The sequence below is a fragment of the Variovorax sp. CCNWLW186 genome (assembly GCF_037203865.1).
Lineage (GTDB): Bacteria > Pseudomonadota > Gammaproteobacteria > Burkholderiales > Burkholderiaceae_C > Variovorax.
The window spans coordinates 54,554-104,137 of sequence record NZ_JBBCBO010000020.1 but is presented as its reverse complement, the minus strand read 5'-3'; the positions used below and the strand labels follow the sequence as shown (position 1 = coordinate 104,137).

The window sequence follows — 49,584 nt, the reverse complement described above, 5'->3', positions numbered from 1 at the left end:
CGGGTGCTCCCCGCAGCGAAATAAAGGAGGAGGCGAAGCCGGGGGACATTCGCGGAGGGGAGTACCCGGTGGCCTTTACACGCGCCCCGAACAGCAGCGCAAAACCCGCAAGCAGAGGGGAAACCGATGCGCATAGGCACCCTCAAGCAAAGCTACACAGCCGACGCGGCGCTGTTCGACTCGCGCACCCAGAAGGCATGGCTGGCAATCGGCGCAGCCCTGCTGGTGCTGTTCCCGTTCATGGCCAGCGACTACTGGCTCTATCTCGCCTGCCTTGTCGCAATCAACGTGGCCAGCGCCACGGGCCTCAACATCCTCACCGGCTACACCGGGCTGGTGAGCCTGGGCCAGGCGGCGTTCATGGGCCTGGGCGCCTACACCGTCGCCATCATGCAGACCCGGCTGGGCACGCCCTTCGTGCTGAACATCGTCGCAGGCGGCATCGTCGCCATGCTCGGCGGGCTGGTCGTGGGCCTTCCCTCGCTGCGGGTGAAGGGCCTGTACCTGGCCATCGCAACCATTGCCGCGTCATTCATTGCGCACTTTTTGTTCGCCAACCTCAAGCTCACGGGCCGAACCTCGGGCCTCTCGCTGCCGCCGGCGCAGTTCTTCGGGCTGCCGCTGGACACGTCGTTCCGCCTCTACTGGGTGATCGTGCCCGTGATGGTGCTCATGGTGCTGGGCGCAGCCAATCTGTTTCGCACGCGCGTGGGCCGCGCCTTCATCGCCATCCGCGACCGCGACATCTCGGCCGAGGTGCTCGGCATTCCACTGCTGCGCTACAAGCTGCTGTCGTTCGGGCTCTCGTCGTTCTATGCCGGCGTGGCGGGCGGGCTGTGGGCCTACTTCTTCCGCGTGGTCACGCCCGAGAGCTTTCCGCTCCTGATGTCGATCTTCTTCCTGGCCGCCATCATCGTCGGCGGCATGGGCACGATCCTTGGCGGGATCTTCGGCGCGGTGTTCATGACCATGGTGCCCGAGCTGCTCAAGCTGGTGGTCGACCTGCTGCCGGGCGGTGTCGAGATGACCGTGTTTCTCTCACCCGTGCGCACCGTCGTGTTCGGGTTGCTCATCGTCGGATTTCTGGTGTTCGAGCCGCATGGGCTCGCAGAAGTGTGGCGGCGCATCCGCCGCTTCTTTCATCTATGGCCCTTCCGTAACTAGACCACAGGAGACACGCATGCCCAAGACACCGAAGCTTTTCCAGCACCGCCGCGCATTGCTGATTGCCGCCGGCCTCGCAGCCGCCGTTCCATTTGCTGCCAGCGCGCAGGGTAACGAAGACATCGTCATCGGCGGCTCGATTCCGATGACCGGCGTGTTCGCCTTCGCGGGCGTCGGCATCAATGCCGGCATTGCCGACTACGTGAAGATAGTCAACGACGCGGGTGGCATCAAGGGCCGCAAGCTGCGCTACGTGCCCGAAGACACGGGCTACAAGGTCGACGTATCGGTGGCGGCCTTCAAGAAGATCACCAGCCAGAACAAGGTCAACCTGTATTACGGCGACTCGACCGGCTTCTCCAAGACCATCAACCCCGAGCTCGACCGCAACGGCCAGATCCTGATGGCCGGCGCATCGTTTGCAACCGAGTTGAACGACTCCGCCAAGTACCCCAACCAGTTCCTGGTCGGGCCCGACTACACCGAACAGTTCGGCATCCTGCTGCGCCACATCGCCAAGGAGAAGCCGGGTGCCAAGGTGGCCTTCGTGTACTCCGACTCCGAGTTTGGCCGCGACCCGATCGAGGCGAGCGAGGCGGCCGCCAAGAAGCTGGGCCTCACCGTGCCGGTCAAGCTCATGACACCGCCGGGCAGCGTCGACGTGTCGACCGAAGTCATCAAGCTGCGCCGGGCTGCGCCTGACTACACCATCTTCCACGGCTACATCCTCGCGCCGATTCCCGAGTTCATCCAGCAGGGCAAGCAGATGGGCATGACCAGCAAATGGATGGGCACTTTCTGGACGATGGACAGCTCGACGGTCATGAAGATGGGCGAAGGCGCCGACGGCTTCATGGGCGTGATGCCCTACCGCTACTACTACGACACCTCGGCCAAGGCGCCGATGCTCGACAAGATCCGTGCGCTGCGCCCCGAGTACCAGAGCACGGCCTACACGCAGGGCTTTCTCACGGCCATGCTGTTCACCGAGGCGGCCAAGCGCACCCTGGATGCGGGCAAGCCGCTGGACGGCAAGAACCTGAAGGCCTCGCTCAACACCATCAAGGACTTCGACACCGGAGGGATCATCGGCACGCCAATCACCATCAAGGGCAACTCGATTCCGGTGGGCCGCGTCTACAAGGCCGACATGAAGGCGCAGAAGATGGTGGCGGCCTCGGACTGGATCTCGCTGAACTGAACCATGAACCTGTCCGCGGCTGCGCCCGCCTTCGAAAGGGCTGACCTTGTCTTGGAGGTCAACAACATCGAGGTGGTCTATAACAAGGTCGTGCAGGTGCTGCGCGGACTGTCGCTCGCCGTGCCGCGCGGACAGATCGTGGCACTGCTGGGCAGCAACGGCGCAGGAAAATCGACCACGCTGAAAGCGGTGTCTGGGCTGCTGGCGCTGGAGGACGGCGAGGTGGAAGCGGGCCGCATCGTGTTCGACGGTGCACCCACCGCACAGCTGGCGCCGCAGCAACTCGTGCGGCGGGGGCTCAGCCATGTGATGGAAGGCCGCCGCGTCTTCGAGGACCTCACCATCGAGGAAAACCTCGTGGCCGCCACCTATGCACTGACGGGCCGCACAGGCACCGCAACCCCACGCAACTTCGACGACGTGTACGCCTATTTCCCTCGCTTGCACGAACGCCGCAAGGGCCTGGCAGGCTACCTTTCCGGCGGCGAGCAGCAGATGCTGGCCATCGGCCGCGCGCTCGTCGCGCAACCGAAGCTCATGCTGCTCGACGAACCCTCGCTCGGCCTTTCGCCCAAGCTGGTGGAGGACATCTTCACGATCATCGCGCGCATCAATGCGGAGCGCGGCACCTCGATGCTGCTGGTCGAGCAGAACGCGAGCGTGGCGCTGGCCATTGCGCACACGGGCTACATCATGGAAAGCGGCAAGGTGGTGATCGACGGCAGCGCCGAGCGTCTGGCTGCCGACCCCGATGTGCGCGAGTTCTACCTGGGCGTGGGCGGCAGCGGCGAGTCGCGCAGCTTCCGCGCGCTCAAGCACTACAAGCGCCGCAAGCGCTGGCTCTCATGACCGATGCTGCGCTTCCCTCGCTCACCTTGCCGCAGATGCTGCGCGAGCAGGCGCGCTTGCGGCCCCACCGCATCGCAATCCGGCAGAAGGACTTCGGCATCTGGCATCCGCTGGACTGGCGCGGCTACCTGCGGCGCGCCACGCACTTCGGCCTTGGGCTGCATGCGATGGGCCTTGCGCCGGGCGGCCACCTTGGCGTGATCTCGGAGAACCGGGTCGAATGGCTCATCGCGCAGATGGGCGCGGGGCTGACCGGTGCCGTCACCGTCGGCGTGTACCCGACCAGCCCGAGCAACGAGGTGGCCTACGTGGTCGCGCATGCGGACATCGAAGTGATCGTCTGCGAGGACCAGGAGCAGACCGACAAGGTGCTGCACGCCATCGACCAGTTGCCGCGCCTGCGCAGGATCGTGGTGATCGAGACCAAGGGCCTGGCGAGCTACCCGCCCGAGGTGCGCGCGCTTGTCTCGACCTTCGCGGAAGTCGAGCAGGCCGGCGCCGAGGCCGAGGCGCGCGACGGCACCGCACTCGTCGACGCCGCGCTCGAGCGCCAGACGCTGGCCGACATCGGCTTGATGATCTACACCTCGGGCTCCACCGGCAAGCCCAAGGGCGCGATGATCTCGTACCGCAACATCCGGGGCGTGGTGCCCGGCATCGTCGAGCGGCTGGCGCTGGACGGCGACACCACGCACCTGTCGTACCTGCCGCTGTGCCACGTGGCCGAGCAGATGCTCACGGCCTTTGTGCCGCTGTACCTGGGCTCGCAGGTGAACTTCGGCGAATCGATCCGCACCGTGCAGGAAGACCTGCGCGAAGTCGCTCCCACCATGTTCCTGGGCGTGCCGCGCATCTGGGAAAAGCTGCACGCCGGCATCAGCATCAAGATGCAGGAGGCCGGCCGGATGCAGCGTGCGCTGTTCAACCGTGCGATTGCCGCTTGCGCGCCGCTGGCCGAAAAGCCGCGCAACACATGGACCGTGGCCGAGCGCGGCCGCTTCGCACTGCACTACTGGACGGTGCTGCGCGCGCTGCAGAACTTCATGGGCCTGCGGCGCGCGCGCATTGCGCTCACCGGCGCGGCGCCGATTCCGCCCGACGTGGTGCGCTTCTTTCGCACGCTGGGCGTGCCGCTGGTGGAGGTGTACGGGCTCACCGAATCGACCGGCATGATCGCCGGCCATCGCCGCGATGCCGTGAAAGTCGGCACCGTCGGCGTGCCCACGCTGGGCACCGAACACCGCATCGGCGAAGCGGGTGAGCTGCTGGTGCGCGGCGACATGGTGTTCGAGGGCTACTACAAGAACCCTGAGGCCACCGCCGCTTCCATACGCGACGGCTGGCTGTACACGGGCGACGTGGTGCGGCAAGAAGACGGCCAACTGCGCATCGTCGACCGGCTCAAGGACATCATGATCACGGCCGGCGGCAAGAACCTCACGCCCTCGGAAATCGAGAACACCATGAAGGGCAGCCCTTTCATCAAGGAATGCATCGTGGTGGCGGACGGACGCAAGTTCGTCGGCGCGCTGCTGCAGATCGACTACGAAACGGTGGGCAAGTGGGCCGAGGCGGAGCGCATTCCGTTCACGCATTTCCGCTCGCTGGTGGAAGAGCCGCGCGTGCGCGCGCTCATCGAATCGGAAGTTTCACGCGGCAACGACAAGCTCGCGCAGGTGTCGCAGATCCGGCGTTTTCACCTGCTCACAAAAGAGTTGGACCACGACGACGGCGAAGTCACCGCAACCATGAAGGTGCGGCGCTCCAGCATCTACAAGGCTTACGCGGAAGAAATCGAGGCGCTGTACCGCGCCTGATCGGTGCCGGGGCGGCTTACTCGCCGCGAGCAGGCCGGGCCCGCACGTCGGTCACGTCGCCGGCCGGACGCAGCGACAGCGGGCTGCGCACCGATTCGCCGCGCGCGCGCGCATTGGCCACGTCCGCGGCGTTGGGTTCGGCCGGCTTTGCCGCATTGCGAAAACGCTCAAAGCCCGAGCGCGGGTCGAAGCGCCCGCCCATCGAGGCCATCCAGGGCGTCACGGGCTTGCCCGTGATCCGGCCCCAGGCGTAGCGCACGCCCCACACAGCGGCCAACAGCGCGACCGCCACCGCCAGGCTGGCCGCGAAAACCAACCCCAGGAGCAGAAGAATGACGCGAAAAATGAAGTTCATCATCCGACTTTAGGCCGCAACGGCCTCCGATGGTTCCCCGGCCTTCGTAAACGAAAAATGGCCAGGGTTCCGGATCGGGTCGGTGTTGACTTCGATCGTGTCCTTCGGCCCGAAGCTGCCGTCGAGCAGCAGCTTCGAGAGCGGGTTCTCGATGCGCTGCTGGATGGCGCGCTTCAGCGGCCGGGCGCCGAACACCGGGTCGAAGCCGACCTTGGCAATTTCGGCCAGCGCCGCGGGCGACACCTCGAGCGCCAGGTCCATCTTGGCGAGCCGCGCCTGCAGCACCTTGAGCTGGATCGCGGCAATCGATTCGATGTTCTTCGCGTCGAGCGCGTGGAACACGACCGTCTCGTCGATGCGGTTCAGGAACTCGGGGCGGAAGTGGTTCCGCAGCTCGTCCCACACCGCTTCCTTGATGTCTTCGGCCGGCTGCCCCACCATCGACTGGATGATGGGCGAGCCGATGTTGCTCGTCATCACGATCACGGTGTTCTTGAAGTCCACCGTGCGGCCCTGGCCGTCGGTCAGGCGGCCGTCGTCGAGCACCTGCAGCAGCACGTTGAACACATCGGGGTGCGCCTTCTCGACCTCGTCGAGCAGCACCACGCTGTAGGGCTTGCGGCGCACGGCCTCGGTGAGGTAGCCGCCCTCTTCATAGCCCACGTAGCCCGGCGGCGCGCCGATGAGGCGGGCCACCGAATGCTTCTCCATGAACTCGCTCATGTCGATGCGAATCAGGTGGTCTTCGCTGTCGAACAGGAAGCCCGCGAGCGCCTTGCACAGCTCGGTCTTGCCCACGCCCGTGGGGCCGAGGAACAGGAACGAGCCGGTCGGGCGGTTCGGATCCGAAAGGCCCGAGCGCGAGCGGCGGATGGCGTTGGCGACCGCACCGATGGCCTCGTCCTGCCCCACCACGCGTTCGTGCAGCTTGTCTTCCATCACGAGCAGCTTGTCGCGTTCGCCCTGCATCAGCTTGGCAACCGGAATGCCGGTGGCGCGCGCCACGACCTCGGCGATTTCTTCGGAGCCCACGTGCGTGCGCAGCAGCGTGGGCGCGCTCGACTTGCCCTTGTTCGCTTCGCTTTCCTCGGCTTCGCGCAGGCGCTTTTCGAGCGCGGGCAGCTGGCCGTATTGCAGCTCGGCAAGCTTGTTGAAGTCGCCCTTGCGCTTCCACTCTTCGATTTCGAACTTGATCTTGTCGATGTCTTCGCGGATCTTCGCGCTGCCTTGCGCCTGCGCCTTCTCGGCCTGCCAGATCTCGTCGTAGTCGGCGATCTCCTTCTGCAGGCGCGCAATCTCGTCCTCGATCAGGCCGAAGCGCTTCTGCGAGGCCTCGTCCTTTTCACGGCGCACGGCTTCACGCTCGATCTGCAGCTGGATGAGGCGACGGTCGAGCCGGTCCATCACCTCTGGCTTGGAGTCCATCTCGATCTTGATCTTGGCCGCGGCCTCGTCGATCAGGTCGATGGCCTTGTCGGGCAGGAAGCGGTCGGTGATGTAGCGGTCGCTCAGCTCCGCAGCGGCCACGATGGCCGGGTCGGTGATCTGCACGCCGTGGTGCACTTCGTACTTTTCCTGCAGGCCGCGCAGGATGGCGATGGTGGCCTCGACGCTCGGCTCGCCCACGATGATCTTCTGGAAGCGGCGCTCCAGCGCGGCGTCCTTCTCGATGTACTTGCGGTACTCATCGAGCGTGGTGGCACCCACGCAGTGCAGCTCGCCGCGCGCGAGGGCGGGCTTGAGCATGTTGCCCGCGTCCATCGCACCTTCGGCCTTGCCGGCACCCACCATGGTGTGCAGTTCGTCGATGAAGACGATGGTCTGGCCTTCGTCCTTCGCGAGTTCGTTCAGCACGGTCTTCAGCCGCTCTTCGAACTCGCCGCGGAACTTGGCGCCGGCCAGCAGCGCGGCCATGTCGAGCGACAACACGCGCTTGCCCTTCAACGACTCGGGCACCTCGCCCGCGACGATGCGCTGCGCGAGGCCTTCGACGATGGCCGTCTTGCCTACGCCCGGCTCACCGATGAGCACGGGGTTGTTCTTGGTGCGGCGCTGCAGCACCTGGATCGCACGGCGGATTTCCTCGTCGCGGCCGATCACCGGGTCGAGCTTGCCCAGCCGAGCCCGCTCGGTCAGGTCGAGGCAGTATTTCTTGAGGGCTTCGCGCTGGCCTTCGGCATCGGCGCTGTTCACGCCCTGCCCGCCGCGCACGGCGTCGATGGCCGATTCGAGCGACTTGCGGCTCAGGCCGTTTTCCTTCGCGATCCGGCCGATGTCCGATTTGCTGTCGGCCACGGCCAGCAGGAAAAGCTCGCCCGCAATGAACTGGTCATTGCGCTTGATGGCTTCTTTCTCGGTGGCCTGCAGCAGCTTGCCGAGCTCGGGGCCGACCTGCACGATGTCATGGCCCTGCACCTGCGGCAGCTTCTTGATGGCGGCCTCGGCCGCACCCGCTAGGCCCTGCACATTGACGCCGGCGCGCTCCAGCAGGGCGCGCGGGCCGTCTTCCTGGCGCAGCATGGCGACCAGCAGGTGGGCTGGTTCGATATAGGCGTTGTCGTTGCCGAGCGCGAGCGTCTGGGCGTCGCTCAGCGCTTCCTGGAACTTGGTGGTGAGTTTGTCTTGTCGCATGGTGGTATTCCTGCACTCAAAATAGGACTGTTCGGGCGCGATTCAAGATGTCCGGCGCATCGGGCACGGCTATTGCACTGTGCCTCGTCATTTTTGGAATGGAGTCGATCATGGTTTTTTCAATGCTGCGCCCTCATCCGGTTCGCCGGGCGCTCGGCGTCGGTCTGTTTGTAGCGGCCCTGGGCCTCGCAAGCGTTGCGCAGGCGCAAGGCACGCCCGTCCGCATCCTGGTCGGCTTTCCGGCCGGCGCGGGCACGGACGCCATTGCACGCACGCTGGGCGAAAAACTCAAGGACGTATTGGGCGTACCGGTGGTGGTCGAAAACCGCGCTGGTGCAGGCGGCCAGATCGCGGCCCAAGCGCTCAAGGCGGCCCCGGCCGACGGCCATACGCTGTTCCTTTCGCACGACCACTCGATTTCCATCCTGCCGCAGGTGGTGAAGAACCCGGGCTTCAACCCGTCGACCGACTTCGTGCCCGTGGCCGGGTTCGCCACTTTCGCCAACGTGCTCGCAGTGTCGGGCGGCACGCCGGCCAAGAGCATCGACGAGTACGTGAAGTGGATTCGCACCCAGCGCGGCGGCAAGGAAACCATCGGCATCCCCGCGCCCGCCTCGATTCCCGAGTTCCTGGTAAAAATGATCTCGGAAAAATACAAGATCGACGTGCAGCCCGCGCCCTACCGCGGCAGCGCGCCCATGACGGCGGACATGCTGGGCAACCAGATCACCGCGGGCATTGCCTCGGTGCCCGACTTCATCGAGAACCACAAGGCGGGCAAGGTGCGCATCGTCGCCTCCATCGGCGCCAAGCGCCAGGCCGTGCTTCCGAACGTGCCGACCTTCACCGAACTGGGTTTCTCGAACCTGGAAGACCTGCCCTACTACGGCATCTTCGCGCCCGTGGGCACGCCCCAGCCGGTCATCGACAAATACGGCGAAGCGCTGCAGAAGGTGCTGGCCATGCCCGATGTGAAGCAGAAGCTGACGACGATGGGGCTCACTGTGGCGTATGAGCCGCAAGGGCAGTTCGCGGGCCGCGTGCGCAGCTATACGCAGACCTGGGAGCGGATCATTCAATCGAGCGGGTTCAAGCCCCTCTGAGCTTTCCTGTCTCTCCCTCTCCCTGAGGAGAGGGTTGGGGTGAGAGCACTGAGCCGCCTATAAGCGCGGCGCTCAAAACAGGCGCCGCTGCTCTCACTCCGCCCTCCTCAAAGAGAAAGGGAAAAGAGAATCAAGCATTGCTGGCCGTAGTGCCCCAGCGCGCCAGCCTTGCCACGGCTCACGCGCGCCGGAGAGCTGCATTCTTTCACGGTTCGTTTGCCGCAGTCGGGGCAGCACTGCGGCTTTGATCAATCCGGCCAACCACAATGGGTGATGACCAACCTCAGCTCCCAACAGCAAACGACGCTGGCTCAGTTCGCAGCCCAGCCTCGCGTCACTCCCGCGCAAAAGGCGCAACTGCGCGCTGACGTCTCCAGCAACGCTCACTTGCTGGTCCAGCCGAACCAAGGCGCGTCCCGATGATTGCGCGCGAACTCATATTGCCAGTGATTGCCACACTGGCCCTGAGCGCCTGTGCTCATGACCCCGCGCCTGACTCCAAAAAGACCATGCCGATGAATGCATCTGCGAAAGCCTACCGTCCCCACACACTGGACGAGCACCCCGACCTCACGCCGAAAGAAATGGGCCGGCGAATGCTCAAGCTGATCGACAGCCTCACATCCTTCGACGAGTTGTCGTTGGAGCGGGTGCGGGAGGTGATGCGGTTGCCTCTGTACGAGATGCCATCACGGACATCGCACGCTTTCGGAATGCATTTGCCAGCGTCGGATTGGTACTACGTCTTCTCCTACTATGACCATCCTCAGTTGTCAGAGTCGAAGAACATTACTTATGAGTTCCTCGGCAAAAGCGAAACTGCCGACATGGGCCCAGTCTGCGCCATTGACTACGGCGCCTATGTGACGGCACTAAAGAGCATGGGCTTCCGGGAACGGGAGGACTTGGCGCGATACGACGCCTTACACCCCTATCCGCGCCGCAACGAGCAAACAGGGCAATTGGAGCCCTCTCCCCCTCAATTCCGGCGCTTGCCCGTCTATTTTTTTACGCGCAACAACGTTGTGGTGCAGATCACCCCCCGACGCGAAGCAGATGTTCCTGACGAAAAGCTGCGTCACGCGTGCGTGGAGTCCATCACCGCCATGCGCTTCGGAAAGAGGTAAGCCATGCCCATCCTCGATCCTCAACTGGATACAGCCCTCTCCCAATTCGCAGCCCAACCCGGTGTCACTCCCGCGCAGGAAGCTCAACTGCGTGCTGCTGTCGCCAGCGATGCCCGGCTGCTGGAAAGTCTGAATCAGAACGCCGCCGAAGGCCATCTCAAAGGATTTGCCCTGCCGCAGGTCGGCACCCAACCGAATCTGGCGGGTACCTATGAGATGGTTTCGGGGGTGGTCACCCTGCCGGCCAGCAGTTTTGCTCCTACCGGCGCAGTTGCCAGTGCAGACTTGATCGCAACGCTGCGTTTGCAGGACATGTCCTTGCGTTTTGCGCACAGCGACTACGACGACCCTGTCAATAAGCTCTGCCGTCCGATCACGCAGGAGATGGTGAACAACCTGCAATCGACCATCAATGGCTCACCAGCACTGGCGCAGGAGATCAAGAAGGCGGTTACGCCACCTGGGCCTGGGCAGAAGGCGCCCTTACAGCACTTTGTGCCCCTCAGCGGGACGGTGGCCGGCGGCACCTACGACGGGACCACAAAAACCATGAGCCTGCCGCCCACAAGTCTTTCGACCCCATTCAATTCGGTGGACATGACCTTTGTGCTGGGCCATGAAGTCCAACATGCCTTCAACCATGCCGCCATGACTGCGGCCAGTCAGTCCTTCAACACCGAGACTTGGCAGATCGCCCAGAGCAACAGCCTTGCGCATGACTACACCGGAGCCATCGGCAGGCTGACCCAGGCTTCGCGTGAAGATGAGGCTAGTGCGCAAATTGCGGGGTGGAATGCGTTGTTGAGCAGGCAGCAGCAGATCACGCCACACGCAGGGCTCGATAACATGCTGGGAACCCGAAATTTCAGAGTAAGAGATTTCGTCGAGCTCGACAGAAATTCCAACTCCGCTCAACCCCGCCCCGGGCTGGCCTTCAACCCCGACACCACCCTGTCGCAGACCCCCGCCAACATAGTCGCGGCGGGGCAGTATTACTTCGACAAGCCGCCCAAAGGGACGCCCGGCGTACCGGAGAATCAAACCACCGGTATCGGCTTTCACGGCGACTCCGACTACCGCAACTACTACGGCGCCCATGCGGTGGGGCGCGCCATCGATATGGAGCGCTCCTACGCCCAGCCCGTCAACGGCCTAGCGCCGAATATGCAATTCGACATGTCTCGCCTGGGGCTGCGCGAAGACTTGATGGAGCGGAACGGCATCACCATCGGAAAAAATCCCGGAACGCCGCAGCCCTATAACGACACCAGCCAGTTGCCGCCGGCACCGCGTCATTTCGATCACACCAACACGCCGGCCGGCGTTCCCAACAGCCATCAGCATGTGCCGGTGGTTCCCGGCGCGACGGGATCGCTTGGCGCAAACGCTGGCGATCCGCGCGATCCGGAGTCTGTTCAGCCGTCCGGCACACCCCAGGCGCAGCAGGAACTCTCGCCCACAGCCGATTTCTCCGCCTATCTGGACCGCATGCTCGCGGCCGCGCAGTCGGGCGACGACGCTTCCTTCCGCAAGATGACTCAGACCTTGGCCGACCTGCCACCCGGACGCGAGCTGCGCGCCGAAGCCGTTGCCGCCGTAGACCAACAAGAGCAATTGGCCGCACAGCATCAAATCCAATTGCAGCAGGCCGCGCAGGTCAGTGGCCCGGTCATGCGCATGTAACGCCCAGTAGATCGCCCTTGAACGGATCGGAAACGGGAGCGAAAAAAGGGAAGAAATGAACGAAGAAAAAAGCATGGTTTTGATCAGCAAGATTGCGGCACTTGTCGAGCAATTCGACCGTCGCTGCGAGCACGCCAGCGGACAGTTGCGCCACCTCGCGCAACAGATGCCGGGTGTGGTGCGGCAGTCGGCCGACGAGCACTTTCGCCGCATTCCCGACGAGGTGATGGGCGGCGTCCGATCAGGAATCGAGCGGCCAGTAGCCGCCTATGAACAGCGCTTGCGCGAGGCGGGCGAGCGGTTGCAGCAAGCGTCGAACGCACTCAACTCGCAACTGCTGCGCGCTGAAACGCTGCACAAGCATTTGATCTGGAAAGTTGCCGACATCACACTGGGCAGTCTCGCGCTTCTTCTGGCTGGCGGAGGCTGGCTGTCCTGGCACTACTACGAGGAGATTCGTACCAATCAAGTGTCCGCCGACCTGCTCAGGGCTTACAACCAGGCAGATGTCACACTGTGCGATGGCCGCCTGTGTGCAAAAGTGGGCAAGAAGGACCGGCAGCGCTTTGGCGACTATGTTCTAGTCGAGCCCCGGTGAGACCCGCCGCGATTCACGCATTGCCGGCATCAATGCCCCACCGCGCGAGCGCCGCATCGTCGCTGACACGCGCATCCACCCATCGTGCACCCTCAGGCGTCTGTTCCTTCTTCCAGAACGGCGCCTGCGTCTTCAGATAATCCATCAGAAACTCGCAAGCCTCGAAGCTCTGGCCGCGGTGCGCAGAGACCACCGCCACCATCATGATCTGGTCGAGTGGCTGCAACAGGCCTACGCGATGGATCACGCGTGCGCCCAAAATATCGAAGCGCTTGTGCGCCTCGTCGATCATGGCTTCGATGGCCTTCTCGGTCATGCCGGGGTAGTGCTCCAGCTCCATCGAGGCGATGGCGCTGCCGTCGTTGCGATCCCTGACCGTGCCGACAAAACTGCACACCGCGCCCACACGTTTGTCGCCGGCACGCAACGCGGCGACCTCCTGGCCCAAGTCGAAATCAGCTGTCTGGATCGAAACGCGTGCATCGCTCATGCGGGGATTGTGGCACCGCGCTAGACTTCGGCAATGCCTTGCCACGCCACGCTCTTCACAGTGCTTTCGCACTTGGGAAGCAGCCGCGCGCGCCAAAGCAGCAAAGCCAAAAAACCAAAGCTCGTCTGACCGGAGCCGCGGTTCCGTCGTCGGATGAGCGACGGAACCTGCAAAGGCCTTGGCCCCGATTTGGGTTGCGCGCGCATCGAACGACGGTTCTTTTCCATCGGTCGATTCCTCAAAGGAAGCTCGCGTGTCGCAATCATCAAACCCCTCCGCCAATCCTGATTTCTCGGGCCTCTGGATTCCTCTTGTCACGCCGTTTCGCGGCGGCGCCGTCGACCACGCTGCGCTCTCGGCCCTGACACGCCGGCTCGCCGATGACGGCGTGGCGGGCTTCGTGGTCTGCGCCTCGACGGGCGAAGCCGCCGCGCTCGATGAAGCGGAACAGCTGGCCGCGCTCGACACGGTGCAAGCCGCCGCCGGCGGGCTGCCGATCATCATGGGCCTCTCGGGATACCACCTGGGCAAGACGACGGCCTGGGTACGGCGGCTCGCCGAACGCCCCCTGGCGGGGCTGCAGGTGTCCGCGCCGCACTACATCCGGCCATCGCAGGCAGGCCTGCTCGAATGGTTCCGCGCCATTGCCGACGCCAGTGCCGCGCCGGTGCTGGTCTACGACATTCCCTACCGCACCGGCGCGACCATTGCGCGCGAAACGCTGCTGGCGCTGGCGGAGCACCCGCGCATCCGCGGCATCAAGGACTGCGGCGGCGACATGGCCAAGACTCGGGCCGTGATTGCGGACGGCAGGCTCCAGGTGCTGTCCGGCGAAGACCACCAGATCTTCAGTACGGTGGCCGAAGGCGGCGTGGGCGCCATCGCGGCGAGCGGGCATGTGCAGACGCGGCGCTTTGTGCAACTGCTGCGCCTCTTGGCCGACAACCGGCTTGCGGAAGCGCGCGCCGAGTGGCAGCTGCTGCAGCCGTTGATAGAGATGCTGTTTGCCGAACCGAACCCGGCGCCGCTCAAGGCGCTGCTGGCGCATGACGGATCGGTGAGCGATGAATTGCGCTCGCCGATGACTCGCGCATCCGATGCGTTGCGCGACCGGTTGGTAGAACTCGACGCCCGGCTCAGCCGCCCGTAACGGGCGGGAAGAAGGCGACCTCGGCGCCCTCGCGCAGCGCGGCCGCCTCGTCGCTCATGACCTGATCGAGCGCCATGCGAACGGCCTTGCCGCGTGCAAGGGCCGTGGCGTATGCCCCGCCGCGGGCAATGAGTTCATCGCGCAAGGCGGCCAGCGTGCCGGCGCCGGTTTCGACGGTTTCGCCGCTGGTGGCAAGCGCCTCGCGCACGGAGGCGAAATAACGGATTTGGACCTTCATGTCGGAAATGCGTTTCAGGCCAGCAGCGAGGCCAAGGGAATGAACTTCACCGTGTCGCCGGCCTTGAAGGACTGGCTGGGCGGGTTGTCGATGACGCCGTCGCCCCACACCATCGACGTCAGCACGCCCGAGCTCTGGTTGGCGAACAGATCGAGTCCGCCGGCTGCGTTGCGCCGCGCGCGCAGGAACTCGCGGCGCTTGTCGGCGCGCGGCCAGTCGAAGTCGGCGCGCATCGGCACGGGCTCGGGCGCCACGCGCGTGGCGCCTTGGAGCGTCAGCAGAAAGGGGCGCACGAGCAGCAGAAAAGTCAGGAAGCTGGAGACGGGATTGCCGGGCAGTCCGGTCACGTGGCAGCGGCCCTTCGCGTCGCCTCCCGCCCTGGGGATCGATCCGTAGGCGAAAGGCTTGCCAGGCTTCATCGAGAGCGACCACAGCTGCAATTCGCCAAGCGCCTGCACTGCGGCCTTGATGTGGTCTTCTTCTCCCACGGACACGCCGCCGGTGGTGATGATCAGGTCGCTGCCCTCGGCGGCACCGCGCAGCGCCTCGATGGTGGCTTCGCGCTTGTCGGGCACGATGCCCAAGTCGTTCACCTCGCAGCCCAGCCGATGCAGCAGGGCGCGCATGAAAAAGCGGTTGGAGTTGTAGATCGCGCCCGGCTTCATGGCCTCGGGTGCGACTTCGCCGGGCATCACCAGTTCGTCGCCGGTGGACAGCAGCGCCACGCGCGGGCGCCGCGCCACCTGGAGCCGGTCGAAGCCGATGCTCGCGGCGAGCCCCAGCGCGGCGGGCGTCAGGCGCTCGCCCTTGCGCAGCACGACGTCGCCGGAGGCCACGTCTTCCCCAGCGCGGCGAATCCATTGGCCGGCGGTGGGAGCCACCTGGATGCGCACCGCGCCAAGGCCGCCTTCCTGCGGCACGGCCTGCGTGTCTTCCTGCATGACGACCGCATCCGCGCCTTCGGGAATCTGCGCGCCGGTGAAGATGCGCGCCGCCGTGCCGGCCGCCAACGGCGTGCCCACGGTTCCGGCGGGAATGCGCTGCGCGACCTGGAGCAAGGCGCCAGGCGCGGCGCAGTCGGCCGTGCGCACGGCATAGCCGTCCATCGAACTGTTGTCCCGCGGCGGCACAGTGAGCGCGGAGACCAGGTCTTGTGCGAGCACCCGACCGTCCGCGTCGAAGGTGGCAACGCTTTCGGCGGGCAGCACCGGCTGCGCCTTGCCGAGCAGGGTTGCCAGCGCTTCGTCGAGCGCCATCAGCGGCGGGCGCGAATAAGGAGCGGTGTCAGCCATGATGTTCGGGGTTGTATTCGAAGCGGGTTCCGCTGTCGATCAGCCACTGCGCGATGCCCTCGATGTCGTCGAGGTCGAACATGGGCAGGTTGGTAGGCGCCGGCAGCCCTTCGGGCGCGTTGGTGGCAATGGCCGTCACGAAGGCATCGTCGATGTACTTCGAAGGCCGAGGCGCCTGGCCTGCTTCGGGCGCGCGCCACACTTCGATCTTCAGCAGGTCGCTGTGCTTGAAGCCCTCGACCAGCACCCAGTCGACGCCGTCGTGAAGCTCCGCAATGAGGTCGTGCACCGTGAGCTGCGCGGGCTGCTCGAATTCGCGGATCAGCGCCAGCCGCTTGTCCGATGCAACCACCACCTCGAACGCCCCCGCCTCGCGATGGCGGTAGGTGTCCTTGCCGGGATGGTCGATGTCGAACTTGTGGTGCGCATGCTTGACCACCGACACGCGTTGCCCATGGAGCCTGAGCACCGGAATCAGTCGCTCGACCAGCGTGGTCTTGCCCGAACCCGAGTACCCGGAAAAGCCGATCACCTTCATGACGAGTTCCTGTGGCTGCTAGCTGGTCGACAGCCGAATGCAAATGCGCGGATGCGGGAGAGCCATTGCGGCAAGTGGCGAAGATCAGTCGCAGTTCTGGGCGATGTAGGCCTTCACGGCCTCCACATCGGCCGGGAGCTTGACCACGCGCTTGGGCAGCGCCTCGATGCCTTCGAACCTGGCCGGCCGCGCGGGCTCATGGCCGAGCGCTTCCACCAGGGTGGCGGCAAACTTGATCGGCAGTGCGGTCTCGAGCACCACCATCGGCACGCCGGGCGTGAGGTGCTCGCGCGCAGCCTTCAGGCCATCGGCCGTGTGCGGATCGACCAGCGTGGCAAAACGCTTCTCGGTGTCGCGAATGGTCGCAAGGCGGTCGGCGTGCGTGCTGCGGCTGCTCTTGAAGCCGAAGCGTTCTGCCGCCTGCTTGAATGCAGGTTCGCCGCTCAGGTCGAAGCGGGCCTGGCTGCCCAGTTCGTCCACGAACAGCGAGCGCAGCTTGCCGGCATCGCGCCCCACCAGGTCGAACACGAAGCGCTCGAAATTGCTGGCCTTGCTGATGTCCATCGAAGGGCTTGAGGTTTCGTGCGTATCGGCCGCCGCGCGCACGCGGTAGATGCCGGTGCGGAAGAACTCGTCGAGCACGTCGTTCTCGTTGGTGGCCACCACCAGCGTATGGATGGGCAGGCCCATCATGCGCGCCACATGGCCCGCGCACACGTTACCGAAGTTGCCCGACGGCACCGTGAAGCTCACCGGCTTGTCGTTGCCCGCCGTGGCCTGGAAGTAGCCGGCAAAGTAGTAGACGACCTGCGCGAGCAGGCGCGCCCAGTTGATCGAGTTGACCGTGCCGATGCGGTACTTGCGCTTGAAGCCCAGGTCGTTCGACACCGCCTTGACGATGTCCTGGCAGTCGTCGAACACGCCGGTGATGGCAATGTTGTGGATGTTCTCGTCCTGCAGGCTGAACATCTGCGCCTGCTGGAACGGGCTCATGCGGCCGTCCGGCGAGGTCATGAAGACGCGCACGCCCTTCTTGCCGCGCATGGCGTACTCGGCGGCGCTGCCGGTGTCGCCGCTGGTGGCGCCAAGAATGTTGAGCTCGGCGCCGCGGCGGGCCAGTTCGTATTCGAACAGGTTGCCCAGGAGCTGCATCGCCATGTCCTTGAAGGCAAGCGTCGGGCCGTTGGACAGGGCTTCGAGGTACACGCCGTCTTCGAGCTCACGCAGCGGCACGATTTCTTCACTGCCGAACACTTCGTGCGTGTAGGTCTTGGCGCAGATGGCTTTCAGGTCGGCCGGCGGAATGTCGTCGATGTAAAGCGAGAGAATCTCGAACGCCAACTCCGCGTACGGCAGGTCGCGCCATTTCGCGAGCGTGGCGGTATCGACTTGCGGATAGTGCTCGGGCAGGTAGAGCCCGCCGTCCGGCGCTAGGCCCTCAAGCAGGATTTCGCAGAAACGCTTGCGGTCCGGGTGCCCGCGGGTGCTCAGGTAGTTCACGATGGTTCTCTTGCGCCGCCCTCAGGACAGCTCTTCCTTGCGGATACGCACGATCGGCTGCAGCACGGTGGGCAGGGCCTGCAGTTCGGCGAGCACGTCGTTCACGGTGCCTTCGCGCGCGTCGTGCGTGAGGATGATCAGGTCGGTCTGCGTGGAGCCTTCGCCGCCCACTTCGTCGGCTTCGCGCTGCAGCACCGCGTCGATGCTGATGCCGGCAGTGGCCAGCAGGCCCGTGACCTTGGCAAGCACGCCGGCCTGGTCGGCCACGCGCAGGCGCAGGTAGTAGCTCGTGACCACCTCGGTCATCGGCAGCACCTTCAGGTCGCTCATGGCGTCGGGGTGGAAGGCCAGGTGCGGCACGCGGTGCGCGGCGTCGGCCGTGTGCAGGCGCGTGATGTCGACCAGGTCGGCGATCACCGCGCTGGCGGTCGGCTCGCTGCCCGCGCCCTTGCCGTAATACAGCGTGGTGCCGACGGCGTCGCCGTGCACCACCACGGCGTTCATCGCGCCCTCCACGTTCGCAAGCAGCCGCTTCGACGGCACCAGCGAGGGGTGCACACGCAGCTCGACGCCCTGCGCCGTGCGCTTGGTGATGCCGAGCAGCTTGATGCGGTAGCCGAGCTGTTCGGCGTACTTGATGTCTTGCGCGGCAAGCTTGGTGATGCCTTCGATGTGCGCCTTGTCGAACTGCACCGGAATCCCGAAGGCAATGGCGCTCATCAGCGTGACCTTGTGGCCGGCATCGACACCCTCGATGTCGAAGGTGGGGTCGGCTTCGGCGTAGCCCAGGCGCTGTGCTTCCTTGAGCACGGTGGCGAAGTCCAGGCCCTTGTCGCGCATCTCCGAAAGGATGAAGTTGGTGGTGCCGTTGATGATGCCGGCCAGCCACTGGATGCTGTTGGCCGTGAGGCCTTCGCGCAGCGCCTTGATGATCGGAATGCCGCCGGCCACCGCGGCCTCGAAAGCCACCATCACGCCCTTGGCATGCGCGGCCGCGAAGATCTCGGTGCCATGCACGGCAAGCAGCGCCTTGTTGGCCGTGACCACGTGCTTGCCGGCCGCAATGGCCTCGAGCACCAGCTGCTTCGCAATGCCGTAGCCGCCGATCAGTTCGATGACGATGTCGATGTCCGGATTGGCAATGACCTCGCGCGCGTCGGCGACGACACGCACGCCCTCGCCCGCGACTTCGCGCGCACGCGCCTGGTCGAGGTCGGCCACCATCGTGATCTCGATGCCCCGGCCCGCACGTCGCTTGATTTCTTCCTGATTGCGCAGCAGCACCTTGAAGGTGCCGCTACCGACCGTGCCTGCACCGAGCAGGCCTACTTGAATGGGTTTCATTGGAGATTCGCGTTGAGGGTTCGTGTCAGTCGGTCTTGCTGCGCAGGCGGTACAGCTCCAGGAATCTGGCAATGCGGTGGATCGCTTCGCGCAGGTCGTCCTCGTGAGGCAGGAACACGATGCGGAAGTGGTCCGGCGTGGCCCAGTTGAAGCCCGTGCCCTGCACCAGCATGACCTTGGTTTCTCTCAGCAGCTCGAGAAAGAACTGCCGGTCGTCCTCGATGGGATAGATCTTCGGATCGAGCTTGGGAAACATGTAGAGCGCGGCGCTGGGCTTGACGCAGCTCACGCCCGGAATGGCCGTGATCAGTTCATAGGCCAGGTCGCGCTGGCGCCGCAGGCGGCCGCCGTCGCCCACCAGGTCGTTGATGCTCTGGTAGCCGCCAAGCGCAGTCTGAATGGCCCACTGGCCGGGCACGTTGGCGCACAGGCGCATGTTCGAGAGCATGTTCAGGCCCTCGATGTAATCCTGCGCGCGCTTCTTGTCGCCCGACACCACGAGCCATCCCGCGCGATAGCCGCATGAACGGTAGCTCTTGGAAAGCGAATTGAAGGTGAGCGTGAGCACATCGGTCGAAAGGCTGGCGATCGCGGTGTGCTTGACGTGGTCGTACAGCACCTTGTCGTAGACCTCGTCCGCGAAGATCACCAGGTCGTGTTCGCGCGCAATGGCCACGATGCTCTTGAGCAGCTCGTCGGAATAGAGCGCGCCGGTCGGGTTGTTCGGGTTGATGACCACGATGCCCTTGGTGCGTGGCGTGATCTTGGCGCGGATGTCGTCCAGGTCGGGCATCCAGCCGTTGGCCTCGTCGCACAGGTAGTGCACCGGCGTGCCGCCCGAAAGGCTCGATGCGGCCGTCCACAGGGGGTAGTCGGGCGCCGGCAGCAGCATTTCGTCGCCGTCATTCAGCAGCGCGTTGGTGGCCATGGCGATCAGTTCGCTGGCGCCGTTGCCCAGGTAGATGTCGTCGAGCGTGACGCCGGCAATGCCCTGCTTCTGCGTTTCGTGCATCACGGCCTTGCGGGCCGCGAAGATGCCCTTGCTGTCCGAATAGCCCGCCGAGGCCGGCAGGTTGCGGATCATGTCCTGCTGCACTTCCTCGGGCGCATCGAACCCGAACACGGCCAGGTTGCCGATGTTGAGCTTGATGATCTTCTGGCCCTCTTCCTCCATCTGCTTCGCGGCGTCCATGATGGGGCCGCGGATGTCGTAGAGCACATTGGCCAGCTTGGCCGATTTCTTGAACTGCTTCAAAGGGCCCTCCCGGGCGCGGGTTACTCGATGTCGAAAGGCCCTTGGAGGCCTCGTGTCACTGGGGAAAACCTATAATTTGACCACAGTTCCCAGTGCCCCGATGAAGCTCCAGCCCGACAAATCCGACGCCCAGTCCCTTACCGCTCACGGCCCCGGGTGGGTTGCGATCAACAACGAGAAGGTCGAGGGCAGCGTGGTGGTCGGCTCCCGGGGCGAGCGCTTCGAATGGAATTGCACCCGCTTCGACCAGCTGGGGCCCGAGCATTTCGCTCAGTTGGCCTCGCTTGGCGCGGAATTGATCATTTTTGGAAGCGGATCGCGCATCCGCTTTCCGCAGGCCGCCTGGCTGCAGCCGCTCATGGCCAAGCGCACCGGCGTGGAGACCATGGACACGCCCGCCGCCTGCCGCACCTACAACATCCTGGCCGGCGAAGGCCGCCATGTGATTGCCGCCCTGCTGGTCGAACCGCCCCAGGATGGCTGAGGGGGAGCTTTTCGGGGTAAAATACCGGGTTGCGAACAGGCCAGCTGCCCTCAGTTAGCAACGACCAATCCTCCATTCATCGAGTCTGCCCGAAAGAGCTCGATTCAATGGAAACCAACGGAGAAAACAAGTTTCATGGCGATCGTTGTCAACAAACCCATTCCTGAATTCGACGCCAACGCCACGGGCGGCTTGAAAGTCTCGAATACCTCGCATCTCGGCCACGTGCTGGTCATGTATTTTTACCCGAAAGATAACACTCCGGGTTGCACGACCGAAGCCATGCAGTTCCGCGACCGCTACAAGGACTTCGAAAAAGCCGGCGCCACCGTGTTCGGCGTGTCCCGCGACAACATGAAGTCGCACGACGAGTTCAAGGCCAAGCTCGAACTCCCGTTCGAACTCATCGCCGACACCGAAGAAAAAATGTGCCACATGTTCGGCGTGGTCAAGAACAAGATCATGTACGGCAAGAAGGTCAAGGGCATCGAGCGCAGCACCTTCCTTATCGGCGCCGACGGCATCCTGAAGGCCGAATGGCGCGGCCTCAAGGTCCCCGGCCATGTCGACGACGTGCTCAAGGCCGTCAAGGCCCTCAAGAAGGCTGCCTGACAGTTACAAGAAGCGCCTTCTGTGCGCTTTTGCTTCGCTTCGTGGGGAATGCCCAACGAACGGTGCAAAGAGCACGAGACGCGTCACGGCCGGTGTGCATAATGGCCTCATGCCGTTGAGCTCCACGACCGCATCCCCCGAACAAAGCCGCCTTGGTCTACAGGCGGCTTTTTCGTTTTCTGGTTTCCAACTCCTGCGAGCGACCTGACACATGCCATTGCCTCCCGCCCCCACGAAACGCGCCGCATTGCTCTCGCCGGATGCGCACGATGCACCCGCCCGCTCCTCGCACAAGGGATCGCGCCGCTCAGGCGAATCGCGCGCCGACTCGGCCTCGACGAGCGGCTCCCAGCCCCTGGAATTGTTCGACCGCAATGCCGCGGAAGCGGTCGGCGGCAGCGCGGAGGCCGCCCCTGCGACGCGTGGCCGGTCGAAACCTGCCTCGTCCCGCAACCAGGAGCGGAACCAGGAACGCAACGAGGACCGAAACCGGGAGCACCGGCCCGCTGCCCGCGGCGAGCCTGAAGCACCACCGGCAGCCTATGTGCCGGCGCCGGCGCAAGTGGCGGTGCCGCAGGCTCCGGCCCGCACCAAGCGCGCCAAGTCCAATGGACCGGCCAAGCTGTTCGTGCTCGATACGAATGTGCTTCTGCACGATCCGATGTGCCTGTTCCGCTTCGAGGAACACGACATCTTCCTGCCGATGATCGTGCTCGAGGAACTGGACGGCCACAAGAAGGGCACCACGGAAGTGGCCCGCAACGGCCGCCAGACCAGCCGCACGCTCGACGCCCTGGCGGCAGCGCAAGACGCCGACATTGCCAAGGGCCTGAAACTCGACACCACGGGCCACCGCGAGGCCGGCGGCAAGCTGTTCTTCCAGACCGCGCCGCTCGACTATTCGCTGCCGGTCAGCCTGCCCCAGGGCAAGGCGGACAACCAGATCCTCGGCGTGGTCCAGGCTTTGCGCGACCAGTACGCCAAGGACCAGCCCGGCCGTCCCAAGCAAGAGGTGGTGCTGGTGTCGAAGGACATCAACATGCGCGTCAAGGCGCGCGCCCTCGGCCTGGCCGCCGACGACTACCAGAACGACAAGACGCTGGAGGACGGCGACCTGCTCTACGCGGGCTCGCTCGCGCTGCCGGCCGACTTCTGGACGCGCCAAAGCAAGACGGTCGAGAGCTGGCAAAGCGGCAGCAGCACCTTCTACCGGATCAGCGGCCCGCTGGTGCCCAACCTGTACATCAACCAGTTTGTGTACTTCGAGGCGCCGGGCGAGCCGAGCATGTATGCGCGCGTCACCGAAATCCGCGACAAGACCGCGGTGTTCAAGACGCTGAAGGACTACAGCTCGGGCAAGAACGCGGTGTGGGGCGTGAACACGCGCAACCGCGAGCAGAACTTCGCGATGAACCTGCTGATGGATCCGGAGGTCGACTTCGTCACCCTCACTGGCACCGCAGGTACCGGCAAGACGCTGATGGCGCTGGCGTCCGGCCTGACGCAGGTGCTCGACGACCGCCGCTACACCGAGATCATCATGACCCGTGCCACGGTGAGCGTGGGCGAGGACATCGGCTTCCTGCCTGGCACCGAGGAAGAAAAAATGGGCCCCTGGATGGGCGCGCTCGACGACAACCTCGAGTTCCTGGCCAAGGGCGATGGCGGCGGCGCCGGCGAATGGGGCCGCGCGGCCACCAACGAGCTGATCCGCAGCCGCATCAAGGTCAAGAGCATGAACTTCATGCGCGGCCGCACCTTCCTGAACAAGTACGTGATCATCGACGAGGCGCAGAACCTCACGCCCAAGCAGATGAAGACGCTGATCACCCGCGCTGGCCCTGGCACCAAGATCATCTGCATGGGCAACCTCGCGCAGATCGACACGCCGTACCTCACGGAAGGCTCCTCGGGCCTGACCTTCGCGGTCGACAAGTTCAAGGGCTGGCCGCACGGCGGGCACATCACGCTGGCGCGCGGCGAGCGTTCGCGGCTGGCCGACTTCGCGAGCGACGTGCTCTAGGCCGCCTTCCCCGCGACTGCCGAGCAATCAAGGCCCGCGCATGCTCCCAGGAGCATGCGCGGGCTTTTTTTTCCTCCGTCGTGACAGCCTCCTGACACGACGTTGTCAGGAGCCTGTCCGCACCATCGAGGCTCCTTCAACGCACAAACGAAAGAGAGCACTTCATGCAAAACGCCATCAGCTGGTTCGAGATTCCGGTCGCCGACATCGACCGTGCGCAAGCCTTCTACGAAACCGTTCTTGGCCGCACGCTGCGCCGCCAAGAGTTCGGCGGTGAAACGCTCGCCGTCTTTCCCTACGACAATCCGGCCACGGGCGGTGCCCTGCAGGCCGGTGCCAACCCCAGCGCACACGGAGGCAGCGGCATCCGCATCTACCTCGATTGCATGCCGAGCATCGATGCCGTGCTTGCCCGCGTCGAGGCGGCCGGCGGCCAGATCGTGGCGCCCAAATCGGCGCTGCCCGAGGGTATGGGTTTCATTGCCCATCTGCGCGATACCGAGGGCAACGAAGTCGGGCTCCACGCCCTTGCCTGATCGACGAGCCGCAGCGCTTCGCAGCACGGCCCCAACAACATCAAGACATCATTCATGCAGGAGAAGAACCAGATGGAACCGGTCCGCCAGCACCATGGCGAATTTCAGGTCGCGGGCCTCACGGCCCGCACCAAGAACAGCGAAGAGAACGACGCTGCCACGGCCCGCATCGGCCCGTTGTGGAACCGCTTCTTCACCGAGGAGACCTACCGCTCGACGCCCCACCGCACGCAGGACGCCCGTATCTTCGGCGTGTACTCCGGCTATGAGTCCGACGCACATGGCACGTTCGATGTGACTGTGGGTGTGGCCGTTTCGGACGGAACGGGGGCGGTCGGCATCGAAGCCGGCGACTACCTCGTCTTTTCAGGACGGGGCGAAATGCCGCACATGGTGATCGATACCTGGCAGCGCATCTGGCAGTATTTCGAGGCAAACCCCACAATCACGCGCCGCTACCGCAGCGATTTCGAAGCGTACGACGGGCCTGACAAAGTGGCGATCCACATCGGAATTTCATGAGCACCAAGAAGAGCTGGCGCGACAGGCTCGCCGGCTACCCTCACCTGCCGAACGTCAAGGAGATTCCTCCACCCCTGCGCAAGCGGCACGGCGAGGGCACCATTGCAACGCCCTCACCCCGCGAGGTCGAAGAGGCGATGCGGGAAGTTCCGGAAGGCCGGCTCGCCACCGTCTTTGGCATTGGAGAGAACATTGCCGCGCGTCACCGTGCCACCATCGGCTGCACGGTGACGACGGCGATCTTTGCGCACATGGTCGCGCATGCGGCCACAGAAGCCGTGCAGGCGAAGGCCGCGACGCCTTACTGGCGCACGCTCAAGATCGACGGCGAGCTCAACGCCAAATATCCGGGTGGCATCGAGGCGCAAATGACAAGGCTCGAGGCTGAAGGCCACACAGTCGTGCAGCGCGGCAAGCGCTACTTCGTCGAAGACTTCGCGAAGAAACTGGCCCGGACACTCTGATGCGCCGCGCCGACCGCCTGTTCCAGCTCGTGCAGATCATCCGCGGCCGGCGGCTCACCACGGCCGCCTTCCTGGCGCAGCGCCTGGAAGTGTCGGAACGCACCGTGTACCGCGACGTCGCCGACCTTCAGCACCAGGGCGTGCCCATCGAAGGCGAAGCGGGCGTGGGCTACAGGCTTGGTGCGGGCTTCGAGCTGCCGCCGCTGATGTTCAGCCAGGAAGAGGCGTCAGCGCTCGTGGCCGCGGCCCGGCTCGCGCAGAGCTGGGTCGATCCGGCGCTGGCGCGCAACATCGAAACGGGGCTGGGCAAGATTCTTTCGGTGCTGCCGGCGGCGGCACGCGTATCGGCTGAGGCGCTGGCGCTCTATGCTCCCGCGCTGGGCTTGGACGACACCATCCGAGCCAGGCTGCAGATCTTGCGCGAGGCCGTCGAAGCGCACCAGAAGCTGCGCCTCAGCTATCGCGATGTATCGGGCGATGCCAGCGAGCGCACTGTGCGTCCGCTCGGCTGTTTCTACTGGGGCAAGGTCTGGACGCTTTCGACCTGGTGCGAGCTGCGCAGCGACTTTCGAGGTTTTCGCCTCGACCGCATGGATGCGGTCGATGTGCTGCCGGAGCGGTTTCGCGACGAAGCGGGCAAGACACTGGCCGACATGATGCGCCAGCTGAAGGCGCGGGCTGCGGCCGAATGCAACGTTGCGGAAACAGCAGCGGCCACGCCAAGTCCGCGGCGTCAATAGTCGTCGCTGCTGCCGTAGCTGGCCAGATTCTCGAACTTGGTGAGCGGCTTCAGGAAAGCCAGCTTCACGGTGCCCGTCGGCCCGTTCCGGTGCTTGCTGATGATCACCTCGGCCACGCCCGGCTCCTTGCTGTTCTTGTCGTAGTAGTCGTCGCGGTAGATGAACATGATGATGTCCGCGTCCTGCTCGATGGCGCCGGATTCGCGCAAGTCGCTCATCATGGGGCGCTTGTCGGTACGGCTTTCAACGCCGCGGCTCAACTGCGACAGCGCGATCACCGGGCACTTGAGCTCCTTGGCGAGCATCTTCAGGCCGCGGGAGATTTCGCCCACCGCGGTCGCGCGGTTCTCGTCGCCGCTCATGCTGGTCGACATGAGCTGCAGGTAGTCGACCACGATCAGGCCGAGGCGCCCGTACTGGCGCGCGAGCCGGCGTGCATTGGCCCGCAGCTCGCTGGTAGAGAGGCCCGGCGTTTCGTCGATGTGCAGCGACACGTTGCGCAGCTTCTCGATGGCCTCTGTCAGGCGCGGCCACTCTTCGTCGCTGAGCTTGCCGGTGCGCAGGTGCCCCTGGTCGATGCGCCCGATCGAGCCGACGATACGCACCGCCAACTGCGAGGCACCCATTTCCATCGAGAAGACCGCCACCGGCAGCCCTTCGTTCAGGGCCACGTGCTCGGCAATGTTGATGGCCAGCGAGGTCTTGCCCATGGAGGGACGCGCAGCCAGCACGATCATGTCGCCCGGCTGCAGGCCCGAGGTCATCTTGTCGAACTCGTAGAAACCCGTGCGCACGCCGGTGATGTCGTTCGGGTTCTCGGCCATTTCGGTCACGCGGTCGAGCAGCTCGACCACCAAGGCATCCATGCTCTGGAAGCCCTGCTTCATCCGCGTGCCTTCTTCGCCGATGTTGAAGATCTTCTGCTCGGCCTCGTCCAGGATCTTGTCGACCGACTTGCCCTGCGTGTTGAAGGCGTTGGTCGCGATCTCGTCGCTCGCGGACACCAGTTTTCGCAGGATGGAGCGCTCGCGCACGATCTCGGCATAGCGGCGAATGTTGCTCGCGCTTGGCACATATTGCGCGAGCGAGTTCAGGTAGACCAGCCCGCCAATTTCCTCGGCCTTGCCCAGGCCCTGCAGCTGCTCGTAGACCGTGATGACGTCGGCCGGCTTGCTGGCATTGATCAGCCCGCCGATGGCCGCGTAGATCAGCTTGTGTTCGTGACGGTAGAAGTCGCCGTCCACCAACAGGTCGCCCATGCGGTCCCATGCGCCGTTGTCGAGCAGCAGGCCGCCGAGCACGCTCGACTCGGCCTCGATCGAGTGAGGCGGAATGCGGAGTTTGGCAACTTGGCGATCGGCCGACGGGTCATTGTCGGCATAGGAGAAAACGGCGGACATGGACTTCCCTTGCAACCCTGCATGCTAAGCCGCGCACGGCGTTGCGCGTGTGGACAAGGTTGTGAATAAACGGTGATCTTCCGGTGCAACGGCGTGGAAAACTCAGAGGCACAAAAACAAAAGCCGCCCGGAGGCGGCTTTTGCGGCAGCGCACAAGGCGCCGCAATGACGATCAGGCGGTTTCGCCGTAGACCGTCACGGTGATGTCGACCACCACGTCGGTGTGCAGCGCAACGCTCACGGTGCTGTCGCCGACGACCTTGATCGGGCCGTTGGGCAGGCGCACTTGCGACTTGGCAACCTTGTAGCCTTGCTTGCCGAGCTCTTCGGCGATGTCGCCGTTGGTGACCGAGCCGAACAGACGGCCGTCAACGCCAGCCTTTTGGGTCAGCTTGATGGTCGTGCCGCCGAGCTTCTCGCCCTGAGCTTGCGATTCGGCCAGCTTGGCGGCCGCAGCCTTTTCGAGTTCGGCGCGCTTGGCTTCGAATTCGGCCTTGTTGGCAGCGGTGGCGCGGCGGGCGCGGCCCGACGGAATCAGGAAGTTGCGTGCGTAGCCGTCCTTGACCTTGACGATATCGCCCAGGCCACCGACGTTGACAACCTTGTCCAGAAGAATGATTTGCATGGTGCTTGCTCCTTAGACGCGGTGCTGGTCGCTGTACGGCACCATCGCGAGGAAGCGTGCGCGCTTGATCGCGGTGTTGAGCTGGCGCTGGTAGATCGCGCGCGTGCCGGTCAGGCGTGCGGGGATGATCTTGCCGTTTTCGCTGATGAAGTCACGCAGCGTGTCGATGTCCTTGTAGTCGATTTCCTCGACGCCAGCGACGGTGAAGCGGCAGAAGCGCTTGCGCTTGAACAGCAGCGACTGGGTGTTGCGCTTCGGGCGCTTGTCTTTGTTGAATTTCTTGAACGTGGCCATTTGGGGACCTCTTGTCGAAAATTAATTTTGCTGAAAATCCTGAATGTGCAGGACCGGATGCTTGCCGTTGCCCGGTGTCGCGAGAAATCCCTGAAAACACCAGAGACTACCCATCGACTGCGTTGCGAGCCGTTCGGCGATGGCGCCGAAGGCAACGGCCTTGAGGGCCGTTTTCACCTGCCTGGCTTTTCCTGCCTCCTGAAGCGTCGACTCATGTTCGAGCTTCAGGTCGATGGCGGGAAGGCCGGCGGGCGTGTATCGCAAGGTTCCGAGTTCGGCAACGGAGGCTGTCAGCAGGAGCTGATTGACCCCGGTTGCCGCAGCAGCGGCAGCGGTCACGCCGCTATCAGCTGTTGTTGGCGGCGTACTCGGCCTGCTGGGCCTTGCGGGCTTCTTCGCGCTCGACCGTCTTCATCATCGACGAAGGACCGGTTTCGGCCTTCTTCTTCTGGACGGTGAGGTGGCGCAGCACGGCGTCGTTGAACTTGAACGCGTGTTCGAGTTCGCCCATCACGGCTTGTTCGGCTTCAATGTTGACGCACAGGTAGTGCGCCTTGTTGAGCTTGTTGATCTGGTAGGCCAGCTGACGGCGGCCCCAGTCTTCAACGCGGTGGACTTTGCCGCCGCCGGCCGTGATCAGGCCCTTGTAGCGCTCCAGCATGGCCGGAACTTGTTCGCTCTGATCCGGGTGGATCAGCAAAATGATTTCGTAGTGACGCATGGCACTCCTTGTGGATTCTTCCGTGGAAGAGGAAAAGCCACCTGCAGCGTCGGGCGCAGTGTGGCAAGGCAAAGCCGGCTATTGTAGCACTATAGGCACGGCGTTGGTCCAGCGCTCAGTCGTTCAAGGCCTTGTCGAGGGCCGCCGCCTTCTCGGCACCCACCGCAGCGCGAATCTTGGGCGCCAGCGCCACCAGGTCTTCATAGCTGGTGGTGCCTTCGACCTGCAGGTTGAGCCGGAAGCCCATCAGCCCGAGGGCTCCGGTCAGCTGGGTGGCGATGGGATAGGCGTCCTTGTAGCGCTGCTGCCTGCTGCGGCCCGCAGCGGGCGCGGGTTCGGCCGGCTTCGGCTTTGCTGACTCGGGTGGCCTGCTTCCGCCGGAAGGCTGCGGCGCGGCGGTTGCCGCCGTCTTGCCTGCGGTGGCGGGTTCGGGTGCCTTGGGCGACGCAGCCGCTTTGCTTCCCGCCGCTGGCTGGAGCAGCCCCAGGTCGACCATCTGGTCGATCTCTTCGCGTGCAATGCCGTTTCCCGCAGCCAGCACCTCATCGACCGAGCGCTTGCCGTCGAACAGGATGAACGCCGTGCGCTGGCGCGGCGAAAGCGGCACCGAACGGTCCTTGAACACCTGCTGTCCGGCTTCTGTCTTGACAAGAATCATGATGTTTCTTCCGCGATGTACCGCCGGTTTGCGCGACTGGCAATTTCGCCATGCGCAACCCGCAAGCGACTGCCGCCCTTGTGAGCGTCACAAGTCTGGCATAAAGAACACATTTTGATTCATTTGTGCCCTGCGGAAGCGGGAATTTCCCCAATGGGGATTCCCACGACCGCCTTACCGGGCGGTTGCAACCGCCCTTTTTTCGTCAGCGCTTGGCGAGCTGCTGCCAGGTGTCGATGACGCTGTCGGGGTTCAGGGAAATCGATTCGATGCCCTCTTCCGCCAGCCAAAGCGCGAAATCCGGATGGTCGCTGGGGCCTTGGCCGCAGATACCCACGTACTTGCCTTCGGCCTTGCAGGCCTTGATGACCCGGCTCAGCAGCGCCTTGACGGCCAGGTCGCGCTCGTCGAAGTCGGCGGCCAGCAGTTCGAGGCCCGAATCGCGGTCCAGGCCGAGCGTGAGCTGGGTCAGGTCGTTCGAGCCGATCGAGAAGCCGTCGAAGAACTTCAGAAACTCCTCGGGCAGAACGGCGTTGCTCGGCACCTCGCACATCATGATCAGCTTGAGCTCGTTCTCGCCGCGCTTCAGGCCGTGCTCGCCAAGCAGCGTGGTCACGCGCTCGGCCTGGCCCAGGGTGCGCACGAAGGGAACCATGATCTGCACGTTGACGAGGCCCATGTCGTTGCGAACGCGCTTGAGCGCCTCGCATTCCATGGCAAAGGCTTCGCCGAAGTCCTTGCTCAGGTAGCGGGCGGCACCGCGGAAGCCGAGCATCGGGTTTTCTTCTTCGGGCTCGTAGCGGCTGCCGCCGATCAGCTTGCGGTACTCGTTCGACTTGAAGTCCGACAGGCGCACGATGACCTGCTTGGGCCAGAAGGCCGCGGCAATGGTCGCAATGCCTTCCGCCACCTTGTCGACGTAGAAGGCGCGCGGCGATGCGTGGCCCCGCGCCACCGACTCGACGGCCTTTTTCAGGTCGTTGTCGACGTTCGGATAGTCGAGGATGGCCTTCGGGTGAACGCCGATGTTGTTGTTGATGATGAACTCGAGCCGCGCCAGGCCCACGCCATGGTTGGGCAACTGCGCGAAGTCGAAGGCCAGCTGCGGGTTGCCGACGTTCATCATGATCTTGATGTCGATCTCGGGCATCACGCCGCGCTGCACTTCGGTCACTTCGGTCTCGAGCAGGCCGTCATAGATGAAGCCGGTGTCGCCCTCGGCGCAGCTCACGGTTACCAGCGTGCCTTCCTTCAGCAGGTCGGTGGCGTCGCCGCAGCCCACCACGGCCGGAATGCCGAGTTCGCGCGCAATGATGGCCGCGTGGCAGGTGCGCCCGCCGCGGTTGGTGACGATCGCGGCAGCGCGCTTCATCACCGGTTCCCAATTCGGGTCGGTCATGTCGGTGACGAGCACGTCGCCGGCCTGCACCTTGTCCATCTCGCTGATGTTGTGCACGAGCCGCACGGGACCGGTGCCGATCTTCTGGCCGATGGCGCGGCCTTCGGCCAGCACTGCGCCCTTGCCCAGCAGCTTGTAGCGCTGCTCGGCCTTGCCCTGCTGCTGGCTCTTCACGGTTTCAGGACGCGCCTGAAGGATGTAGAGCTGGCCGTCGGTGCCGTCCTTGCCCCACTCGATGTCCATCGGGCGGCCGTAGTGTTCTTCGATGACCAGCGCGTACTTGGCGAGCTGCTCCACGTCGGCGTCGCTCAGCGAATAGCGGTTGCGCTGCTCGGCCTTCACGTCGGTGGTCTTTACCAGCTTGCCGGTGGCCTTTTTCTCTTCGGGCGTCGCGAACTCCATCTGGATCAGCTTGGAGCCGAGATTGCGGCGGATCACGGCCTTCTTGCCGGCGCGCAGCGTGGGCTTGTGCACATAGAACTCGTCGGGGTTCACGGCGCCCTGCACCACCGTTTCGCCCAGGCCGTAGCTCGAGGTGATGAACACCACGTCTTCGAAGCCCGATTCGGTGTCGATGGTGAACATCACGCCGGCCGCGCCCAGGTCGGAGCGGACCATGCGCTGCACACCGGCCGAGAGCGCCACCACGTCGTGCGCAAAGCCCTTGTGAACGCGGTAGCTGATGGCGCGGTCGTTGTAGAGGGAGGCAAACACCTCCTTCATCTTGTGCAGCACGTCTTCGATGCCGACCACGTTGAGGAAGGTCTCCTGCTGGCCGGCAAAGGAAGCGTCGGGCAGGTCTTCGGCCGTGGCCGAGGAGCGCACGGCAAAGGAGGCGGCGGGATTGCCGGCGCTCAGCTTTGCGAACGCTTCGGTAATGGCTTTCTGCAGATCGGCCGGAAAAGGCTGGGCCTCGACCATGGCGCGAATTTCAGCACCGGCTGCGGCCAGCGCCCGCACGTCTTCGGTGTCCAGGGCTGCAAGCCGCTTGCTGATCTTGTCGGCCAGCCCGTCGTGGGCCAGAAACTGGCGAAACGCGTGCGCCGTGGTCGCAAAACCCGTGGGCACCCGCACACCCTGCGGCAGCTGCGAGATCATTTCGCCGAGGCTGGCGTTCTTGCCGCCGACCGACTCGACGTCGGTCATCCTCAGGTTTTCAAACGGTACGACCAGGGCGGTCGCGTCGAAAAGTGCAGACATGGGAAAGCTCCAGAAGTTGAAACCGGTGCTGCATGCAGGCGGCGCGGCACGATCGTTGTCGTTGCTTTGGGTGCTGGCGCGGCGTGCATGGAAAGAATTGGGTCAAGGGAAAGCGGATTCCCGATAATGGCCCGGATTGTAGGCGTGGCGAGATTGCACGCGCCGCAGGACAAGGCCGCAAGAGCTACACCATGCATACACGCACTGTTTTCTTCATTTCAGACGGCACCGGCATCACCGCTGAAACTTTCGGTAACGCCGTGCTCGCGCAGTTCGAGATGAAACCGCGCCATGTCCGGCTGCCTTTTACCGACACGGTCGACAAGGCGCACCAGGCGGTACGGCAGATCAACCACACGGCCGAGCTCGAGGGCGTGCGCCCCATCGTCTTCACCACGCTGGCCAACATGGAAGTGCTTGAAGTCATCGAGACCGGCTGCAAGGGCATGCTGCTCGACATGTTCGGCACCTTCGTGCGGCCACTCGAAATTGAACTGGCCGTGAAGTCGAACCACCGCATCGGCCGCTTCAGTGACGTCAGCAAGAGCAAGGAATACGACGCCCGCATCGCCGCCATCGACTTCAGCCTGGCGCACGACGACGGCCAGAGCAACCGCGACCTGGAAGGCGCGGACGTGATCCTGGTGGGCGTGAGCCGAAGCGGCAAGACGCCAACCTCGCTCTACCTGGCCATGCAGCATGGCCTGAAGGCCGCCAACTACCCGTTGATTCCTGAAGATTTCGAGCGCCGCCAGCTGCCGCCGGCCTTGATGCCCCATCGCAAGAAGATCTTCGGGCTGACCATCCAGCCCGAGCGGCTGAGCCAGATCCGCAATGAACGCCGGCCGGATTCGCGCTACGCCAGCCTCGAGAACTGCCGCAACGAGGTGAGCGAGGCCGAAGCCATGATGCGCCGGGCCGGCATCCGGTGGCTTTCGACGACCACCAAGTCGATCGAGGAAATTGCCACCACCATCCTGCAGGAGTTGAAGCCCGAGCGGCTGACCTACTGAAGCTGAAGCGCCAGCTTCAACGGCATCGCTCGCCCGCTAGCCAAACAGGTATTGCAGCGTTCCATCGGCACTGCTGACCGGCTGGCAGGGCATGCCCCAGACCGCCTCGATCAACTCCGGCTGCAGCACTTCGGCCGTTGGCCCCTGCCGCAGCCCCTCCGCCGCACCGAGCACCACGACCTCGTCGGCGTACCGGCGCGCGAGATTCAGGTCATGCAGCACGGCGACCACACCCACGCCCTGCGCCGCCCAGGCCCGAAGCAGCCGCATTGCCGAATGCTGGTGCGCGAGGTCCAGCGCCGCGGTGGGCTCGTCGAGCAGCAGCCAGCGGGTGGCGCCGTCCGGACGCGGATGCCACAGCTGCGCCAGCGCACGCGCCAGATGAACCCGGGCTTTTTCGCCGCCCGACAAGGTATTGAGGATGCGGGTCGCCAGCGCCGTGACATCGGTCAGCGCCATGGCGCGGCCGATGATGTCGTCTTCGTCTCGAGCCGGTGCGCGGCGGTGCGGATAGCGGCCGAGTGCGACGATGTCCTGCGCGGTGAAGTCGAACGCGACCGCGCTTTCCTGCGGCATCAGCGCGCGACGCAACGCCAGCGCCGCCATGCCATGGTCCGCGAGCGGCCGGCCGTCGAGCACAACCCTGCCCCGCGTCGGCTCGCGCTGGCCTGAAAGCACCGACAGAAGGGTCGACTTGCCCGCGCCGTTCGGGCCGAGGATGGCCGTCACGCGGCCCGGCGCCAGGTTTACCGAGGCGTTGGCCAGCAGCAGTTTGGCGCCCATGCGAACCTCCACCTCCGCGCACGACAGCAGCGGCGCCCGGTTGTGCTCGGCCGACGTCATATGCGCCCCCTGAAATGCCGCAGCAGCAGCAAGAACACGGGCACGCCGATGAACGCGGTGAGCACGCCCAGCGGCAACTCGGCAGGCGCAATCACGGTCCGCGCCACCGTATCGGCTGCAAGCACCAGCACGGCGCCCAGCAGAGCCGAGGCCGGCAGCACCACGCGGTGATCAGGCCCGGCCAGCATGCGCACCCAGTGCGGCGCAATCAGCCCGATGAAGCCGATGATTCCGGTCGTGGCCGTTATCGCCCCCACGGCCACCGCCGTGATGACGACGGCGCGCCGCTTGGTGCGCTCGACGTCCACCCCGAGCAGCGCCGCCTGCGCCTCGCCGAGCGCAATGGCGTTCAGCGGCGAAGCAAGTGAAGCCGCCGCCCAGCAAGAAAGAAACACCGCCGCGCACACGAGCAACACCGCGCTCCAGCGCGCGCCTCCCAGGCTGCCCAGGAGCCAGAACTGCAGGCTGCGCAACTGCTCGTCGGTGGCCATGACACTCAGCAGGCCGAGCCCTGCGCTTGCCAGCGCGTTGATGGCAATGCCCGCCAGCAGCATCAGCGCCATGCGCGTGCCGCCTTCGCTGCGGGAAAGGCCGTAGATCAGCAGGGTCACGATGAAGCCGCCGCCGAAAGCCATGGCCACCAGTGTCCAGCTTCCCAGCGTGCGCGGCAGCACGGGCCAGAACCAGGCACCGAGCACGATGGTGATGCCCGCTGCCAGCGCCGCCCCGCTGCTGATGCCGATCAGCCCGGGGTCTGCCAAGGGATTGCGGAACAGGCCCTGCATCAGGGTGCCCGCCATGCCGAGCCCGGCGCCGGCCGCCATGCCGAGGATCAGCCGCGGCAGGCGAATGTTGAGGAACACCAGGTGCTCGGGCGACGGATTGCCCGCACTGCCCAGCCCCACTGAGGCCAACACATTCCAGAGCTGCGAGAGACTGATCGCATAGGCGCCCGAAATCGCTCCCGTTGCAAAGGCCACCGCGAGCAGCAGCATGCTGCCGCACAACACGGTTCCAAAACCGAGGCGCTGGCTCATGCCTGCGCCGCCTGGAATTTCTCGTGGAGCTCGCCGATCGCCGCCGGCAGGCGCGGACCGAAGCCGAGCAGCAGCAAGGCGTCCTGCGTGATCAGCGCGCGCTTTCTATAAGCCGGCGTAAGCGCGAGCTCGGGCCGTTGCCAGAACCGGTCGACGCCGCCGTGGGCTTCGATACTCTGGGTGCTCGTGAGGATGACGTCGGGCGCGGCGCTGGCCATAGCCTCGGCCGTCATCGGACGGTAGCCCTGGAAGCCGCTCATCGCATTGACGCCGCCCGCAAAGCCGATCACCGAATGCGCCGCCGTCTTCTCGCCCGACACCTGCGGACTCGCGCTGTGCGACAGCACGAAGAGCACCTTCGGCTTGCGCCCCTTCGCAGCGCCGATGCGCTGCTGCACCTGCGCCCATTCGGCATCGAGCCTGGCCTGCAGTTCACGCGCCTGCGCCTCCCTGGCGGCCGCACGGCCAACGGCCTGCACCTTGCGCTGCACCTCGCCCCAGGTGTGGTCGGCCTCGATGACCTCGATCTTGACCCCGGCGCTGCGAACCTGGTCGAGCACGACCGCAGGGCCGGATTCATTGGTCGCGATGATCGCATCGGGCTTCAGCGACAGCAGCCCCTCGGCGGACAGCTGCCGCATGTAGCCGACCTTGGGCGTGCCGCGTGCGGCAGCCGGGTAAAGGCTGGTGGTGTCGGTGCCGACGAGCTGGCCCTCCGCGCCGAGCGCATACACCACCTCGGTGATGGCACCGCTCACGGTTACCAGCCTCGGAAGCTTTGCCGACTGTGCGAACAAGGGCAGCGCGGCGGCACCGAACGAAGCGGCCGAGAGAAGGCGCAGCGCTTTGCGGCGATGCACAGCGCAAGGAGTCGGATCAAGGTGAAGTTCGCTCATTGGATATCGGATCACAGTCAAGGCACGATGCGTCTTTGGCGATGTTCACGCGGACTGCGCGGTCGCCCGAGTTGAACGCGGAAGATTCCGCACGATGCGGCGCCACTCTTCGCGCTCGGGCACGCCGGGCTTGCGCGCGCCGAAGAACATGGCCATCAGCTCACCGTCCTTGTCGAAGGCCTCGACGGAGGTGACGATGCCGTCGCTGGTGGGCTTTTCGACGATCCACACGTTCTGGATGCAGTCCTCCCGCAGATGCAGGTTGAAGCCGGTGTCGAGCACGTTGAGCCAGCGAACGGGCGGCGCGTTCCCGTCTCTGCTGGGTATTTCCATCGGCTCGATCCGCGACACCGGGCCGCTGTGAATCTGTATGCAGCCGGGGCTGCTCACGAACACCATGATCGGCGTGCCGTCGAAAGACGCCTCGAGCAGCAGGTCGCGAACGGCGTGCAGTTCGGCGCGTTGCGTGAACTCGCCTTCGGTCAGGCGAAAGCTCTGCTGGCGCTCGGCCTCGAACTTGTTCAGCAGCCCGAAGAACTCGTGCGTGTCCTGCATGGCCCGCCATGCATCGGAGAGACCGCGTGCATCGATGGTGCCGTCGTCGCGCGGTACGGCCTTGTCTTCAGCCGGCTCGAACTGCACCGTGCTTTCCGGTGCGGTGTACGTGTCGATGACCGATTGGAATGCATCGCGGTCCGTGGCGTCCCGCGCGAAGATCTTGTGGACCGCCACGCCCCGCGCATTGAAGAACTGCAGGCTCAGCGAAGGCGGCACGCCCGCATTGGCCGCCGCTTCATTCACCGCAAAGCCTGCATGCCAGCGGCTGAAGAAAAGGCGCAGGTCGATGGCCTCGCCCAACGCGAGCCCCATCTTGTCGCTGCCCGAGACTTTCTCGTAGACACCCGTTTTCTCGTGCACCGTGGTCTCGTTGCGCGTCAGCGCGAGCACCGGGCCGCAAAGCTCCAGTGCCTGCAGCAGCTCGACCCACGGGCCCTTCAGCCGCGTGGCGTGCAAGGACTTGTCGTGCGTGCCTGCGTGCGCGGCAATGGCCGCGCCTTCGGACAAGTCCATGGCGGCGGCGGCATCCTTGTGGCGCATGCCTTTGGCACGCAGTTCAGAGAAGCGGGCGCGAATTTCTTCCAAGGTCATCGGGTTTCCTGTTGTTTGATTTGCCGGGTTGCCATGGGGCGTTTTCAGAAGTCGGCCACGAGCGAGACATTGAAGCTGCGGCCCGGCTGCGTGTAGGCATCGCGGATGGCCGAGGTCGTCGTCACCCCGCGCACATCGCTCCACATCCAATAGCGCTTGTTGGTGAGGTTGGTTACCGAGGCGTTAAGGCGCAGGTCCTTCTTGATGCGCCACTGCGCGCTGATGTCCAGCGTGGTGGCTTGCGGCGTGCGGAACTGCAGGCCGGTCGTCACTTCGCTGCGATCGACGTCCTCCCACTCCTTGGCGCTGTGGTGCACTGCGTCCAGGCGCACGCTCCAGGACGGCGCCTGGTACTTGAGGCCGGCGCTGAACTTCTGCGGATCGATCGAGTTGAGCGGCCGGTTGTTGGTGCGGTCGCGGCCACGCGTCTGGCCGTAGGCAAAGGGCACGGAGAAACCGGTGCCGTTTTCGGTGAAGTCGAGCTCGCCCTTGATTTCGAAACCGCTGATGCGCGCGCGTCCCACGTTGACCGACTGGTATACCAACGGATCGATGCGCGGAATGCCGCGGCCGCCGACGAGCTTGTCGTTCTCGATGAGGTTCTTGTAGTCCCCGGTGAACGCAGCCACGTCGAAGCTCAGGATGCCGGTGCGCCCGCGCACGCCGAGTTCGATGTTCTGGCTTTTTTCAGGCTTGAGATTCGGATTGGGAATCGTCTTGTAGCCCTGGATCACGTTCTCGAAAAAGTTGTTGACCTGGAACGCGTTGGGCGCCTTGAAGCCGGATGCGTAGTTGCCGTAGACGCTCCATTGCGGCGTGGCACGGAACAGCACGCCCAGCTTGGGCGATACAGCCGAGCCTGACAGCGACACGGCCTGCGCGTTGAAGCCGGCCTGCTTCGCATCGAGCGAGAAGCGGTCGAAGCGAATGCCGGGCGTGATGCTCCAGCGGTCATGGATGAATTCATCCTGCACGTAGAACGCCGACGACGTTTCGCGCGTATCGGGAAAGCGCTTGAGCGGATAGCTCTCGCCGGTGGGCGGCACCAGGCCAGTCTGCAGGTTCTCGACGTTGGTGCGCGTGTAGTCGAATCCGTAGGTGATCTTCTGCGCCCACTCACCCATGCGGAGCGTCTTGTCGGCCTGCAGGCCAAGCTGCCAGGTGTTCTCGTCGTAGGTCACGTCGCGCGTGCGGTCGGCAGCGGTGAAGCGGTCCTCATAGATGAACTCGCGCGACTTGGCCTTCTGGTAACTCACGACCGCGAGCAGGTTGTCGGCCACGGCGGCGTTCAGGCGCAGCCGGCCTTCGTAGGTAAAGCGGTCGCGCTCCAGGTCGGTCTTCGCGTTGAGGCCGACCACGGAGGTGGACGCATAAGGAGGCTTGGCAATGCCCGTGAGCAGGTCGTAGCGGCTGGTCTTCTCGATGTGCTCGAAGGTGAACGAATGCCGCTGGTCTGCGTTGGGCGTGAGAATGGCCTTGGCCAGCAGCGCGCGGTTGCTGTCTCGCTGCGGATTGGGCGTGGTGCGGTCCACATTGGGCACATTGAGCGTGCCCATGTTCTCGAGTTCGCTGGCGCGACCTGCGTTGGCCGAAATGAGCCACTGCAGCGTGTCGTTGGCCTTGCCGGCAAGCGTGACACCGCCGCGCACGCCGTTGTCGTCGCCGCTGTAGCCGATGCTTGCACTCCCACCGAAGTTGCGGCCTTCGCGCAGGAAAGACGCGGGTTCGCGGGTCACGAAGTTGACCAGGCCGGCCAGGCCGTCCGAACCGTAGAGTGCCGAAGCCGGACCCTTGATGATCTCGATGCGCTCGACGAGGCCGATGTCGAAGTAGTCGCGGCCGAAGGCGTTGGCGCTGAAGACGTAGCTGCGCGGCGTGCGGATGCCGTCGGTCAGCAGCAGCACCCGGTTGCCGTCGAGCCCGCGAATGTTGAAGCCGGCGTTGCCGTCGCGGCCCGTGTTGCCCTGCGCCAGCCCGAAGCGCGCTGGCGAGCGCTTGACTGAAACATTGGGCAGATCGCGCACCGCATCGCGGATGTCGTTGATCTGCTTGGACTCGATGTCTTCCCGATTGATGACCTCCACGCTGACCGGCAAGTCGTCCCTGGCCTGTTCAGAACGCGAGCCGCTCACCACCACTTCATTCAGTACTGCGAGCTGCTGGGACCAGGCAGGCGCGGACATGCCGAAGCCGGTGGCAATCAGCCAGGGCAGAAGTGCAAAACGTTGGGAGGGTAGGTTGAATTGGGAGGCCACGAAAAAGGTCCAGAAAACAGTTGAAGAACTGCTTGCTGGACCTTGGCGCAAGTGCTGCGCCCATTGACCTGGCTGGCGGAAAAGGGCGTGCTGCCCTTGACCACTATTGTATGAGAATAATTCTCATTTGTACAACTTGCAACCTACTCGGGCTACAGTTTTTCCAGTCGCTCAAGCCGGTGCCGACGTGCGGATCAAATGATCGAACGCGCCCAGCGCCGCCTTGGCACCATCACCTGCCGCAATGATGATCTGCTTGAACGGCACTGTCGTCACGTCGCCCGCGGCAAACACGCCCGGTACCGAGGTCTGCCCCCTGGCGTCGACCACGATCTCGCCGTGCTTCGTCAGTTCGACCACGCCCTTGAGCCAATCGGTATTGGGCACCAGGCCGATCTGGATGAACACGCCTTCGAGCTCGACCTTCTTCAGCTCGCCCGTCGCGCGGTCCTTGTAGACCAGGCCGCTGACCTTCTGGTCGCCGGTGATCTCGGTGGTTTGCGCGTTGGTGAACACGTCGACGTTGCTCAGGCTCTTGAGCTTGCGCTGCAGCACGGCGTCGGCACGCAGCGCGGTGTCGAACTCGATCAGCGTGACATGGCCCACGATGCCGGCCAGGTCGATGGCTGCTTCGACACCCGAGTTGCCGCCGCCGATGACCGCGACGCGCTTGCCCTTGAACAGCGGGCCGTCGCAGTGCGGGCAGTAAGCCACGCCCTTGTTCTTGAACTCGTGCTCGCCGGGCACGTTGATGTTGCGCCAGCGCGCACCGGTCGAGATGATGATCGACTTGCTCTTGAGCGAAGCGCCGCTCTCGAGCTGCACCTCGATGAGGTCCTTGCCCGGAACAAGCGCCTTGGCGCGCTGCAGGTTCATGATGTCGACGTCGTAGTCGCGCACGTGCTCTTCGAGCGCATGGGCGAACTTCGGTCCTTCGGTTTCCTTGACCGAGATGAAGTTCTCGATGCCCAGCGTGTCGAGCACCTGGCCGCCGAAGCGCTCCGATGCCACGCCGGTGCGGATGCCCTTGCGCGCCGCATACACGGCAGCCGCGGCGCCGGCAGGGCCGCCGCCGACGATCAGCACGTCGAACGGGTCCTTGGCGGCGATCTTCTTCGCCTCCCGCTCGACGCCGCTTGTGTCGATCTTCGCGAGGATTTCTTCCAGGCTCATGCGGCCCTGGCCGAATTCGGTGCCGTTCAGGAACACGGTCGGCACAGCCATGATCTGGCGTTCCTTCACTTCGTCCTGGAAGGTGCCGCCCTCGATCATCGTGGTGCGGATACGCGGGTTCTGGATGGCCATCAGGTTCAGCGCCTGGACCACGTCGGGGCAGTTGTGGCAGGTAAGCGAAACGTAGATCTCGAACTCGAAGTCGCCGTCGAGCGCGCGAATCTGCTCGAGCACGGCTTCTTCGACCTTCGGGGGATAGCCGCCGATCTGCAGCAGCGCAAGGATCAGCGACGTGAATTCATGGCCCATCGGCAAGCCGGCAAAACGCGGGCCGTGGTTCTCGCTTGGGCGGTTGACCGAGAAAGAGGGCTTGCGATGGCTGTCGTCGCGGCTTTCGGTCAGCTTGACCAGCGGAGACGCTTCCGCAACGTCCTTCAGCAGCGACAGCATTTCGCCCGAGGCCTTGCTGTCGTCGAGCGAGGCGACGATCTCGATCGGCTGCGTGGCGCGTTCGAGGTAACTCTTCAATTGGGCTTTGGTGCTGGCGTCAAGCATGAGGGACTCTCTTTCGATAACTTAAAACTATCAACTTGGGGCAAAAAAGCCCGGGGCCTCGTGAGCGCCCGGGCTTTCGCGCGGGACGCTTAGATCTTGCCGACGAGGTCGAACGACGGAGCGATGGTCTTGTCGCCTTCATTCCACTTGGCCGGGCAGACTTCGTTCGGGTGAGCGGCGGTGTAAACCGCTGCCTTCAGCTTGCGCAGGGTTTCCTTGACGTCGCGGGCGATTTCGTTGGAGTGCACTTCGGCAGTCTTGATGATGCCTTCGGGGTTGATCACGAAGGTGCCGCGCAGTGCCAGGCCTTCTTCGGGGATGTGCACGCCGAAAGCGTTGGTCAGCGCGTGGGTCGGGTCGCCCACCAGCGGGAACTTGGCCTTGCCCACGGCGGGCGACGTGTCATGCCACACCTTGTGCGAGAAGTGTGTGTCGGTGGTCACGATGTAGACCTCGGCGCCCAGCTTCTGGAACTCGGGGTAGTTGTCGGCCGCGTCTTCGACTTCGGTCGGGCAGTTGAAGGTAAATGCCGCCGGCATGAAGATCAGCACGGACCATTTGCCCTTGAGCGTCTCGTCGGACACATCGATGAACTTGCCGTTGAGGTAGGCCTGGGTCTTGAAGGGTTGGACTTGGGTGTTGATCAGGGACATGTTGCTTCCTTGGATGCTGCGGGTGGACAAAAATAAGTGCGAGCCATGAGTATAGCTACCAAATAAGACAAATTCATAGTAATCAGCTATCGACTGTATCGCTGCGGCCTATGAAAACCAAAGGCAAGGTCGCCCTCGCCTCCTGCTCGAATACGAACGTGTATCACCATCAAACGCATGCAGACCAGCGGAGCATGGGATTGCTTGCAAGAGCTCGCTCGCCCCTCTCACAATCCCTACTTTCAGAACAAGGAAAACAATCATGAAGGGCGACCCCAAGGTCATCGAACATCTGCAGGCGCAGCTCAAGAACGAGCTCACCGCAATCAACCAGTATTTCCTGCACTACCGCATGCTCAAGCACTGGGGCTTGGACAAGCTGGCCAAGAAGGAATACGAGGAATCCATCGGCGAAATGAAGCACGCCGACAAGCTCATGGACCGCATCTTCATGCTGGACGGCCTGCCCAACCTGCAAGACCTGGGCAAGCTGAACATCGGTGAAGACGTGCCCGAATTGCTCGGCTGCGACCTGGGCGCCGAAACCGGCGCGCAAGCCACCATCAAGGACGGCATCGCGTACTGCGAAACCGTTCGCGACTACGTGTCACGCGACCTGTTGCAAGAAATCCTGGACGACACGGAAGAGCACATCGACTTCCTCGAAACCCAGATCGACCTGATCGACAAGGTCGGGCTGCAGAACTACCTGCAGTCGCAGATGGGCGAGATCGGCTGAACTCCGAAAAGGGGCCGCCAGGCCCTTTTCGGCGAGCGGGGCGCCGCCGTCAGGCGATGTCGCCCGGCTCTTCGGGGCGCTTGCGCCCACTGAACATGGCGCCGACCAGGTTCTCCCGGTGCCGCCAGCTCGTGAAAGCAACGCCGGCCAGATGCAGCGCAATCAGCGCCACCAGTGTCCAGGCCAATGTGCGGTGAAGCCATTCCACCCACGCCAATCCCCAGAACATATCCAGCGAATACATCCAGCCCGTGACGCCGACAGACGTTACCGTGGCAAGCAAAGCGACGACCATCCAGCCGCCGAGCGGGTTGTGGCCCAGGTAGCGCTTCTCGCGCCGTGCGAGCACTTCGGCCGCATAGCGCAGCACCTGCGACGGAGGCCGCACAAACTGCTTGAATTTTGCATAGCGGCCTCCGAGCCATCCGCCGATGCAGCGGCCCGCAACCAGGACCAACGTCGCGTAGCCGGCCAGTTCGTGCTGCCGCAGCAACGCCTCGCCGCTGAACCACGCCACGGCAATGGCGGCGACCAGCGCCCAATGCGTTGCGCGCAGCCAAAGCGCCCAGACCTGCGCCGACGCACGCGCTGGCACTGCACGCACCTTGCGCATCCTCAGGACGGCTGCTTCACCTGACCGACCTTCTCGAAGGTCTTGGGGTCGAAGAATGCTTCGGTGCGCTGGCCCTTTTCGTCGAAGCCGTAGACCTCGTAGCAGCCATTGAAGTTCTTGATCTGGCGAACCTTCCAGCCTTCGCCGGTCAGCTTGCGCTGCAGTTCCATCTGCGGACGCATTTGCTCCTTGGGAACCGGTGTGCATTTGACGGCGTCGTGGTCGACGAACTGGGCAGACGCCGATGCGGACCAGAAAATTGCGGCCGCGACTGCTGCGGCGGAAAGAAGTGTCGTGTTCATCATGAATGCGTTTCCTGACAGGCAGGCACCGCGCCGCGGCTCAAATGTCGAGCCACATGCGCAGCAAGTTGTGGTACGTGCTCGTGAGGCCGATCACGCCGGAGTCGGTCTCGCCATATTTACTGCGAAGGTGGCGCAGATGGTTGTCCATTTCGAACAGCAGCCGGCGCTGTTCGTCGCTGCGCACCATGCTCTGGATCCAGAAATAGCTCGCCAGCCGATAGCCCCGCGTGACGGGCAGCACCCGGTGAACGCTGGTGCCCGGATAGAGCACCATGTCGCCCGCGGCAAGCTTGACGCGCTGGGTGCCGAAGGTGTCCTCGATGACCAGTTCGCCGCCGTCGTATTCACCCGGTTCGGCCAGGAACAGGGTGCACGAGATGTCCGTGCGCACCCGTCCCGAGCCGTCGCGAAGAAAACGAACCGCACTGTCCACATGATTGCCGAAGCTGTTGGACTCACCGCCGTAGCGATTGAACAGAGGCGGCGAGATCTGCTTCGGCAAAGCGGCCGAGAAGAAAACCTGGTGCCGCTCGAGGCCCCTTAGCAGCAGTTGCTGAACGGCTCGGGTTTCTTCGCAGTCTTCCCGCAGCTGCTCGTTGTTCTTCGCCTTGGCGGACTGCTCGCCCGCGGTCAGGCGGCCGTCCTCCCAAGGTGCTTGGCCCAGAATTTCCCTGGCTTGACGAACCTCGTCGAGCGAGAGCACTTCGCGAATGTGCAAGAGCATGTGTAAGGAGGAACGGCGTTGGCTATTCTAGAAACTCAAGAGACCTTTAGAAGCGCGCCCCGACCGTGAAGAGCACCGTGCGCTTCGCACCGGCAATTGCAAAGCCCGGGTAGAGCTGATCGCCGTAGAGCTTGTTCGTCACGTTGTTCACGTTGAGCTGCGCATACAGGTCGGGCGTGAACTTGTACTCGAGCATCATGTCGCCGACCACATAGCCGGGGGTGCTGTTCGCCAGGCTGGCGGCACCGGTGACGCCTTGCAGCGGTCGGTTTTCGGACGCGCCGCGCACGCCGCCTGCAATGCGCAGCTTGGGCGTGGCCTGGTAGCTGATCCATGCCGCGCCGCTGTGCTTGGGCGTCAGGCCGACGCGCGAGCCTACGGTACCGGGCGTTGCAGTGCTGCCCACCTGGTCGATGGTTGCCCTGGGAATGAAAGAGTACGAGAAATACACTTCCCACTGCGACGTGAGGCGGCCCACCACGTCGAGCTCGAGACCCTGCGAGTGGCGCTTGCCCGACAGCAGATAGGAGCTGCCCGCGAAGTCCGAATCGGTGGTGCGCTCGTTGGTCTTTTCCGTGCGGAAGATGGCCGCGCGCGTCGAGAGCTTGCCGTCGAGCCAGTCGAGCTTGGCGCCCAGTTCGATGTTGCGGCTCTTCTCGGGCGGCGTGCCCGCGGTCTGGGGCGACACATACTGATAGGTGTCGGCCGACGAATTGAACGAGGTGCTGTACGACAGGTGATACGACTGCGTGGTCGAAGGTTGGTACAGCACGCCGGCGCGGTAGCTCCATGCGCCCTGCGACAGATGGGTGCTGGTGACGGTCGGGAACGGGCTGCCGGCGGAATAGCGCTCGCGACGGTCGCTGCAATTCGCCGTTTGCGTATAGCCGCGCGGTGCCGGAGTGGGCCTCACGCAGGCGGGGTTCGAATAGGTGTACTGGTCGAAATCACCGCTCAGTCGGTCGTAGCGCACGCCGCCGAGAACCTTCCAATCGGGCGCCACCTCGACCAGGTCCTGCAGGTAGATGCCGACCGACTTCGCGGAATAGGCGCTCGAATCGCGGTACACCGGCTCCACGAACGTGCCGCTCAAGCCCGCACCGTCGTTCGGCGTGCCGACGAAGGTGTTGGCTCGCGAGCCCAGCGCGCGGCCTCGGAAGCTGTTGTTGAAGAAGGCGTCGTTCTGGTAGCGGCTCGCCTCCTCCTTCGAGGCGTCGACGCCGGCCAGCAGCTGGTGCTTCATGCCGCCCCAGTTCAGCTCCTTGCTGTAGTCGCTTTGCAGGTAGGTGCCCTTGTACTCATCCTTGCGCGGCGTCAGGCCGCTGCGGGTGAGCATCGTGTATTCGCTGAAATTGGCCAGCGTGGTGGGGGCACCGAACGTGGTGCTGGCCCCGGCGGCCGTCGACCATTGGTTGCGGTCGAAGGTGCCCGAGCGCACCTGGGTGCGCAGTTCGCCGCCGTCGTCGAAGCGATGGAGCCACGAAGCCGTGCCGTAGGTAGCCTTGCCAAGGAGCTTGTCGGCCGTGGTGCCGTAGAAGCTGCCGGGCTTGACAGGCGCGAGGGTGCCCAGGCTGCCGATAGTCGGCACACCGCTCGCGTTGTAGCCGGTAATGCCTTGCCGACCGGTCGCCACCCAGCGAACTGCCGACAGCGGAACGTTGTCCACGTTCAGGTGGAACAGCCCCACGGTGAACTCGTTGGCCGTGCCGACGCCCCAGCTGTACGAAGGCGCAATGCCGTACTTGTCGATCTTGGCACCGCCGTTGTCGGCCTTGTTCCACATTGCGTTGATTCGCAATGCCGAGGTTTCGCCCGTGCGAACGTTGAAGTCCGCCGTGGTGCGGTAGTAGCCGCGCGAGCCGACCGTGGCTTCCACGTCGGTCTGGTCGGCCAGCAAGGGCTTCTTGGAGACCTGGTTGATCACGCCGCCCGTGGAGCCGCGTCCGAAAATCATCGAAGCGGAGCCGCGCAGCACCTCGATGCGCTCGAGATTGAAGGTGTCACGGTCGTACTGCGAAGGGTCGCGCATGCCGTCGATCAGCAGGTCGCCCACGGTTGCCACGGGGAAACCACGCAGACGGATGTCCTGGTCGGTGCCGTTCTCCGTTGCCGCAAAGGTAATGCCGGCCGAGTAGTGCAAGGCGTCCTTGAGGGTGTCGAGCTTGACGTCGTCGATCAGCTTCTCTGTGATGACGTTGATCGACTGGGGAATATCGCGGATTTCCTGCGTTCCCTTGCCGATGTTGGTCTTCCTGGTCTGGACCTGGTCCTTGCCCTGCGCTTCGGCCTGCTCGGTCACCGTGACGGTTCCGAGCGTGCCGCCCTGCACCGTGGCCGGCGGTGTCTGCGCCCAGCTGCTGACCGAAGCGGCCAGCATCAGCGCGCCAAAAGGCAGGACTGCCGCTTCTCGCGGCAGGCTGCCGGTGGCGGAAACAGAAGAAGACTTGGGGCGCGACACACGAGCGCGCCGACCGGCAACATTGGACAAGATGACCTCCCAGAAAGCCAAACGGCTGGTTTGAATGGCTGGCTGGGACCGCTTTAACGGTAGTGGCTTGCCGAAATTGGGCTGGAGTGTAGTGCCGGCGTAGTCTTAATCATTCACATTTAGATTCGCTGTTGTCAAAATGCTACTTTCTCCCATAACAGTACGGAAGGCCTCTCTCCGGCCATAGTTATTGAAAATGCGAGAGATTCGTATTTATAATCGGCTCGAACCCAAACCAGCCAGCCACTGCCGCTTTCACCGCCATGATCGTTTGCGTCTGCCGCCGAGTCTCCGACCGTGAAATCGCACGTCATGTGCGGGCCGGCATGACTTTCGACGAAGTGCAATTCGAGCTTGGCGTGGCCACCCAGTGTGGTCAATGTGAAGGTTGTGCGCGCGATATCGTCGCGCAGTGCAGCGCCTCGCACCCGGTCGCCGCGTTGAACCGCGAATCCGGAACGAGTGCGATCCAGCTTGCCACCTCCATTTCGGAAAGCAAGGCATGGAACTCTTCTCGGCAATCGGCGGCAGCCTGATACTCGTCGCAGGCTCCGTCTGGTGGATCTTTCGTAAGTAAACAGTAGTCGTAGCGGTTTTGCTGCAATCGGGGCGCGTTCCGTGCGTGCCCGCATTCGAATTGGTTGATCGTGTCTGACCGCTTTGCCCCCCCTCCCTCCGTTCTGGGCCTCTCGCGCAATGCACTCATTGCCGGAGGCGTGATCCTGTTTCATGCAGCCGCGCTGTGGGCGCTGCAAAGCGGCCTGTTGCGCCGCGCTGCCGAAGTGGTGATTCCTGTAGAAATACTGAGCCAGTTCGTCGAACCACCCAAGCCGGCCGAGCCGCCGCCTCCCCCACCGCCGCCGCCCCCCCAGCGCAAGCCCGAGGCCGTCAAGCCTCCGCCCCGCCCGGTGGCAATTCGCGAACCCAAGCCGACACCCGCCCCCGCTGCGCCCGTGGGCGTGACCGAGCCGCCTCCCCCCGCACCCCCGGTCGAGGCGCCGGCTCCGCCTGCGCCACCCGCACCGCCGCCCGCGCCCCCCGCCCCGCCGGCACCGCGGATGATCGAGATCTCCGAGGGCCAGACCCGCTATATAAGAGAGCCCAAGCTCGTCTACCCGAGCATGAGCCGGCGCCTGGGCGAGTCGGGAACGACGGTCGTCTCGATCTACTTCGACAGCGAAGGCTTCGCCAAGCGGGTCGAACTCTACAAATCCAGCGGCTTCGAACGCCTCGACGAAGCCGCGCTGAGCGCCGCCCGAACCGCCCAGGTCACGCCCTTCAGGCAAACAGGAGGCAACGCACAGACGACCTACCTGCTGCGGGCGCCCTTCTCATTCAAATTGAACTAATTTTTCTCTGGAGCAACTTCGTATGGAATCCCAATTCGGCTTGATGAACGTCTGGAACCAGGGCGATTTCGTCACCAAGGCCGTCGCGGTGCTGTTGATCGGCATGTCGCTTGCGTCGTGGATCGTGATCATCGTCAAGGCCCTCGACGTCATCAAATACAAGCGCCTTGCCAAGCACTCGCAGGACTTCTGGCACAGCGAAGACTTTGCAACCGCGCTGAACAAGCTCGGCAAGGACGACAGCAACCCGTTCCGCGCACTGGCGCTCGAAGGCCGTGAAGCGGCTGCGCACCACCGCAACACCAAGGCCCATCTGCATGATGCGCTCGACGTGAGCGACTGGATCACGCGCGCACTGCGCAACGGCATCGACGCTTTCACGGCGCGCCTGCAAACCGGCCTTGCCATCCTGGCTTCGGTCGGCTCGACCGCGCCGTTCATCGGCCTCTTCGGCACGGTGTGGGGCATCTATCACGCGCTCATGAGCATCGGCTCGGCCGGCCAAGCCACCATCGACAAGGTGGCGGGCCCCATCGGCGAGGCGCTGATCATGACGGCGCTGGGCCTGGCGGTGGCCATTCCGGCGGTGCTGGGCTACAACGCGCTGGTTCGCGGCAACAAGTTCGTGCTGACCAAGCTCAACAGCTTTGCCCATGACCTGCACGCCTACTTCGTGACCGGCGCGCGCGTGCAAAGCGGCAGCGGCGACGCCATCGTGGTTCCGCTCAAGAAGGGCTGAGCATCATGGCTTTCGGTACCCAGGACGAACCCGATGAGGTGATGAACGAGATCAACATGACGCCGCTGGTCGACGTCATGCTGGTGCTGCTCATCATCTTCATCATCACCGTGCCGGTGATGAAGCACGCGGTCAACATCGACCTCCCCCGCGCCACCAGCGAGCCCGAGCAGGCCAAGCCGGAGAACATCCTGTTCAGCATTTCTGCCCAGGGCGACTACTACTGGAACGAGCAGAAGATCGCGGACGGCGAACTGCCCGGCCGCCTCGCGGCCGAAGCTGCGAAGAACCCGCAGCCCGAGCTGCACATCCGCGGCGACAAGGAAGTGCGCTACGAGCGCGTTGCAAAGGCGATGTCGGCGGCCCGTGAGGCCGGCGTGCGCAAGATCGGCTTCATTACCGAACCTGACGCGAAGTAAGTCACTGAATGCCGCAAAAAAAGTTGATCGCCGCGATTGACTTTTTATTGCGAATCATTATCATTCACTCATCGCTTCGATAAGGGGAATTTCAGATGCAAGCCAAACCGAACGCCTTTTCTGTTCTGAGCCATCCGTCGCTCGACCAATCGGGTGGCGGACATGCGTCCATCCAGGCTCCCCGTCCGGCGCCAATGGTCGAAAGCACGGAGCTTCTCAAGGGAAGCAAGACCGTGGGCATCATGCACAACGGCTCCCTCTATCGTCTTCAGGCGACCAAACTCGGCAAGCTGATTCTTACCAAGTAAGCATCAGCCCGCCCTTCACGCAAGTTTCATCGTGGGGCGACTCCAGGAGATTCATCTCCGAAGGGTCGTTTTTTGCTAGCCAACGGTTCGCCGACTAGCCAAGCTTTTTTTCACGCTGAATACCCGAAAAGAAAACGCCGACCTTGAAGTCGGCGTTTTGCTTTCCGCAGAGCACAGCCCCGCCGGACGAGTTACTTCAAAGGCCGAGCGCAGCGATGCCGGCCTTGGCAATCTGGGCATCTTCGTTCGACTTCACACCGCTCACGCCGACGGCGCCGATCACCTGGCCGTCCTTCACGATCGGCACGCCGCC

52 protein-coding genes (1 of these 52 running past the window's edge) are annotated in these 49,584 nt (G+C 64.1%); 23 read left to right on the top strand and 29 right to left on the bottom strand.

Annotated features, from left to right (window positions below):
- Positions 1-126: 126 nt before the first annotated feature.
- From V9K97_RS21295 to V9K97_RS21280, 4 genes are read left to right on the top strand one after another with little or no spacing between them, the layout of a single operon-like run.
- On the top strand, positions 127-1,164 hold the full coding sequence (locus tag V9K97_RS21295; RefSeq protein WP_337320466.1) for a branched-chain amino acid ABC transporter permease: 1,038 nt from the start codon (positions 127-129) through the stop codon (positions 1,162-1,164).
- Positions 1,165-1,180: 16 nt separating this feature from the next.
- On the top strand, positions 1,181-2,365 hold the full coding sequence (locus V9K97_RS21290) for an ABC transporter substrate-binding protein (protein ID WP_337295207.1): 1,185 nt from the start codon (positions 1,181-1,183) through the stop codon (positions 2,363-2,365).
- 3 nt (positions 2,366-2,368) lie between these two features.
- Positions 2,369-3,214 (top strand): ABC transporter ATP-binding protein, encoded by an 846-nt coding sequence (locus V9K97_RS21285; RefSeq protein WP_337320464.1) that lies wholly within the window; start codon positions 2,369-2,371, stop codon positions 3,212-3,214.
- Positions 3,211-5,031: an AMP-dependent synthetase/ligase gene (locus V9K97_RS21280; protein WP_337320463.1), complete on the top strand. Its 1,821-nt coding sequence runs from the start codon at positions 3,211-3,213 to the stop codon at positions 5,029-5,031. Before V9K97_RS21285 ends, V9K97_RS21280 begins: the two co-directional genes overlap by 4 nt.
- A gap of 16 nt (positions 5,032-5,047) precedes the next feature.
- Here the strand turns inward: V9K97_RS21280 and V9K97_RS21275 are convergent, their stop codons facing one another.
- Both V9K97_RS21275 and clpB read right to left on the bottom strand, forming a co-directional pair.
- Positions 5,048-5,389, bottom strand: coding sequence for a hypothetical protein (locus V9K97_RS21275; RefSeq protein ID WP_337320461.1), 342 nt, complete (start codon positions 5,387-5,389; stop codon positions 5,048-5,050).
- A gap of 6 nt (positions 5,390-5,395) precedes the next feature.
- Positions 5,396-8,017 carry an ATP-dependent chaperone ClpB gene (gene clpB / locus V9K97_RS21270; RefSeq protein ID WP_337320459.1) on the bottom strand — a complete coding sequence of 874 codons (2,622 nt, stop codon included), beginning with the start codon at positions 8,015-8,017 and terminating at the stop codon, positions 5,396-5,398.
- Positions 8,018-8,127: 110 nt separating this feature from the next.
- Here clpB and V9K97_RS21265 point away from each other — a divergent pair, with 110 nt between their 5' ends.
- The 4 genes from V9K97_RS21265 to V9K97_RS21250 all read left to right on the top strand — a co-directional run bounded on the left by V9K97_RS21265 (position 8,128) and on the right by V9K97_RS21250 (position 12,528).
- Positions 8,128-9,120: a Bug family tripartite tricarboxylate transporter substrate binding protein gene (locus tag V9K97_RS21265; RefSeq protein ID WP_337320457.1), complete on the top strand. Its 993-nt coding sequence runs from the start codon at positions 8,128-8,130 to the stop codon at positions 9,118-9,120.
- Between the two features lie 419 nt (positions 9,121-9,539).
- Positions 9,540-10,247: a hypothetical protein gene (locus V9K97_RS21260; protein WP_337295213.1), complete on the top strand. Its 708-nt coding sequence runs from the start codon at positions 9,540-9,542 to the stop codon at positions 10,245-10,247.
- Between the two features lie 3 nt (positions 10,248-10,250).
- On the top strand, positions 10,251-11,930 hold the full coding sequence (locus V9K97_RS21255; RefSeq protein ID WP_337320455.1) for a hypothetical protein: 1,680 nt from the start codon (positions 10,251-10,253) through the stop codon (positions 11,928-11,930).
- A gap of 55 nt (positions 11,931-11,985) precedes the next feature.
- Positions 11,986-12,528 carry a hypothetical protein gene (locus tag V9K97_RS21250; protein ID WP_337320453.1) on the top strand — a complete coding sequence of 181 codons (543 nt, stop codon included), beginning with the start codon at positions 11,986-11,988 and terminating at the stop codon, positions 12,526-12,528.
- 13 nt (positions 12,529-12,541) lie between these two features.
- On the opposite strand, the gene V9K97_RS21245 is transcribed toward V9K97_RS21250, so the two are convergent.
- Both V9K97_RS21245 and V9K97_RS21240 read right to left on the bottom strand, forming a co-directional pair.
- Positions 12,542-13,018 (bottom strand): molybdenum cofactor biosynthesis protein MoaE, encoded by a 477-nt coding sequence (locus V9K97_RS21245; RefSeq protein WP_337320450.1) that lies wholly within the window; start codon positions 13,016-13,018, stop codon positions 12,542-12,544.
- A gap of 20 nt (positions 13,019-13,038) precedes the next feature.
- Positions 13,039-13,245 (bottom strand): hypothetical protein, encoded by a 207-nt coding sequence (locus V9K97_RS21240; protein WP_337320448.1) that lies wholly within the window; start codon positions 13,243-13,245, stop codon positions 13,039-13,041.
- A 26-nt stretch (positions 13,246-13,271) separates the two neighbouring features.
- Here V9K97_RS21240 and V9K97_RS21235 point away from each other — a divergent pair, with 26 nt between their 5' ends.
- Positions 13,272-14,168: a 4-hydroxy-tetrahydrodipicolinate synthase family protein gene (locus V9K97_RS21235; RefSeq protein WP_337320447.1), complete on the top strand. Its 897-nt coding sequence runs from the start codon at positions 13,272-13,274 to the stop codon at positions 14,166-14,168.
- Here V9K97_RS21235 and V9K97_RS21230 read toward each other — a convergent pair.
- The 6 genes from V9K97_RS21230 to V9K97_RS21205 form a co-directional block, all read right to left on the bottom strand.
- The gene (locus V9K97_RS21230) at positions 14,155-14,406 is read right to left on the bottom strand and encodes a MoaD/ThiS family protein (RefSeq protein WP_258505314.1); all 252 of its coding nucleotides are present in this window, start codon (positions 14,404-14,406) and stop codon (positions 14,155-14,157) included. The two genes, V9K97_RS21235 and V9K97_RS21230, sit on opposite strands and share 14 nt — an antisense overlap.
- Positions 14,407-14,420: 14 nt before the next feature.
- Positions 14,421-15,698 (bottom strand): molybdopterin molybdotransferase MoeA, encoded by a 1,278-nt coding sequence (locus V9K97_RS21225; RefSeq protein WP_337320446.1) that lies wholly within the window; start codon positions 15,696-15,698, stop codon positions 14,421-14,423.
- A complete protein-coding gene (gene mobB, locus V9K97_RS21220; protein WP_337295219.1) occupies positions 15,691-16,236 on the bottom strand; it encodes a molybdopterin-guanine dinucleotide biosynthesis protein B in 546 nt (181 codons plus the stop codon). Before mobB ends, V9K97_RS21225 begins: the two co-directional genes overlap by 8 nt.
- Before the next feature lie 84 nt (positions 16,237-16,320).
- Positions 16,321-17,736, bottom strand: a complete 1,416-nt coding sequence (thrC, locus tag V9K97_RS21215) for a threonine synthase (RefSeq protein ID WP_337320445.1) — start codon at positions 17,734-17,736, stop codon at positions 16,321-16,323.
- 21 nt (positions 17,737-17,757) lie between these two features.
- On the bottom strand, positions 17,758-19,080 hold the full coding sequence (locus V9K97_RS21210) for a homoserine dehydrogenase (RefSeq protein ID WP_337320444.1): 1,323 nt from the start codon (positions 19,078-19,080) through the stop codon (positions 17,758-17,760).
- Positions 19,081-19,105: 25 nt separating this feature from the next.
- Positions 19,106-20,335 carry a pyridoxal phosphate-dependent aminotransferase gene (locus tag V9K97_RS21205; RefSeq protein WP_337320443.1) on the bottom strand — a complete coding sequence of 410 codons (1,230 nt, stop codon included), beginning with the start codon at positions 20,333-20,335 and terminating at the stop codon, positions 19,106-19,108.
- A gap of 100 nt (positions 20,336-20,435) precedes the next feature.
- Here V9K97_RS21205 and V9K97_RS21200 point away from each other — a divergent pair, with 100 nt between their 5' ends.
- The 7 genes from V9K97_RS21200 to V9K97_RS21170 all read left to right on the top strand — a co-directional run bounded on the left by V9K97_RS21200 (position 20,436) and on the right by V9K97_RS21170 (position 25,716).
- Positions 20,436-20,819, top strand: coding sequence for an Mth938-like domain-containing protein (locus tag V9K97_RS21200; RefSeq protein WP_126748869.1), 384 nt, complete (start codon positions 20,436-20,438; stop codon positions 20,817-20,819).
- A 135-nt stretch (positions 20,820-20,954) separates the two neighbouring features.
- Positions 20,955-21,431 carry a peroxiredoxin gene (locus V9K97_RS21195; RefSeq protein WP_007830801.1) on the top strand — a complete coding sequence of 159 codons (477 nt, stop codon included), beginning with the start codon at positions 20,955-20,957 and terminating at the stop codon, positions 21,429-21,431.
- Between the two features lie 211 nt (positions 21,432-21,642).
- On the top strand, positions 21,643-23,454 hold the full coding sequence (locus tag V9K97_RS21190; RefSeq protein WP_258505308.1) for a PhoH family protein: 1,812 nt from the start codon (positions 21,643-21,645) through the stop codon (positions 23,452-23,454).
- A gap of 164 nt (positions 23,455-23,618) precedes the next feature.
- Entirely contained in the window at positions 23,619-23,990 is a 372-nt protein-coding gene (locus tag V9K97_RS21185) for a VOC family protein (RefSeq protein WP_337320442.1), read from the top strand.
- Positions 23,991-24,044: 54 nt separating this feature from the next.
- Positions 24,045-24,512, top strand: coding sequence for a GyrI-like domain-containing protein (locus V9K97_RS21180; protein WP_337320441.1), 468 nt, complete (start codon positions 24,045-24,047; stop codon positions 24,510-24,512).
- Complete coding sequence (locus V9K97_RS21175; RefSeq protein ID WP_337320439.1) at positions 24,509-24,976, top strand: 6-O-methylguanine DNA methyltransferase; 468 nt, start codon at positions 24,509-24,511, stop codon at positions 24,974-24,976. Before V9K97_RS21180 ends, V9K97_RS21175 begins: the two co-directional genes overlap by 4 nt.
- Positions 24,976-25,716 (top strand): helix-turn-helix transcriptional regulator, encoded by a 741-nt coding sequence (locus tag V9K97_RS21170; RefSeq protein WP_337320437.1) that lies wholly within the window; start codon positions 24,976-24,978, stop codon positions 25,714-25,716. Before V9K97_RS21175 ends, V9K97_RS21170 begins: the two co-directional genes overlap by 1 nt.
- Here V9K97_RS21170 and dnaB read toward each other — a convergent pair.
- From dnaB to ppsA, 7 genes are all read right to left on the bottom strand, one after another.
- Positions 25,710-27,116, bottom strand: coding sequence for a replicative DNA helicase (gene dnaB / locus V9K97_RS21165; protein ID WP_157613155.1), 1,407 nt, complete (start codon positions 27,114-27,116; stop codon positions 25,710-25,712). The genes V9K97_RS21170 and dnaB overlap by 7 nt on opposite strands.
- 172 nt (positions 27,117-27,288) lie before the next feature.
- Entirely contained in the window at positions 27,289-27,741 is a 453-nt protein-coding gene (rplI, locus tag V9K97_RS21160; protein ID WP_126748862.1) for a 50S ribosomal protein L9, read from the bottom strand.
- A gap of 12 nt (positions 27,742-27,753) precedes the next feature.
- Positions 27,754-28,035 carry a 30S ribosomal protein S18 gene (rpsR, locus tag V9K97_RS21155; protein WP_007830781.1) on the bottom strand — a complete coding sequence of 94 codons (282 nt, stop codon included), beginning with the start codon at positions 28,033-28,035 and terminating at the stop codon, positions 27,754-27,756.
- A gap of 21 nt (positions 28,036-28,056) precedes the next feature.
- Positions 28,057-28,374, bottom strand: coding sequence for a primosomal replication protein N (gene priB / locus V9K97_RS21150; protein WP_242631045.1), 318 nt, complete (start codon positions 28,372-28,374; stop codon positions 28,057-28,059).
- A 7-nt stretch (positions 28,375-28,381) separates the two neighbouring features.
- On the bottom strand, positions 28,382-28,756 hold the full coding sequence (gene rpsF / locus V9K97_RS21145) for a 30S ribosomal protein S6 (protein ID WP_126748861.1): 375 nt from the start codon (positions 28,754-28,756) through the stop codon (positions 28,382-28,384).
- A 115-nt stretch (positions 28,757-28,871) separates the two neighbouring features.
- Positions 28,872-29,414 carry a hypothetical protein gene (locus V9K97_RS21140; protein ID WP_337320435.1) on the bottom strand — a complete coding sequence of 181 codons (543 nt, stop codon included), beginning with the start codon at positions 29,412-29,414 and terminating at the stop codon, positions 28,872-28,874.
- A gap of 205 nt (positions 29,415-29,619) precedes the next feature.
- Positions 29,620-32,013 (bottom strand): phosphoenolpyruvate synthase, encoded by a 2,394-nt coding sequence (ppsA, locus tag V9K97_RS21135; RefSeq protein WP_258505300.1) that lies wholly within the window; start codon positions 32,011-32,013, stop codon positions 29,620-29,622.
- Between the two features lie 191 nt (positions 32,014-32,204).
- On the opposite strand from ppsA, the gene ppsR reads away from it, so the two are divergent.
- Positions 32,205-33,026 carry a posphoenolpyruvate synthetase regulatory kinase/phosphorylase PpsR gene (gene ppsR, locus V9K97_RS21130; RefSeq protein WP_021006527.1) on the top strand — a complete coding sequence of 274 codons (822 nt, stop codon included), beginning with the start codon at positions 32,205-32,207 and terminating at the stop codon, positions 33,024-33,026.
- Between the two features lie 36 nt (positions 33,027-33,062).
- On the opposite strand, the gene V9K97_RS21125 is transcribed toward ppsR, so the two are convergent.
- The 7 genes from V9K97_RS21125 to ahpC form a co-directional block, all read right to left on the bottom strand.
- Positions 33,063-33,869, bottom strand: a complete 807-nt coding sequence (locus V9K97_RS21125) for a heme ABC transporter ATP-binding protein (protein WP_258505299.1) — start codon at positions 33,867-33,869, stop codon at positions 33,063-33,065.
- On the bottom strand, positions 33,866-34,906 hold the full coding sequence (locus tag V9K97_RS21120; protein ID WP_337320431.1) for a FecCD family ABC transporter permease: 1,041 nt from the start codon (positions 34,904-34,906) through the stop codon (positions 33,866-33,868). The genes V9K97_RS21125 and V9K97_RS21120 overlap by 4 nt, the downstream gene beginning before the upstream one ends.
- Positions 34,903-35,802 (bottom strand): heme/hemin ABC transporter substrate-binding protein, encoded by a 900-nt coding sequence (locus V9K97_RS21115; RefSeq protein ID WP_337320429.1) that lies wholly within the window; start codon positions 35,800-35,802, stop codon positions 34,903-34,905. The genes V9K97_RS21120 and V9K97_RS21115 overlap by 4 nt, the downstream gene beginning before the upstream one ends.
- A 45-nt stretch (positions 35,803-35,847) precedes the next feature.
- Entirely contained in the window at positions 35,848-36,951 is a 1,104-nt protein-coding gene (locus V9K97_RS21110) for a hemin-degrading factor (protein ID WP_337320427.1), read from the bottom strand.
- A 44-nt stretch (positions 36,952-36,995) separates the two neighbouring features.
- Positions 36,996-39,206, bottom strand: coding sequence for a TonB-dependent hemoglobin/transferrin/lactoferrin family receptor (locus tag V9K97_RS21105; RefSeq protein ID WP_337320425.1), 2,211 nt, complete (start codon positions 39,204-39,206; stop codon positions 36,996-36,998).
- 171 nt (positions 39,207-39,377) lie between these two features.
- Positions 39,378-40,934, bottom strand: a complete 1,557-nt coding sequence (gene ahpF, locus V9K97_RS21100) for an alkyl hydroperoxide reductase subunit F (protein ID WP_337320424.1) — start codon at positions 40,932-40,934, stop codon at positions 39,378-39,380.
- 89 nt (positions 40,935-41,023) lie between these two features.
- The gene (gene ahpC / locus V9K97_RS21095) at positions 41,024-41,587 is read right to left on the bottom strand and encodes an alkyl hydroperoxide reductase subunit C (RefSeq protein ID WP_157613151.1); all 564 of its coding nucleotides are present in this window, start codon (positions 41,585-41,587) and stop codon (positions 41,024-41,026) included.
- A gap of 262 nt (positions 41,588-41,849) precedes the next feature.
- On the opposite strand from ahpC, the gene bfr reads away from it, so the two are divergent.
- Positions 41,850-42,326 carry a bacterioferritin gene (gene bfr / locus V9K97_RS21090; RefSeq protein WP_126748857.1) on the top strand — a complete coding sequence of 159 codons (477 nt, stop codon included), beginning with the start codon at positions 41,850-41,852 and terminating at the stop codon, positions 42,324-42,326.
- Positions 42,327-42,375: 49 nt separating this feature from the next.
- Here bfr and V9K97_RS21085 read toward each other — a convergent pair whose 3' ends face one another.
- Genes V9K97_RS21085 through V9K97_RS21070 form a run of 4 tightly spaced genes read right to left on the bottom strand, consistent with a single transcriptional unit; the run spans position 42,376 to position 46,456 of the window.
- Positions 42,376-42,930, bottom strand: a complete 555-nt coding sequence (locus V9K97_RS21085) for a cytochrome b/b6 domain-containing protein (RefSeq protein ID WP_337320422.1) — start codon at positions 42,928-42,930, stop codon at positions 42,376-42,378.
- An 11-nt stretch (positions 42,931-42,941) separates the two neighbouring features.
- A complete protein-coding gene (locus V9K97_RS21080) occupies positions 42,942-43,244 on the bottom strand; it encodes a PepSY domain-containing protein (RefSeq protein ID WP_337320420.1) in 303 nt (100 codons plus the stop codon).
- A 37-nt stretch (positions 43,245-43,281) separates the two neighbouring features.
- Complete coding sequence (locus V9K97_RS21075) at positions 43,282-43,968, bottom strand: Fe2+-dependent dioxygenase (RefSeq protein ID WP_337320418.1); 687 nt, start codon at positions 43,966-43,968, stop codon at positions 43,282-43,284.
- Between the two features lie 46 nt (positions 43,969-44,014).
- A complete protein-coding gene (locus tag V9K97_RS21070) occupies positions 44,015-46,456 on the bottom strand; it encodes a TonB-dependent receptor (RefSeq protein ID WP_337320415.1) in 2,442 nt (813 codons plus the stop codon).
- 263 nt (positions 46,457-46,719) lie between these two features.
- On the opposite strand from V9K97_RS21070, the gene V9K97_RS21065 reads away from it, so the two are divergent.
- The 5 genes from V9K97_RS21065 to hemP all read left to right on the top strand — a co-directional run bounded on the left by V9K97_RS21065 (position 46,720) and on the right by hemP (position 49,271).
- Positions 46,720-46,992: a (2Fe-2S)-binding protein gene (locus V9K97_RS21065; RefSeq protein WP_258505289.1), complete on the top strand. Its 273-nt coding sequence runs from the start codon at positions 46,720-46,722 to the stop codon at positions 46,990-46,992.
- A 108-nt stretch (positions 46,993-47,100) separates the two neighbouring features.
- On the top strand, positions 47,101-47,805 hold the full coding sequence (locus V9K97_RS21060) for an energy transducer TonB (RefSeq protein ID WP_443303883.1): 705 nt from the start codon (positions 47,101-47,103) through the stop codon (positions 47,803-47,805).
- Between the two features lie 22 nt (positions 47,806-47,827).
- Positions 47,828-48,544 (top strand): MotA/TolQ/ExbB proton channel family protein, encoded by a 717-nt coding sequence (locus V9K97_RS21055; RefSeq protein WP_258505287.1) that lies wholly within the window; start codon positions 47,828-47,830, stop codon positions 48,542-48,544.
- 5 nt (positions 48,545-48,549) lie between these two features.
- Positions 48,550-48,963: an ExbD/TolR family protein gene (locus V9K97_RS21050; protein ID WP_126748853.1), complete on the top strand. Its 414-nt coding sequence runs from the start codon at positions 48,550-48,552 to the stop codon at positions 48,961-48,963.
- A gap of 95 nt (positions 48,964-49,058) precedes the next feature.
- A complete protein-coding gene (hemP, locus tag V9K97_RS21045; RefSeq protein ID WP_018903010.1) occupies positions 49,059-49,271 on the top strand; it encodes a hemin uptake protein HemP in 213 nt (70 codons plus the stop codon).
- Positions 49,272-49,467: 196 nt separating this feature from the next.
- Here the strand turns inward: hemP and V9K97_RS21040 are convergent, their stop codons facing one another.
- Positions 49,468-49,584, bottom strand: the final stretch of a protein-coding gene (locus V9K97_RS21040) for a GlcG/HbpS family heme-binding protein (protein WP_028258861.1). It continues 291 nt past the right edge of the window; only the last 117 of its 408 coding nucleotides appear in the window; its start codon lies beyond the right edge, outside the window; its stop codon occupies positions 49,468-49,470.

Bases quoted from the DNA above. Each gene is read 5' to 3' on its own strand.
- V9K97_RS21190 (WP_258505308.1), top strand. From the start codon at position 21,643: ATGCCATTGCCTCCCGCCCCCACGAAACGCGCCGCATTGCTCTCGCCG.
- V9K97_RS21290 (WP_337295207.1), top strand. From the start codon at position 1,181: ATGCCCAAGACACCGAAGCTTTTCCAGCACCGCCGCGCATTGCTGATT.
- ppsR (WP_021006527.1), top strand. From the start codon at position 32,205: ATGCATACACGCACTGTTTTCTTCATTTCAGACGGCACCGGCATCACC.
- bfr (WP_126748857.1), top strand. From the start codon at position 41,850: ATGAAGGGCGACCCCAAGGTCATCGAACATCTGCAGGCGCAGCTCAAG.
- V9K97_RS21225 (WP_337320446.1), bottom strand. From the start codon at position 15,698: ATGGCTGACACCGCTCCTTATTCGCGCCCGCCGCTGATGGCGCTCGAC.
- hemP (WP_018903010.1), top strand. From the start codon at position 49,059: ATGCAAGCCAAACCGAACGCCTTTTCTGTTCTGAGCCATCCGTCGCTC.
- V9K97_RS21255 (WP_337320455.1), top strand. From the start codon at position 10,251: ATGCCCATCCTCGATCCTCAACTGGATACAGCCCTCTCCCAATTCGCA.
- V9K97_RS21185 (WP_337320442.1), top strand. From the start codon at position 23,619: ATGCAAAACGCCATCAGCTGGTTCGAGATTCCGGTCGCCGACATCGAC.
- V9K97_RS21195 (WP_007830801.1), top strand. From the start codon at position 20,955: ATGGCGATCGTTGTCAACAAACCCATTCCTGAATTCGACGCCAACGCC.
- V9K97_RS21175 (WP_337320439.1), top strand. From the start codon at position 24,509: ATGAGCACCAAGAAGAGCTGGCGCGACAGGCTCGCCGGCTACCCTCAC.
- V9K97_RS21050 (WP_126748853.1), top strand. From the start codon at position 48,550: ATGGCTTTCGGTACCCAGGACGAACCCGATGAGGTGATGAACGAGATC.
- V9K97_RS21240 (WP_337320448.1), bottom strand. From the start codon at position 13,245: ATGGAAAAGAACCGTCGTTCGATGCGCGCGCAACCCAAATCGGGGCCA.
- V9K97_RS21055 (WP_258505287.1), top strand. From the start codon at position 47,828: ATGGAATCCCAATTCGGCTTGATGAACGTCTGGAACCAGGGCGATTTC.
- V9K97_RS21265 (WP_337320457.1), top strand. From the start codon at position 8,128: ATGGTTTTTTCAATGCTGCGCCCTCATCCGGTTCGCCGGGCGCTCGGC.
- rpsF (WP_126748861.1), bottom strand. From the start codon at position 28,756: ATGCGTCACTACGAAATCATTTTGCTGATCCACCCGGATCAGAGCGAA.
- rplI (WP_126748862.1), bottom strand. From the start codon at position 27,741: ATGCAAATCATTCTTCTGGACAAGGTTGTCAACGTCGGTGGCCTGGGC.
- V9K97_RS21065 (WP_258505289.1), top strand. From the start codon at position 46,720: ATGATCGTTTGCGTCTGCCGCCGAGTCTCCGACCGTGAAATCGCACGT.
- V9K97_RS21230 (WP_258505314.1), bottom strand. From the start codon at position 14,406: ATGAAGGTCCAAATCCGTTATTTCGCCTCCGTGCGCGAGGCGCTTGCC.
- ahpF (WP_337320424.1), bottom strand. From the start codon at position 40,934: ATGCTTGACGCCAGCACCAAAGCCCAATTGAAGAGTTACCTCGAACGC.
- V9K97_RS21245 (WP_337320450.1), bottom strand. From the start codon at position 13,018: ATGAGCGATGCACGCGTTTCGATCCAGACAGCTGATTTCGACTTGGGC.
- dnaB (WP_157613155.1), bottom strand. From the start codon at position 27,116: ATGTCCGCCGTTTTCTCCTATGCCGACAATGACCCGTCGGCCGATCGC.
- V9K97_RS21120 (WP_337320431.1), bottom strand. From the start codon at position 34,906: ATGAGCCAGCGCCTCGGTTTTGGAACCGTGTTGTGCGGCAGCATGCTG.
- V9K97_RS21180 (WP_337320441.1), top strand. From the start codon at position 24,045: ATGCAGGAGAAGAACCAGATGGAACCGGTCCGCCAGCACCATGGCGAA.
- rpsR (WP_007830781.1), bottom strand. From the start codon at position 28,035: ATGGCCACGTTCAAGAAATTCAACAAAGACAAGCGCCCGAAGCGCAAC.
- V9K97_RS21285 (WP_337320464.1), top strand. From the start codon at position 2,369: ATGAACCTGTCCGCGGCTGCGCCCGCCTTCGAAAGGGCTGACCTTGTC.
- V9K97_RS21200 (WP_126748869.1), top strand. From the start codon at position 20,436: ATGAAGCTCCAGCCCGACAAATCCGACGCCCAGTCCCTTACCGCTCAC.
- V9K97_RS21080 (WP_337320420.1), bottom strand. From the start codon at position 43,244: ATGATGAACACGACACTTCTTTCCGCCGCAGCAGTCGCGGCCGCAATT.
- V9K97_RS21075 (WP_337320418.1), bottom strand. From the start codon at position 43,968: ATGCTCTTGCACATTCGCGAAGTGCTCTCGCTCGACGAGGTTCGTCAA.
- V9K97_RS21280 (WP_337320463.1), top strand. From the start codon at position 3,211: ATGACCGATGCTGCGCTTCCCTCGCTCACCTTGCCGCAGATGCTGCGC.
- V9K97_RS21110 (WP_337320427.1), bottom strand. From the start codon at position 36,951: ATGACCTTGGAAGAAATTCGCGCCCGCTTCTCTGAACTGCGTGCCAAA.
- V9K97_RS21250 (WP_337320453.1), top strand. From the start codon at position 11,986: ATGAACGAAGAAAAAAGCATGGTTTTGATCAGCAAGATTGCGGCACTT.
- mobB (WP_337295219.1), bottom strand. From the start codon at position 16,236: ATGAAGGTGATCGGCTTTTCCGGGTACTCGGGTTCGGGCAAGACCACG.
- V9K97_RS21170 (WP_337320437.1), top strand. From the start codon at position 24,976: ATGCGCCGCGCCGACCGCCTGTTCCAGCTCGTGCAGATCATCCGCGGC.
- V9K97_RS21125 (WP_258505299.1), bottom strand. From the start codon at position 33,869: ATGACGTCGGCCGAGCACAACCGGGCGCCGCTGCTGTCGTGCGCGGAG.
- V9K97_RS21260 (WP_337295213.1), top strand. From the start codon at position 9,540: ATGATTGCGCGCGAACTCATATTGCCAGTGATTGCCACACTGGCCCTG.
- V9K97_RS21295 (WP_337320466.1), top strand. From the start codon at position 127: ATGCGCATAGGCACCCTCAAGCAAAGCTACACAGCCGACGCGGCGCTG.
- ppsA (WP_258505300.1), bottom strand. From the start codon at position 32,013: ATGTCTGCACTTTTCGACGCGACCGCCCTGGTCGTACCGTTTGAAAAC.
- V9K97_RS21140 (WP_337320435.1), bottom strand. From the start codon at position 29,414: ATGATTCTTGTCAAGACAGAAGCCGGACAGCAGGTGTTCAAGGACCGT.
- V9K97_RS21210 (WP_337320444.1), bottom strand. From the start codon at position 19,080: ATGAAACCCATTCAAGTAGGCCTGCTCGGTGCAGGCACGGTCGGTAGC.
- clpB (WP_337320459.1), bottom strand. From the start codon at position 8,017: ATGCGACAAGACAAACTCACCACCAAGTTCCAGGAAGCGCTGAGCGAC.
- V9K97_RS21115 (WP_337320429.1), bottom strand. From the start codon at position 35,802: ATGAGCGAACTTCACCTTGATCCGACTCCTTGCGCTGTGCATCGCCGC.
- V9K97_RS21275 (WP_337320461.1), bottom strand. From the start codon at position 5,389: ATGATGAACTTCATTTTTCGCGTCATTCTTCTGCTCCTGGGGTTGGTT.
- ahpC (WP_157613151.1), bottom strand. From the start codon at position 41,587: ATGTCCCTGATCAACACCCAAGTCCAACCCTTCAAGACCCAGGCCTAC.